This is a genomic window from Rhodococcus sp. PvR044 (assembly GCF_040548995.1).
In the GTDB taxonomy this organism is placed as follows: Bacteria; Actinomycetota; Actinomycetes; order Mycobacteriales; family Mycobacteriaceae; genus Rhodococcus_G; species Rhodococcus_G oryzae.
In genome coordinates this window covers 1-42,306 of sequence record NZ_JBEPSX010000021.1, presented here as the reverse complement: position 1 = coordinate 42,306, position 42,306 = coordinate 1, and the positions used below count along the sequence as shown (strand labels likewise).

Annotated in this window: 40 protein-coding genes and 2 pseudogenes; 20 read left to right on the top strand and 22 right to left on the bottom strand. The window is 70.0% G+C overall.

Features of this window, described 5'->3' with window-relative positions; translation table 11 throughout:
• Positions 1-96: 96 nt before the first annotated feature.
• Genes ABIC28_RS27095 through ABIC28_RS27065 form a run of 7 tightly spaced genes read right to left on the bottom strand, consistent with a single transcriptional unit; the run spans position 97 to position 6,897 of the window.
• Positions 97-804 carry a class II aldolase/adducin family protein gene (locus ABIC28_RS27095; RefSeq protein WP_097214034.1) on the bottom strand — a complete coding sequence of 236 codons (708 nt, stop codon included), beginning with the start codon at positions 802-804 and terminating at the stop codon, positions 97-99.
• Positions 805-833: 29 nt separating this feature from the next.
• The gene (locus ABIC28_RS27090; protein ID WP_245221010.1) at positions 834-2,021 is read right to left on the bottom strand and encodes an LLM class flavin-dependent oxidoreductase; all 1,188 of its coding nucleotides are present in this window, start codon (positions 2,019-2,021) and stop codon (positions 834-836) included.
• Complete coding sequence (locus ABIC28_RS27085; protein ID WP_209927138.1) at positions 2,018-3,118, bottom strand: LLM class flavin-dependent oxidoreductase; 1,101 nt, start codon at positions 3,116-3,118, stop codon at positions 2,018-2,020. The genes ABIC28_RS27090 and ABIC28_RS27085 overlap by 4 nt, the downstream gene beginning before the upstream one ends.
• Positions 3,115-4,161: an ABC transporter substrate-binding protein gene (locus ABIC28_RS27080; RefSeq protein ID WP_209927139.1), complete on the bottom strand. Its 1,047-nt coding sequence runs from the start codon at positions 4,159-4,161 to the stop codon at positions 3,115-3,117. Before ABIC28_RS27080 ends, ABIC28_RS27085 begins: the two co-directional genes overlap by 4 nt.
• Positions 4,162-4,170: 9 nt before the next feature.
• Positions 4,171-4,971: an ABC transporter ATP-binding protein gene (locus ABIC28_RS27075; RefSeq protein ID WP_209927141.1), complete on the bottom strand. Its 801-nt coding sequence runs from the start codon at positions 4,969-4,971 to the stop codon at positions 4,171-4,173.
• Positions 4,968-5,828: an ABC transporter permease gene (locus tag ABIC28_RS27070; protein ID WP_097214031.1), complete on the bottom strand. Its 861-nt coding sequence runs from the start codon at positions 5,826-5,828 to the stop codon at positions 4,968-4,970. Before ABIC28_RS27070 ends, ABIC28_RS27075 begins: the two co-directional genes overlap by 4 nt.
• A gap of 1 nt (position 5,829) precedes the next feature.
• Complete coding sequence (locus ABIC28_RS27065) at positions 5,830-6,897, bottom strand: NrtA/SsuA/CpmA family ABC transporter substrate-binding protein (protein ID WP_097214030.1); 1,068 nt, start codon at positions 6,895-6,897, stop codon at positions 5,830-5,832.
• 205 nt (positions 6,898-7,102) lie between these two features.
• Between ABIC28_RS27065 and ABIC28_RS27060 the strand changes: the two genes are divergently transcribed.
• Entirely contained in the window at positions 7,103-7,870 is a 768-nt protein-coding gene (locus ABIC28_RS27060; RefSeq protein WP_269589989.1) for an IclR family transcriptional regulator, read from the top strand.
• A gap of 16 nt (positions 7,871-7,886) precedes the next feature.
• Here the strand turns inward: ABIC28_RS27060 and ABIC28_RS27055 are convergent, their stop codons facing one another.
• From ABIC28_RS27055 to ABIC28_RS27045, 3 genes are all read right to left on the bottom strand, one after another.
• Complete coding sequence (locus tag ABIC28_RS27055; protein WP_354581791.1) at positions 7,887-8,990, bottom strand: serine hydrolase domain-containing protein; 1,104 nt, start codon at positions 8,988-8,990, stop codon at positions 7,887-7,889.
• Positions 8,991-9,129: 139 nt separating this feature from the next.
• On the bottom strand, positions 9,130-9,768 hold the full coding sequence (locus ABIC28_RS27050; RefSeq protein ID WP_027502323.1) for a response regulator: 639 nt from the start codon (positions 9,766-9,768) through the stop codon (positions 9,130-9,132).
• A 46-nt stretch (positions 9,769-9,814) separates the two neighbouring features.
• Positions 9,815-11,065: a sensor histidine kinase gene (locus ABIC28_RS27045; RefSeq protein ID WP_209927142.1), complete on the bottom strand. Its 1,251-nt coding sequence runs from the start codon at positions 11,063-11,065 to the stop codon at positions 9,815-9,817.
• 110 nt (positions 11,066-11,175) lie between these two features.
• On the opposite strand from ABIC28_RS27045, the gene ABIC28_RS27040 reads away from it, so the two are divergent.
• Both ABIC28_RS27040 and ABIC28_RS27035 read left to right on the top strand, forming a co-directional pair.
• Entirely contained in the window at positions 11,176-11,928 is a 753-nt protein-coding gene (locus tag ABIC28_RS27040; RefSeq protein ID WP_097214028.1) for an ABC transporter ATP-binding protein, read from the top strand.
• Between the two features lie 4 nt (positions 11,929-11,932).
• The gene (locus ABIC28_RS27035; protein WP_097214027.1) at positions 11,933-14,422 is read left to right on the top strand and encodes an FtsX-like permease family protein; all 2,490 of its coding nucleotides are present in this window, start codon (positions 11,933-11,935) and stop codon (positions 14,420-14,422) included.
• Between the two features lie 61 nt (positions 14,423-14,483).
• Here the strand turns inward: ABIC28_RS27035 and ABIC28_RS27030 are convergent, their stop codons facing one another.
• From ABIC28_RS27030 to ABIC28_RS27015, 4 genes are all read right to left on the bottom strand, one after another.
• Complete coding sequence (locus ABIC28_RS27030) at positions 14,484-15,305, bottom strand: class II glutamine amidotransferase (RefSeq protein ID WP_209927143.1); 822 nt, start codon at positions 15,303-15,305, stop codon at positions 14,484-14,486.
• A 69-nt stretch (positions 15,306-15,374) separates the two neighbouring features.
• Entirely contained in the window at positions 15,375-18,170 is a 2,796-nt protein-coding gene (locus ABIC28_RS27025; protein WP_354581787.1) for a cation-translocating P-type ATPase, read from the bottom strand.
• Between the two features lie 32 nt (positions 18,171-18,202).
• Entirely contained in the window at positions 18,203-19,006 is an 804-nt protein-coding gene (gene ppk2, locus ABIC28_RS27020) for a polyphosphate kinase 2 (protein WP_245221600.1), read from the bottom strand.
• A 253-nt stretch (positions 19,007-19,259) separates the two neighbouring features.
• Positions 19,260-19,658, bottom strand: coding sequence for a DUF7144 family membrane protein (locus ABIC28_RS27015; protein ID WP_097214024.1), 399 nt, complete (start codon positions 19,656-19,658; stop codon positions 19,260-19,262).
• 184 nt (positions 19,659-19,842) lie between these two features.
• Between ABIC28_RS27015 and ABIC28_RS27010 the strand changes: the two are divergent.
• From ABIC28_RS27010 to ABIC28_RS26990, 5 genes and pseudogenes are all read left to right on the top strand, one after another.
• Positions 19,843-20,028: pseudogene (locus ABIC28_RS27010) on the top strand (three-helix bundle dimerization domain-containing protein); the annotation flags it as partial.
• A gap of 321 nt (positions 20,029-20,349) precedes the next feature.
• A complete protein-coding gene (locus ABIC28_RS27005) occupies positions 20,350-20,796 on the top strand; it encodes a DUF6325 family protein (protein ID WP_257017801.1) in 447 nt (148 codons plus the stop codon).
• A gap of 16 nt (positions 20,797-20,812) precedes the next feature.
• Entirely contained in the window at positions 20,813-21,106 is a 294-nt protein-coding gene (locus ABIC28_RS27000; protein ID WP_097214023.1) for an SHOCT domain-containing protein, read from the top strand.
• Between the two features lie 92 nt (positions 21,107-21,198).
• Positions 21,199-22,464, top strand: a complete 1,266-nt coding sequence (locus tag ABIC28_RS26995) for an MFS transporter (RefSeq protein ID WP_097214022.1) — start codon at positions 21,199-21,201, stop codon at positions 22,462-22,464.
• A 12-nt stretch (positions 22,465-22,476) separates the two neighbouring features.
• On the top strand, positions 22,477-22,821 hold the full coding sequence (locus tag ABIC28_RS26990; RefSeq protein WP_097214021.1) for a YciI family protein: 345 nt from the start codon (positions 22,477-22,479) through the stop codon (positions 22,819-22,821).
• 10 nt (positions 22,822-22,831) lie between these two features.
• Here the strand turns inward: ABIC28_RS26990 and ABIC28_RS26985 are convergent, their stop codons facing one another.
• Positions 22,832-24,022, bottom strand: a complete 1,191-nt coding sequence (locus ABIC28_RS26985; protein WP_209927144.1) for an MFS transporter — start codon at positions 24,020-24,022, stop codon at positions 22,832-22,834.
• A gap of 137 nt (positions 24,023-24,159) precedes the next feature.
• On the opposite strand from ABIC28_RS26985, the gene ABIC28_RS26980 reads away from it, so the two are divergent.
• Complete coding sequence (locus ABIC28_RS26980) at positions 24,160-24,612, top strand: MarR family winged helix-turn-helix transcriptional regulator (RefSeq protein ID WP_209927145.1); 453 nt, start codon at positions 24,160-24,162, stop codon at positions 24,610-24,612.
• A 16-nt stretch (positions 24,613-24,628) separates the two neighbouring features.
• Here the strand turns inward: ABIC28_RS26980 and ABIC28_RS26975 are convergent, their stop codons facing one another.
• Positions 24,629-25,063 carry a hypothetical protein gene (locus ABIC28_RS26975; RefSeq protein WP_077042365.1) on the bottom strand — a complete coding sequence of 145 codons (435 nt, stop codon included), beginning with the start codon at positions 25,061-25,063 and terminating at the stop codon, positions 24,629-24,631.
• Between the two features lie 25 nt (positions 25,064-25,088).
• Positions 25,089-26,654, bottom strand: coding sequence for a carboxylesterase/lipase family protein (locus tag ABIC28_RS26970; RefSeq protein ID WP_374102890.1), 1,566 nt, complete (start codon positions 26,652-26,654; stop codon positions 25,089-25,091).
• Positions 26,655-26,819: 165 nt separating this feature from the next.
• Between ABIC28_RS26970 and ABIC28_RS26965 the strand changes: the two genes are divergently transcribed.
• The 5 genes from ABIC28_RS26965 to ABIC28_RS26945 all read left to right on the top strand — a co-directional run bounded on the left by ABIC28_RS26965 (position 26,820) and on the right by ABIC28_RS26945 (position 30,036).
• Positions 26,820-27,635 (top strand): SDR family NAD(P)-dependent oxidoreductase, encoded by an 816-nt coding sequence (locus ABIC28_RS26965; RefSeq protein WP_097214019.1) that lies wholly within the window; start codon positions 26,820-26,822, stop codon positions 27,633-27,635.
• A gap of 19 nt (positions 27,636-27,654) precedes the next feature.
• Positions 27,655-28,566: a TIGR03619 family F420-dependent LLM class oxidoreductase gene (locus tag ABIC28_RS26960; RefSeq protein ID WP_209927146.1), complete on the top strand. Its 912-nt coding sequence runs from the start codon at positions 27,655-27,657 to the stop codon at positions 28,564-28,566.
• A 176-nt stretch (positions 28,567-28,742) separates the two neighbouring features.
• Positions 28,743-29,195, top strand: coding sequence for an SRPBCC domain-containing protein (locus ABIC28_RS26955; RefSeq protein ID WP_097214017.1), 453 nt, complete (start codon positions 28,743-28,745; stop codon positions 29,193-29,195).
• Entirely contained in the window at positions 29,192-29,545 is a 354-nt protein-coding gene (locus ABIC28_RS26950) for an ArsR/SmtB family transcription factor (RefSeq protein WP_077042369.1), read from the top strand. The genes ABIC28_RS26955 and ABIC28_RS26950 overlap by 4 nt, the downstream gene beginning before the upstream one ends.
• 47 nt (positions 29,546-29,592) lie before the next feature.
• The gene (locus ABIC28_RS26945; RefSeq protein WP_097214016.1) at positions 29,593-30,036 is read left to right on the top strand and encodes an SRPBCC family protein; all 444 of its coding nucleotides are present in this window, start codon (positions 29,593-29,595) and stop codon (positions 30,034-30,036) included.
• Positions 30,037-30,156: 120 nt separating this feature from the next.
• Here ABIC28_RS26945 and ABIC28_RS26940 read toward each other — a convergent pair whose 3' ends face one another.
• The 4 genes from ABIC28_RS26940 to ABIC28_RS26925 form a co-directional block, all read right to left on the bottom strand.
• Positions 30,157-30,930 carry a hypothetical protein gene (locus ABIC28_RS26940; RefSeq protein WP_097214015.1) on the bottom strand — a complete coding sequence of 258 codons (774 nt, stop codon included), beginning with the start codon at positions 30,928-30,930 and terminating at the stop codon, positions 30,157-30,159.
• 130 nt (positions 30,931-31,060) lie between these two features.
• Complete coding sequence (locus ABIC28_RS26935; protein ID WP_209927147.1) at positions 31,061-31,813, bottom strand: VOC family protein; 753 nt, start codon at positions 31,811-31,813, stop codon at positions 31,061-31,063.
• A gap of 191 nt (positions 31,814-32,004) precedes the next feature.
• Positions 32,005-33,783, bottom strand: a complete 1,779-nt coding sequence (locus ABIC28_RS26930) for an AMP-dependent synthetase/ligase (RefSeq protein WP_354581780.1) — start codon at positions 33,781-33,783, stop codon at positions 32,005-32,007.
• A complete protein-coding gene (locus tag ABIC28_RS26925) occupies positions 33,776-34,243 on the bottom strand; it encodes a MarR family winged helix-turn-helix transcriptional regulator (protein ID WP_374102891.1) in 468 nt (155 codons plus the stop codon). Before ABIC28_RS26925 ends, ABIC28_RS26930 begins: the two co-directional genes overlap by 8 nt.
• 275 nt (positions 34,244-34,518) lie before the next feature.
• On the opposite strand from ABIC28_RS26925, the gene ABIC28_RS26920 reads away from it, so the two are divergent.
• The 6 genes and pseudogenes from ABIC28_RS26920 (at position 34,519) to ABIC28_RS26895 (ending at position 41,371) form a co-directional block, all read left to right on the top strand.
• A complete protein-coding gene (locus ABIC28_RS26920) occupies positions 34,519-35,280 on the top strand; it encodes a GntR family transcriptional regulator (protein WP_209927150.1) in 762 nt (253 codons plus the stop codon).
• Positions 35,280-35,507, top strand: coding sequence for a 4Fe-4S dicluster domain-containing protein (locus tag ABIC28_RS26915; protein WP_027502301.1), 228 nt, complete (start codon positions 35,280-35,282; stop codon positions 35,505-35,507). The genes ABIC28_RS26920 and ABIC28_RS26915 overlap by 1 nt, the downstream gene beginning before the upstream one ends.
• 40 nt (positions 35,508-35,547) lie before the next feature.
• Positions 35,548-36,994: pseudogene (locus ABIC28_RS26910) on the top strand (ABC transporter substrate-binding protein).
• An 86-nt stretch (positions 36,995-37,080) separates the two neighbouring features.
• Positions 37,081-37,878, top strand: a complete 798-nt coding sequence (locus ABIC28_RS26905; protein WP_354581796.1) for an ABC transporter permease — start codon at positions 37,081-37,083, stop codon at positions 37,876-37,878.
• A complete protein-coding gene (locus ABIC28_RS26900; protein ID WP_354581777.1) occupies positions 37,875-38,678 on the top strand; it encodes an ABC transporter ATP-binding protein in 804 nt (267 codons plus the stop codon). The genes ABIC28_RS26905 and ABIC28_RS26900 overlap by 4 nt, the downstream gene beginning before the upstream one ends.
• Positions 38,678-41,371 (top strand): fumarate reductase/succinate dehydrogenase flavoprotein subunit, encoded by a 2,694-nt coding sequence (locus ABIC28_RS26895; protein WP_354581775.1) that lies wholly within the window; start codon positions 38,678-38,680, stop codon positions 41,369-41,371. Before ABIC28_RS26900 ends, ABIC28_RS26895 begins: the two co-directional genes overlap by 1 nt.
• A 21-nt stretch (positions 41,372-41,392) precedes the next feature.
• On the opposite strand, the gene ABIC28_RS26890 is transcribed toward ABIC28_RS26895, so the two are convergent.
• Entirely contained in the window at positions 41,393-42,184 is a 792-nt protein-coding gene (locus tag ABIC28_RS26890; protein WP_354581773.1) for a GNAT family N-acetyltransferase, read from the bottom strand.
• Between the last annotated feature and the right edge of the window lie 122 nt (positions 42,185-42,306).

Below are 42,306 nucleotides of genomic sequence, written 5' to 3'. Positions count from 1 at the left end.
GGCGTGGCTGCACACCTACAATCACCACCGGCAACACTCCGCCATCGGCAGGAACGTTCCCTTCAGCCGCTTGACCAACGTCCCTGGGCAGTACACCTAGACGAGTCCGCGGCGGCGGGCCTCGTCGACCAGACCGCTGCGGGACCACTGGGCGACGAGGTTGGTCTTGTCGAACTCGACGGTGCCGCCGACGGACTCGCCGATGGCCTGGTACTGGGCGCCCTCCTCGAGCAGCACCACGAACTTGGCCAGCTCGAGCAGGCCCGCGCGGCCGATCACGTTGACGCCGCCGTTGGCCTCGAAGATCGCGACCAGGTCGGGGTCGCGGACCAGCTCGCCGAGGATGAACTCGCCCGCGCCGATGCTGCGGTCGATGTGCGGCGGGATCTCGCGGGACAGGGTGAGCCGCTGCGAGGCCGCGTACCGGATCGGCAGGCTCTTGTGGGTCTGCGCGAAGCCGCCGAGCCACGGGGTGTGCACGTGCACGATCGAGGTGATCTCCTGGTGCTCACGGAACACCTTGGCGTAGCCGGTGACGAAGCCGGCGGAGCCGCGGCCGGAGAGCACCTCGCCGTCGAAGGTCGCGACGACGGGCTCGATGGTGCGGTCGTCGGCCCAGGGCCCGGGCTCGTTGAGGGCGACGGCGATCTCCTCGCCGGGCACCCGCTCGACGAAGTTGACGGTGCCGTTGGCGGAGACGGTGCCGGTCTCGCGGAAGACGCGGAACGCCTTCTCGGCGTCGCGGGTGGCGCTCGCGACGAAGGCGGCGACGGTCTCGCTGATACGGGATTCGGTGGTGGTCATGGGTTTCTCCTGGTGAAGTTCGAAATTGGTCAGGGGGTGAGGAGCCGTGCGTGGTTGTCGAGTCCCTGGACTCGTGAAGCGCGCACGGGCGGCGGAGCCGCCTGGAGCAGCGGGAGGACCTCCTCGCCGACGCGATAGGCCTCCTCGAGGTGCGGGTTGCCCGCGAGGATGAACGCGTCGACGCCGAGCTCGCGCAGCTCGTCGAGCCGCTGCGCGACCTGCTCGTAGCTGCCGACCAGGCCGAAGGCTGGACCGCCGCGGATCAGGCTGAACCCGGCCCAGACGTTCGGCTGCACCTCGAGATCGCGGTAGCCGGTGATGGTCTCCGGCACCCAGCCCTTGATCCTGGCCGCGCCGACGGAGTCACCCTGGGCGGCCCGGTTGGCGGCCGCGCGGTCGACGAACGCCCAGCCCTTCTCCACCTCGGCCCAAGCGGCCTCCTCGGTGTGCCGGGCGACGACGTCGATCCGGACCGCGAACTTCGGTGTGCGGCCCAGCTTCTCCGCGTGGGTGCGGACGCCATCGAACTTGGCGCGTAGGTCGCCGAAGGGTTCGAGCCAGGACAGGTAGTAGTCGCTGTGCAGCCCGGCGGCCCCGACCGCGGCGGCCGACGAACCCGAGAAGTAGACCTCCGGGAACGGCTGGCCTGCCAGCCCGGGCGGCAGCGCGGCCCCCTCGGTCTGGAAGAACCGGCCGTCGTGGTCGTAGGGCTCGCCGTCCCACACGCCGCGCAGCACGTCGAGGAACTCGCTGGTGCGCGCGTACCGGTCGTCGTGGTTCACCTTGTCGCCCCACCACAGCTGCGCCGGTCCCCCGCCGCCGCTGATGATGTTGTAGACGAGCCGGCCGCCGGTGGCCCGCTGCAGGCTCGCCGACATCCGCGCCGCCTGCACGGGATGCAGGAACCCGGGCTGGAAGGCGACCATGAACCGATAGGTGGTGGTCTCGCGGGCCAGCGCCGCCGCCACCGCCCACGGGTCCTCGGTGACCGGGAACGAGGGCAGCAGGCCGCCGAGGAACCCGGCCGACTCCGACGCCTTGGCCACCGCCGCCATGTGGTCGATGTAGCCGTAGCCGTCGAGTTCTCCGCCACGGATCGCGGGCGCGATGTTGCCGGGGCCGTGGCCGTTCGCCTCGCCGCGGTTGTATCGGCGCGGGGTGCGCAGCGACGCGTGGTCGCCCTCCATCCCGATGCGCCAGTAGAAGTCGATGCTCATGCGGTGGCCTCCTGACTCGCCAAGGTGCGTCCGGCCGGATCGACCAGGTGCAGCAGGTGTTCGCCGGTGCGGTGCAGTTCCTCGATGTGCGGGCGGCCGTCGAGCACGAGGCTGTCGACGCCTGCGTCGACGTACTCCGAGAGTCGCTGCGCCACCTGCTCATAGCTGCCGACCAGGCCGATCGGCTGGTCGTAGCCGATCTCGGTGAAGCCGGCCCAGCGCCCGCCACCGAGGTCGAGCGAACGCGCGCCGACACCGTCGTCGTGGACCTCGTGCCACTGCCGCTCGGCGCGGGCCCAGGCCTCCTCCTCGGTTTCGCGGGCGATGATCGGCAGCTCCAGCCCGGCGCGCACCGTGCGGCCCAGTGCCTGCGACCGACTCCGCAGCTCGCGCACCGATGCCGCGATCCCGTCGACGGTCTCGGTGAACAGGTGCACGTCGCCGTGCCGCGCGGACAGCTCGAGCGCCTGCTCCGAGTCCCCGGACAGGTAGACGGTCGGGAAGGGCAGCCCGGCCAGGATGCCGCGGAACCCGCCGTCGATCACGTCGAAGTACTCGCCGTCGAAGTCGAATCCGGTGCCGTTGAATCCGGCTCCTGCGACCGGGGTCTCGTTCCACACCCCGCGCGCGACGGTGAGGAACTCGGCGGCCCGGGTGTACCGGTCCACGCCGGTGACCCGGTCCCCGCGGGCGCGGGCGTCGGCCTCGTCGGTCTCCACCCGCAGCCGCCAGGACAGCCGGGCCCTGGAGAGCCGCTGCAGCGTCGCGGACACCTTCGCCGCGTACACGGGGGTGCCGAAGGAAGGGTGGAACTCGACGATCACGCTCGAGTGCCGGGTGTCGCGCAGGGCGCCGCCTGCGACGATCCACGACTCCTCGCCGAGCGGGTCGTAGGGCGCGAGCACCCCGTCGAGCCCGGAGAGTTCGGCCGCGAGCACCACCTGCGCGAGGTCGTCGAAGGGCCCGAAGTTGCCGGGCCGCACATCGGTCGCGACGGTGGGCACCTGCGGTCCGCCGAAGCCGCCGCGGTTGCGCGAGCCGGGCGACGCGTGCCTGCCGTCCCCCTGCGAGGGCAGCCGCCACAGGAACTCGGTCATGACGGCACCTTTCCGGCGGCCAGCAGCTCCAGCGCCTGCTCCAGGGGCTCACGGGCCACCCAGGATTCGAGGTCGAAGTCGGCGGCCAGGAACCCGTGGGTGTAGAGGAACTGCTTCTGGATCCCGATCAGCTCGACCCGCTCGTCCGACAGCGACGGGTGCAGGTCCTTGTGGAAGCCCTCCTTGTACGCGGCGGCGACTCCCTCGGGACCGGACAGGGTTTCGCGCGCGAGCACCTCGCGGACGCGGTGCAGGTTATCGGCTGCCCAGTCCGCGGCACGCAGGCTCTGGGCGAGGAAGCCGACCACCAGCTCGGGCCGGGACTCGAGCAGGTCGGCGTGCACGGTGATGGGGCGCGGGGTGCCGTTGTTGACCCGCAGCCGCTTCGCGTCGGTGGCGTCGAGGTCCACCGCGGCCCGCAGGCCGTGCTCGCGGGCCACCTCCTGCGCGCGGGCGCCCTTGACGTAGATGGCGTCCACCTCGCCGCGCAGCAGCTCGTCGACACCCCAGGTGGTGCTGCGCCGCCCGTCGCGAACAGCGCTGCGCACCTGCGGGTTCCGCTCGACCTCCACCTCGACCGCGACGACATCGGCGAGGGTGAGCCCGGCCAGGCGGAGCGCGTTCGCGAAGCCGTGCAGCGCCATCGCGCGCGGGAAGCTGCGCGCCTGGTCCTGCGCCCAGGCAGGGATCCCGATCCGCAAGCCCGCCAGGTCGGCGGCGCCGGCGACCGTGGAGTCCGGCCCGACGAGGATGGCCTGAGATTCGTCGATCCAGGTCAGCCCGATCAGCCGGGTCGGCGAGCCCTGCGCGCGGGCCGCGATCGCGGGCACGTTGCCGCCCTCGCGGACCAGGCCGAGCAGCTGATGGTCGAAGTGGCGGACGGCCAGCTCCGGGCCGGCGTCCTGCAGGACGCCCAGGCCGACGCCCGCCTCCGCCGCGGTCTCCCCCAGCCAGCCGAGGCTGTGCGCGAGGCCGCTCGCGGTGGGCACGGGGCAGCGGGTGTACCAGAGGGTGTCGAGGGCGGTGTCGACTACTGCGGTCATCTCGGGCTCCTAAGTGGTTGTGGGGGAAGCGGTGCGGCCGACACCGAGCTCGGTGAGGAACGCGGCGCGGTAGCGGAGGGACTCGGGGTCGGTGCGGTCGCGGGGCCGGGCGAGGTCGATGTCGACGTCCACCGCGAACCTGCCCTCGTTGAGGATCAGCACCCGGTCGGCCAGGCGGACGGCCTCGTCGACGTCGTGCGTGACCAGCAGCACCGCGGGACGGTGCCGGGCCACCAGATCGCCGACCAGATCCTGCATCTGCAGCCGCGTCAGCGCGTCGAGCGCGGCGAACGGCTCGTCGAGCAGTAGCAGCTCGGGCTCGCGGACCAGTGCCCTGGCCAGCGCGACGCGCTGCGCCTCGCCGCCGGACAGGGTGGCCGGCCACTGCCGCGCCTTGGCCTCCAGGTTCACCTCGGCCAGCGAGCGGGCGGCGCGGTCCCGGTTCTGTGCGGTCCGGCGCTGCCCGACGGTGACATTGGCCAGCACCCGCTTGGACGGGATCAGCCGCGGCTCCTGGTAGACGGTGGTGCGCTGCCGGGGAACCAGAATCTCTCCGGCGTCCGGCCTTTCGAGGCCGGTGAGCAGCCGCAACAGCGTCGTCTTGCCGGTGCCGCTCGGACCGAGGAGCACCACGAACTCGCCGCGGTGGATCTCCAGGTCGACGCCGTCCAGCACGGTCTTGTCACCGAACGCCTTGCGGACCCCGCGCAGCGAGACGGCGACGGGCTCGCCCGCCCGCCGGTCGCGGGCCGCCGTCGCGGTGCGTTCCCGCACAGCCAGCGGCGGCAACGCGGTGTCGTTGGCGCTCATCGGACCGCCACCTGTCCCCGCCACGGCATCGCGAACTTCTCGATGACGCGGACGATGCCGTCGAAGATCAGGCCGAGCACCGCGTAGAGCACCACGCACAGCACCATGTAGTCGGTGCGGTTGTACTCCTGCGCCAGCGTCACCAGGTAGCCGATGCCCTCCCTGGTGCCGACCTGTTCGGCGGCGATGAGACCGGTGATGCTGATGGACAGGCAGATTCGCAGCGCCATCAGCACCCCGGGCAGCGCGGCGGGCAGGATCGCGCCGAACACGAGCCGCCATCCCCGCAGGCCGAAGCTCTGGGCGGCCTCGACCATCTTGCGGTCCACGTTGCGGACGCCGAGGTAGGTGTAGGCGTACATCGGGCCGACGGTGGCCACCGCGATCAGCAGCACCTTGAAGGTCTCGTCGATGCCGAACCAGGCGATGAACAGCGGCACCAGCGCCAGGAATGGGATGGCCCGGTTGATCTGCATCGTGGAGTCGATGAGTTCCTCACCGAGGCTGGACAGTCCGGAGAGCACCCCCAACGCCAGGCCGATCAGGACGCCGAAGAACACGCCGACCGCGGCCCGCTTGAAGGAGGCGATGGAGAAGTCGACCAGCTGCCCGGTCTGGTAGAGCTCGGTGAAGGCGCGCCACACCGCGGGCGGTCCGGCGAGGATCTCCTCGGGGATCGCACCGGTGGCCGACCCGATCCACCAGGCCGCGACGATCAGCGCGGGCACCAGGAACCGCAACGGGATCGACACCCAGGCGGGCCGGGCGCGACCCGCGCGGTACCGCGGCGCCTCGAGCTCCAGTGTGGTGGGCCCGCCGCGTTCCTCCCGCGCCCTCGGCGGGCTCAGCAACGCCATGTCAGTTCCCGGTCTTCGTCGGGGCCGACTGGACCTGAGCGGTCGCGTCCACCTTGGACTGCAAGGGGTAGAAGACATCCCCGGCGGTGAGCGCGCGGGTGGTCACCCCGTTCTGGAAGAACAGGTCGGCGACCTCCTGCAGGTCCGCCTCGTCGGCCGCGGTCGGGTAGTGCGGGACCGAGGCCCGGCGGCCGAGATCGACCGCCCGCTCGAGCCGGTCCCCGGACAGCGCCCGCGGGCCCGCCTTCTCGAAGACGTTCTGGTAGTCCTCCGGGTTGCTGCGCTGCCGCTCGGTCAGCGCCTGCAGGGTCTCGAGGTACTTGGCCGCGACGTCGGGGCGCTCCTCGAGGACCGCGGTGCGGAACGCGACGATCGTGTTGTCCTTGGAGTCGATGCTGGCCTCGGTGGCGATCTCGACCACGCCGTCGCGGGCCTTGGCCTCCTGGTACGGGTCGTTGAACGACGCCCACGCGTCCACCTGTCCGGTGGAGAAGGCCGACGCCGCGTCGGACGGCTGCAGTGGCACCCGCTCGACCTGGTCGAACGGGATGTTGGCCCGGCGCAACGCCTTCAGGGTGATGTACTCGCCCTTGCCCGCGGGGTTCACCGCGATGCGCTTGCCGACGAGGTCCTTGACCTCCTTCACCCCCGAGCCAGGGGACGCGATGATGCCGCTCTGGTCCTGGTCGACCGGGTCCGCGACGGCGATGATCCGCACCGCGACGTCCTTGGACAGCGCGCCGACCACCGGGCTGTAAGCACCGCCGGAGACGTCGAGCTGACCGGCGTTGAACAGCTTGAGGTTCGCGCTGAACGCGGGCGGTGCCTTGACCCACTCGACCTTCGCGCCGAGGGGGGCCAGCGCCTCGTCGAACGAGCCGTCCCGCTTGCCGACCGCGAGCGGTCCGGCGTTGCCCGGGTCGGTCACCTTGAGGACAAAGGTGGGCTCGGCGGAGCCGGCGGCGTCTGCGGTGCCTTCGGAATCCGACCCGCAGGCGGCAACCAGGGCGACGACGGGGAGAAGCGCGAGCGCGAGGCGCGCTCGGGGAAGTCGGCGGTTGCGGGACATCGGGGGGCTCCTGTTCGAGAGGCTGATCGATCTACGCCCCGAAAACTAGGCGAGCCAAACCCCATCGACTAGGTATAGTTTTCTGCTGATTGGAAGTATTGACAGACGCCCACTGCAGGATTCGGTCATTCCTCGCCGTTTCAGATCGCAGATTTTCCGAATAGTGGAAAGCGTCCACACCGGCCGCGCGTGTTAGCGTCGCGACGTGGAGACCTCCTCAGACCTCACGCCCCCGGCGACCGGATCCGTGCAGACCGTCGCCCGTGCCCTCTCGGTGCTCGGCTGCTTCCGCGGCGGCGACGAGCTCGGGGTGTCCGAGGTGGCCCGCCTCCAGGGGCTCGCGGTCAGCACAACGCACCGGCTGCTCGCCGCGCTCGTCGACGCCGGCTTCCTCGATAAGGACGCGGACTCGAGCCGGTATCGCCTCGGCGGCGCACTGGCGGAGTACGGCCAGATCGCCTACCGGCAGCACCGCATCTATCTCGCCGAGCCGCACCTCGAGCAGCTCGCCACCACCACCGGCGCGAGCGCGTCGATCGCGACGCGCTACGGCAACGACGCCGTGCTGCTCGGCACCAGCCGGTGGCGGGAGGCCGACGGCCACCAGCTACAGGGCGTCCGGCTGCCGCTGCACGCCAGCGCACTGGGCAAGGCGCTGCTGGCCTGGTCCCTGGTCACCGACGACGAGCTGGGTCGGCTGCCTTACGAAACGGGCACGGCGCGTTCGGTTCCCGGGCCGCAGGAGCTGGGCAAGGAGCTGGCCCTGACCCGCGAGCGGGGCTATGCCTTCAACGACGAGGAGCTGGCCGTCGGCTACCGGACGATCGGCGTCCCGGTTGTCGGCGTGGACGGCCTCGCCCGGTTCGCGCTGGGACTGCGCGGGCCGACCGAGCTGATGATCCCCGAACGGGTGCCCTTCTTCGTCGAGCTGGCCAGGGTCACCGCCCGCGAGATCGCCGCCGTCATGCACTGACGCGCAGTCGTGCGAATCAGCAGAGGGCATGGCTGAGCAGGGCGAGGGTGTCGACCTCCTGCGGCGGCGCCTGGGTGACGGTGATCGCCGCGGCCCGGCCGTCCTCGGTCGCGCCGGAGAGCGTGTGGAACCCCGGGATGTCGCCGGAGTGCCCCCAGAAGACCTTGCCGCACGACAGTGTCGCCGACATCAACCCGAGCCCGTAGGACATGCCGGGCTGATCCATCGGGACGGTGCTGGTCATCGCACCCCAGGACGCCTCCGAGGTGAGCCGGCCCTCCATGAGCGCCCGCAGGAAGGCGGTCAGGTCCGCCCCGCTCGAGACCATCGCGCCGGCTGCCCACGGGCCGGACGGCTCGGTCGCCGTCATCTCGACGATGGTGTCCCCGTCCGCCTCGTAGCCGGACGGGTGGCGTCCGCGGATCTGCTTCTCCCCCGTGCCGGGCAGGTAGGTGTCGGTCAGGCCCAGCGGCCCGGTGATCCGGCTCGCGAGCTCGTCCTCGACCGTGTTCCCGGTGACCTTCTCGACCAGCATTCCGTTCACGAGGTAGTTGGTGTTGGTGTATTTCATCCGCTCGCCCGCGCGGAACTGCGCGGGGTGCGCCATCGCCATGGCGAGCAGATCCTGGCGGGTGAACCGTTCGCCGCTGCCGAGATAGGTCTGTGTGATGCGCGGGTCATCGGAGTACTCGGGCAGCCCGCTGGTGTGCTGGAGCAGCTGCCGGACCGTGATCGCGCCCGGGTCGACGCCCTCCGCGACCAGCGCGCCGGGCAGGTAGCGATCGATGGGGGCATCGAGCTCGATCTTCCCCTCGTCGACCAACTGCATCACGATCGCAGCCACGAATGTCTTGGTGACGCTGCCGATCCGGACCTGTGCGCCGTCCGGGATCTGCTCGGCGGTGACCCGGTCGCCCACCCCGCTGCGCAGCTCCACCGTCTCGCCGGGAACGGACAGGGTGGCCACCGCGCCGCCGACGGTCGAGCGGACCAGTTCGTCCAGGTCGGCCTGTACCGCCGCACGGTTGGGAAAGCTGTTGACCACCACCGGATCCGAGGTGTCCGAGCATCCGGCGAGCAGGAGGACCGAGATACCGACCGCGATCGCAGCAGATTTCATACCCCGACCCTATGGTGCGAGAACCGTTCGGCGCATCCGGATTTACCCTGATATCGCCCCCGAACGGCAGACCCGCCCGTGAGTCCTTCTGGCCCGCAGGGGGACCAGAAGGACTCACGGGCGGCGAAGCCGCAACCGCTCAGCCGCGCAGGTAGGCCAGCACCGCCAGCACCCGTCGATGCCCGCTGTCGGACGCGGACAACCCGAGCTTGGCGAAGATGTTGCCGATGTGTTTGCTCACCGCGGTCTCGCTGACCACGAGCCGGCCTGCGATGGTGCCGTTGTCCAGGCCCTCGGCCATCAGGCCGAGCACCTCGGACTCGCGCGGGGTCAGTGAGCGGATCGGGTCGTCCGACCGCCTGCGGCTCATCAGCTGCGAGATCACCTCGGGATCCATCACCGTGCCGCCCGCCGCGACCCGGCGCAGCGCGTCGGTGAACTCGGCGACACGGCCGACGCGTTCCTTGAGCAGGTACCCCATCCCGTTCGCGCCCTCGGCGAGCAGCCGACCCGCGTACCGGTCCTCCACGTACGCGGAGAGCACCAGCACAGGGAACCCCGGCCTGCGCCGTCGCGCCTCCTCGGCCGCCTTGAGCCCCTCGTTGGTGAAGGTCGGTGGCATCCGGACGTCCAGCACCGCGGCGTCCGCGGAGTCCAGCACCTCCAGGAAGGACTCGGCGTTGTCCACCGCGGCGACGACCTCGAAGCCCTCCCCGCGCAGCAACAGCGCGAGGCCCTCCCGAAGGAGTGCGTCATCCTCAGCGATCACGATCCGCACGGCGCCTCCAGTCTCATGGTGAACCGACGGTAGCCCACGGCTGCCCTCACGCCCCGCACGGCAGTTCCACCGTCAACGACGTCGGGCCGCCCTCGGGGCTGGCCAGTTCCATCGTCCCCTCGAAGGCCTCGGCCCGGCGCCGGATCCCGCTCAGCCCGCCGCCCGCCCGCTCGACCGCTCCGCCGTACCCGTCGTCGGTGATCGTGATCCGCAGCACCTCACCGGAACCCCGGTCCGCCGTATGCAGGCGGACGGTCACCCCGCTCGCTCCGCCGTGCTTTACGACATTGGTCAGTCCCTCGGCCACCACGAAGTACGCAGCCGATTCCACCGCGGCAGGCGCGCGGCGCAGCCCGCCCACGTCCAGCACGCACGGCACCGCGCTCCGGCCCGCCAGCGCCGAGACCGCACCCTCGAGCCCGAGCTCGTCGAGGATCGGCGGGTAGATGTCGTGCACGATGGTGCGCAGGCCCGCGAGCGCGTCGGCGGCCGCGTCCTGGGCCCGAAGCAGCTGCGGCAGGGCCTGTTCCGGGTTCGTCCGCAGCGACCGTTCCGCGATGCCGAGCATCATCACCACCCCGACGAGCCGGTTCTGGGCACCGTCGTGCAGGTCCCGTTCGATCCGGCGGAGCTCGGCGGCGTGCGCGTCGAGGGCGGCCGCGCGGCTCGCGGTCAGCGCGCTCACCCGCTCCACCAGCCGCGATTCCCGGGTCGGCGCCAGCAGCCGCGCGGCCAACCAGCACATCCCGCGCGCCATCAGCGGGGTCAGCCACAGCGACAGCGCGCCGTAAGCGACACCGACCAGCGGCATCGCCGCGGCCCCCCACCACGAGGTCACCGGATAGAGGTTGGTCACCGGCTCGTCGGCAGGCATCATCTGCCAATACGCCGGGATCAGCAGCGAATTGACGGCCGCGGCGGGGAACGCGAGCGCGAACAGGCCCGCGGCGGGAGCGATCAGCGCGTGCACCCCGACCCAGGCGGCGTCGCGCCGGGTCGAGGCCGCGGTCACCAGCCGCCGCAGGTCCTCGAACGTCGGGTCGGCCGGGATCGGCAGGTATCGCTCGGACAGTTCCTCCCCCGAGTACCACCCGGCCCGACGCCGGGCCAGCCCCGTCCACCACCGCAACAGCCCCACCGCCCGGGGCGCCAGCAGCCAGCCAGGCCCGAACAGCAGGAACACCACCAGCACCAGCCCGACGACCAGCAGCGCCATCGACACCATGCCCGCGACGCCCTCCGCCACCAGGTAGCGCAGCGCGCGCCACCAGCTCCGCAGCCGCCCGGTCCTCGCCATGCCCCCAGCATGCCGCACCCCGGCGGAGGTGTCGGTATAGCCAGCCACACCATGGATTCGGTAGCGCGCGGGATCGTCCGCCGACGCTGCCGTCCATAGCGTCGTCATCCATGAGCACACAGGTTCTGAGCCCGCCCGTCGCCGCCCTCCGACTCCAGCAGGTCACCAAGAGGTACGGGTCCGGTCCCGCCGCGGTGACCGCGCTGCGGGGCATCGACCTCACCCTGCCCCGAGGGGCCTTCACCGCCGTGATGGGCCCATCGGGCTCCGGCAAGAGCACCTTCCTGCACTGCGCCGCCGGCCTCGATCAGCCGACCTCGGGGTCCGTGTGGCTCGGCGACACCGACATCTCCCGGCTCAAGTCCAAGGCGCTGACCGTGTTCCGGCGCGATCACGTCGGCTTCGTCTTCCAGGCGTACAACCTGCTGCCCGCGCTCTCGGTGGAGCAGAACATCACCCTGCCGCTGCTGCTCGCGGGCCGCGGCACCGACCCAGGCTGGCTCGACTTCGTCACCGGCGCGGTCGGCCTGGCAGATCTGCGCGGGCGAAGGCCCGCGGAGCTGTCCGGCGGCCAGCAACAGCGGGTCGCGATCGCGCGCGCCCTGGTGACCCGGCCCGATGCCGTGTTCGCCGACGAGCCGACCGGCGCGCTGGATTCGCGGACCGGCCGCCAGGTCCTCGAACTGCTCCACCGCACCGCCGAGGAACTCGGGCAGACCGTGGTCATGGTCACCCACGATCCGATCGCCGCCTCGTACGCGGACCGGGTGCTGTTCCTCGCCGACGGCGCCTTCGTCGGTCACCTGGACCGGCCGAGCGCCCAGCAGGTCGCCGACCACATGACCCACCTCGGGGAGTGGTGACCCGATGAGATCGCTTGCAGGCGCGAACATCCGCGCACACCGAGGCGGTTTCGTCGGCATGTTCGTCGCGGTGCTGTTCGCCTCGATGCTCGTCACCGGGCTCGGGGTCCTCATCGAGTCCGGGATCCGCGGCGGCATCGAGCCGCAGCGCTACGCCGGCGCGGACGTCATCGTCGGCGGCAGGCAGTCGCTCGTGGTCAAGGAGGACGTCGACCAGCCGTTCGCGGAGCGGGCCCCGCTGACCGCGGGCGTCGCGGACGAGCTGGCGTCGGTTCCCGGGGTGGCGCGCGCGGTCCCCGACATCAGCGTTCCGCTCGCGTGGTCGGGCAGGCCGGTGCAGGCGCACGGCTGGGGCTCGGCCGCGCTGACCCCGTACGAGATCCGGGAGGGACGGGCACCGAACGGTCCGGGTGAGGTCGTGGTGGACGACGCCGAGCCCGCCCGCATCGGCGACCGGATCTCGTTGGCGCACGGCGGCATCGCCGACGACTACACCGTGGTCGGGGTGGCGGGCGCGAACCCAACCCCGGACCGGGCCGCGCACGTGTTCCTGTCCGACGGCCAGGTCTCCTCGCTGTCACCGCGTCCGGGCAACGTCGACGTCATCGGGGTCACGGCGGCCGACGGCGTCTCGGCGAACGCGCTGGCCGAACGGATCCGCGAACGAGTGCCCGAGGTCGAGACCTACACCGGACGGGCCCGCGGCGACGCGGAGTTCCTCGACGCGGGCAGTGCGCGTACCGAGCTGGTGATGATCGGCATCTCGTTCGCCGGGACCGCAGTGATGATCGCGATGTTCGTGGTGGCCAGCACCCTGTCGCTGTCGATCGCCCAGCGCAGGCGCGAGTTCGCACTGCTCCGCGCGGTCGGTGCGACTCCGGGTCAGATCCACCGGCTCGTCGGGCGTGAGGTGATGCTGGTCGCGGGCGTCGCCGCGGTCGCGGGCACCGTCCCTGGTTTCGTCCTCGCCGACTACCTCCGGTCTCGCTTCGCGGCGGCCGGACTGCTGCCCGCCGACTTCGCGCTGGCCTTCAGCCCGCTGCCCGCCGTCGCGGCCGTGGCACTGAGCCTGATCACCGCCCGTGCGGCGGCGGCCGTCGCCGCGCGCAGGCCCGCCAGGATCAATCCGGTCGACGCGCTGGCGGAGGCGTCGGCGACCCCGGCCAGGCTCGGCCGCGGGCGGATGGTCACCGGGCAGGTCCTCGGCGCTTCGGGCCTGGTGATCTCGCTGCTGCCCGCCGTTGTCCCGGGTCAGGCGGCGCTGGCGGGCGCCGGGGGCGCCGCTGTCCTGCTGATGATCTCGGTGGGACTGCTGGGACCGCGTCTGGTCAGCGGCGCGGTGGCCGCGTTCGGTGGGCCGCTCCGCCGATCGGGATCGCCGGCCTTGTTCCTGGCGGCCGCGAACACCCGCGGCAACGCCCGCCGCCTCGCCGCCGCCATCACCCCACTCGCCCTGGCGATCGCGATCGGATCGGTACAGATCTTCGTCCAGACCACCGTCGCGGCGGAGGCCGCCACCCAGTCGAGGGAGGGCGTCGTAGCGGACTTCCTCGTCACCGGCACCGGGTCGGGGCTGTCCCCCGCCGTCGTCGACGCGATCGGCCGGACACCCGGCGTCGAGGCGGCGAATCCCGTTGCCCGCAGCCAGGTGTACGTCCCGCGCTTCGACGGCGAGTCCACCACCACCGAGCGGTACGCGGCGCAGGGCATCGACCCGGCCGCGACGGTCGCGACCATGGATCTCCAGGTCGAGTCCGGCAGCCTCGACGCGCTGGCCGGGCGGGACACGGTGGCGCTGAGCAGCGACACCGCCCAGACGCTGGGAGTCGGCGTCGGAGAGACTGCCACGCTGCACCTCGGCGACGGCACCGCGGTCAGCCCGACCGTCGTCGCCACCTACGGGCGCGGACTCGGATTCGGCGATGTCACCTTCGCGAACGAGGTGGTGCGCGCCCACACCACGAGCGGGCTGGACGACAGCATCCTGGTGCGGGCCGAGCCCGGCAGACAATCCGAGGTCGGCGCCGCTTTGGCCGCGGCGGGCTACACCGTCACCGACCGGGACGGGCTCGGCGCGGCGGGCGAATCCGAGCGCAGCGCGCAGTCCTGGACGAGCCTGATCGCGCTGTCGGTGCTGCTGGCCTACCTGGCGGTGGCGGTGGTGAACACCCTCGTGATGGCGACGGCCGAGCGGGGCCGGGAGTTCGCGCTGCTGCGCCTGGTCGGATCGAGCCGCAGGCAGGTGCGCGCGATGATGCGCGCCGAGGCGGTGATGGTGGTGACGATCGCGTCGGTGGTGGGCACGCTGATCGCACTGCCGCCGCTGGTGGGGGTCAGCCTCGGGGTCTCCGGGCAGCCGATCCCCGCCATCTCCCCCGTCACCTACGCCGCGATCATCGCCGCGACGGTGACGCTGGGACTGATCGCGATCGCGATACCGACCCGCGCGAGGCTCCGCGCGGATCCGGTCGCGGCCATCTCCTCCCGGGAGTAGGACCGTCGCGCCCGGCACCCGATGCCGGGCGCGCACGGCCCCGGTTCCACGGGCGTTTGTCTCAGGCGGGTGCGATCGGACGGAACGCGCGGAGCTCGTCCTGTCCCGGCCTGACCACCCCGGCCGAGGACTCCATCACCTCGTTCCACGCGCCCGGCAGGTCACGCAACGGTTCGGAGACCACGAACCGGGTCTCCCCGCCCAACTGATGGAGGACGGGCACCTCCGGGTGCAGATCCCGCAGCCTGGAGATCTCGGTCGAGAAGAACAGCGACCTCGACTGCCTCGCGGTCGAGTAGCGGAAAATCCAGGTGGATTCGCCGTCCGTCGTCGCGACCGTCATCTGGACCGGATCGTCGACCCCGTGGGCCCGGCCGACATCCTCGACGAGACCGACGGCCCGGGCGACGGCGTCGAAGGGGTCGTCGGTGAGGCCGAAGGTCAGCGCGAGGAAGAACAGCGTCTCGGAGTCGGTCGAACCCTCGAGATCGGGAAACAGTGCCGGGTCGATCGCGGTGATCAGGTCGCGCCGGGTCTCGCGGAATCCTCCGAGGGCGCCGTTGTGCATCCACAACCAGCGCCCGTGCCGGAACGGATGGCAGTTGCTGCGCTGCACCGCGGTCCCGGTCGAGGCCCTCACGTGCGCGAAGAGCAGCGGGGTGCGCACGTGGCCGGCGATCTCGCGCAGATTCGAGTCGTTCCAGGCCGGTTCGATGCTCTTGAACACCGCCGGTTCGGTGCCCTCGCCGTACCAGCCGATGCCGAAGCCGTCGCCGTTCGTGGTCGTGGCGCCGAGGCGGGAGTGCAGGCTCTGGTCGATCAGGGAGTGTTCAGGCCGGAACAGCAGGTCCTCCGCGAGGATCGGCTCTCCCGAGTAGGCCATCCACCTACACATGCATCAATTGAAGCACCAAACTCCGCCCGCCGTGCTCGGCCGATCGCGGTGACGTGGTCAGGCTGTGCGTGCCCGCGCCGGGTCGACCGCGACGGCGGCGGACAGGAGTTCCGGTGGCCCCGAGAGTCGACGCCTGCGACGCCGGATCACCTTCTCGGTCTCGATCACGACCGGGATGATCAGCGCCCAACCCATGCAGGCGAGCCACTGTCCACCCGTCAGGGACGTCGTCATGAGCAGATCCTGGAGGAAGCCGAGCTCGACCGCGAACACGGTGGCGATGATCGGGATGGAGAGGATCTTCAGCGCACCGAGCACGGGAGCGGCGAGACCGGATTCGGGATCGCGCCTCATGACCAGGCCACTGAGGACCGACCCGATCGACAGCACCACGAACGCCATCGTCATCGGCACGCTCGCCTCGGTCGGACTCATCGGGCCGGGGGCGACGAGCATCGCCGCCAGGGTGACGGCGAACTGTAGGACCCCGTATGCCAGCCACTGGATGAACGCCTTCCGGTGTGCGATAGGGAGTTTCGGATCCCGGGGCGGTTTGCTCATCAGGTCCGCAGGCAGCGGGTCGAGCATGATGACGGCGACCGGGAACAGGGTGATGAAGAAGTTCTGGAACAGCACCATCAGTGGGGTGAGGGCGATGCCGTCGTTGATGTCGAACACGCTCGCGACGAGGAACAACAGCACCATCGCGAACAGCTTGGCCATCTGATAGCGGACGTACGACACGATCTTCTCGTAGATGCCGCGACCCAACCGGATCGCGGTGACCAGCGTCCCGAAGTTGTCGTCGGTCAGCACCATCCGCCCGGCCTGCTTGGTGACCTCGCTCCCCGACCCCATCGCCACCCCGATGTCGGCCTTCTTCAGCGCGGCGGCGTCATTGACGGCGTCGCCGGTCATCGCCACGATCGCGCCGCCCCGCTGCATGATGTCGGCTAGGCGCAGCTTGTCCTGCGGCGTGACGCGGCCGAAGACGTGGAGTTCCGGCAGGGCCGCCGCGAGTTCCTCGTCCGTCATGGCCTGGAGTTCGGCGCCGCCGATCGCGCCCGGCCCGAGTCCCAGCTCGGCGCCGATCGCGGATGCGGTGATGGCATGGTCGCCGGTGATCATCCGGACGTCGATGCCCGCGGAGTGGGCGGTGCGCACGGCGTCGATCGCCTCCGGCCGGAGCGGGTCGATGATCCCCACCATGCCGACGAACGTGAGGTCCTCGACGAACGACATCGGGTCCGCGGTCACGGCCGCCTCCTGGCCGTCGAGCAGCCGGGTGGCGAAGGCCAGCACGCGAAGCCCTTTCTCCGACATGGCGCGGTTGGCGGCCACGAGTTCGTCCCGAACCTCGGCCAGCGGCACCGTCTCCCCGCCGGGGACGAACGCGGTCGCGCAGCGGGCCAGGACCACGTCGGGTCCGCCCTTGACCAGCTCCGCGAACCGGGTACTGCCGCGAACCGGAAGATGGTGGAAGGTCGCCATGAACTTGTAGGCGGAATCGAACGGCACCTCGGCGACGCGCGGGTACGTCCGCCGGGTGAGCGGGGCGTCGACCCCGATCTTGGCCGCGAGCACCACCAGCGCGGCCTCGGTCGGATCGCCGACCACCTCCCCGGAGTCGGAGACGGTCGCGTCGCTGTCCAGGCACAGCCCGTAGGCGAGCAGGGTGAAGTCCGGCACCGCCTCGCCCGCGACCTGGGCGATCGTCCCGGCCTTGCCGTAGCCCTCGCCGTCCACCGTGAACCACCGGCCGCGAAAGTACAACGAGCGCACCGTCATCTGGTTCATGGTCAGGGTGCCGGTCTTGTCGGAGTTGATCACGCTCGTCGCGCCGAGGGTCTCGACGTCGTTGAGGTTCTTCACGATCGCCTTCGCGTCGGCGAGCTGGCGCGCCCCGTAGGCCAGCATCGCCTGGACGAACGTCGGCATACCGGTCGGGATGGCCGAGACGGCCATCGAGATGCCCAGCAGCAGGAGCGTCGTCAGGCTCTGCCCGCGCAGCACACCGAGGATCACGATGATCGCCACGGCCGTCCATGCGATGACGGACAGCACCTTGGTCAGCGCGTTCAGCTCGCGCTGCAAGGGGGATTTGCTCGGTGCGACGGCCGAGAGCATCGACGCGATCAGGCCCATCTGGGTGCGCATGCCGGTCTCGGTGACCACCATGGTGGCGGTGCCGCGGGTGACCGAGGTGTTCTGGAACACCATGTTGTTGCGGTCGCCGAGGGCGACGTCTGCGGTGTCGAGCGTCCCGGGATCCTTCGCGATCGGTGCGCTCTCACCGGTCAGCGCCGCCTCCTGGGTCTCGAGGGTGGCCGACCGCAACAGCCGGCCGTCGGCGGGGACGATGTCGCCCGCCTCGAGCGCGACGATGTCGCCAGGGACGAGTTCGGTCGCGTCGAGCTCGGTCAGCGTCCCGCCGCGGATCACCCGGGCCTGCGGCGTCTGCATCTTCGCGAGCGCGTCCACGCTGGCGCGCGCCTTCAGTTCCTGCTGCGTGCCCAGCACGATGTTGAGCACCACGAGAGCCGCCACCACGAGCGCCGTCGGCACCTCGCCGATGATCACGCTGACGACGGCCACCGCGACCAGCATCAGATTCATCGGATCCTTCAGCTGCAGCAGGGCGATCGACCACGTCGAGGGTGCGGGTTCGGCCGCGATCTCGTTGCCGCCGTACCGCCGCCGCCGCGCGTCGACCTCGCCGTCCGTCAGGCCCGACGTCGGGTCGGTGTCGAGCGCCGCGACGACGGCGTCCGCGTCCTGGGCGAACCAGGTCGCTTCGGATTCGGCGGTGGTGCGTGTGTGCACCCGGTCCGGTGTTGGTTCCGTGGTGGCCATGACCGCTGCTCCTCGCCGGGTACTCGGAAACGTCAGTAAGGAGTGGGAATCCAGTGCAACGGCAGAGCCGGTGCGCGGTATCCGCCGGGGTCCTGCCGCTTCGGCAGGGTGACGTCGGGACGCTCGAGCGGGGTGTACGGGATCTGGCTGAGCAGGTGACTGATGATGTTGAGCCGCCCCCGCTTCTTGTCGTCGTTGAGCGCGACAAACCAGGGCGCCAAGCCGGAATCGGTGAACCGGAACATCTCGTCACGGGCCCGCGAGTAGTCATACCAGCGGCTGTAGGACTTCAGATCCAACGGGGAGAGCTTCCAGATCTTCCGCGGATCCTCGATGCGACTCTGCAGGCGCAGCGTCTGTTGTTCCTCGCTCACCTCGAGCCAGTACTTGAGCAGGATGACCCCCGACTCGACGATCACGCGCTCGACCACGGGGATGAGCTCGAGGAACTTCCTGGCCTCGTCCTCCGTGCAGAAACCCATGACCCGTTCGACGCCTGCCCGGTTGTACCAACTGCGGTCGAAGATGACGACCTCCCCGGCGGCGGGCAGATGCGGCACGTACCGCTGGAAGTACATCTGCGACTTCTCCCGCTCGGTCGGGGCGGGCAGGGCGACCACCCTGAACACCCGCGGGCTCACCCGCTCGGTGATCGCCCTGATCACCCCGCCCTTGCCTGCGGTATCGCGGCCCTCGAAGACGATGCAGACCTTCGCCCCGGTCGACTTGACCCACTCCTGCAGCGCGACCAGCTCGGCGTCGAGCACCTTCAGATGGCGGCGGTATTCCTTGTTCGTCATCGGCGGGGCGTGCTCCTCGGCCGACGAATCGATCAACTCGCCGGCCTCGGCAGGCTGCCGACCGGTCTGCTCGGAGCGCTTCTCGGACTTCTTGTCCTTGGATTTGCCCACCGGGTTCTCCCTCGGCCGTCCTTGTGTGCGGTGCTCGTCCAGGACTTCACCAGGTTCGCCGACAGCAGGGCCGCGGCACCGAGGTGCGCGGCCCTGCTGTCGGACTTGTCACCGAATTGTCCTGCTTTCCACTGTGTTTCCGGTCAGACCGTGTTTCCGGTCAGACCGTGTTTCCGGGTCAGACTGCTTGCGGCTTCCAGGTGGACACCGCCCAGATCACCACCACGTCGAGGGCGATGATCAGCACCGACCACCACGGGTAGTACGGCAACCACATGAAGTTGGCGATGATCGAGATCGCCGCGATCACGATCGCCGCGATCCGCGCCCAACCGGCCCCCGTGAACAGCGCGACACCGATCGCCGCCACCACCACGCCGAGCACGATGTGGATCCAGCCCCACGTGGTGAGGTCGAACTTGTAGGTGTAGTCGATGCCGACGACGAAGACCTCGTTCTCGGCCACCGCGGCGATCCCCTGGAAGAACTGGATGATGCCAACGGTCACCAGGATGACGGCCGCCCCCATCGACGTACCCGCAGCGATTCCCTGTTCGGCCGGCGACTTCTCAGACATGACGGTCCCCTTCCTCGCAACCGAATGGTGCTATGTCCCCAGTGTCCGCTTCCCGCACCGCTTACATCGCGGATTCGAAGATCGAATCCCGCGAGCCAGGGAAGCGTCCGCGGAGTGAACCGTGCCTGTCTCGAGTCCTTTTCGAGTCTTGACCGCGGTGGAGAATCGGGCAGACCATGAGTCCATGACCGGCGATGACGAACTGCTTCAAGTCGAACAGGTCATCGCGCGTCTGACCGCTCGCTACCCGTCCATATCGCCGATCGACATCGAGCACACCGTACGCACGATCCACCAGCGTTTCGCCGACGGCAAGGTGCGCGACTTCGTTCCCCTGCTCGTCGAGAAGGCGGCCCGTCGGGACATCGCGGGCTGGGTGACCACGCAGCCGCGAACTCCCACGGCACTGTCGCGGCCCGCGACCGAGGCCGGCGGAACGGACGCACCAGCGGCTCTGGGCCAGCGCCGACAACGCCGAGCCGCGCGATGGCCCGGTTTCCTGGCCGCGTGGCCCTCCAGGTGAGATGCTGGCATGCGTCGGGGAAGGGCCGTGATGCCGCGGTTGCCCCCTGGTCCGAATCCATTCGCCGAGAGCAGCATGCGGGGCCGACAGCAAGCCACCGCACCCCCGATCGTGCACCACTCGAACACCGTTCTGACCACGGCCATCTTCAACGAGAGAGGTCCTGTAGTGAACAACGAATTCGACGAAGTCGGGCCCATCGACTACCTCGTGGTGGAGTTCCCCGCCGACCGGCAGCCGGACGGCTCGGCATTGCCGATGCTCCGCGACCTGGTCGACAACGGCATCATTCGCGTGCTCGACCTCGTGTTCGTCCGCAAGGACACCGACGGATCGCTGGCCGGGATCGCGATCGACGACCTCGGCTTGGAGGGCGGCATCGACGTGACGCTGTTCGCCGAGGCGTCGTCGGGACTGGTGAATCCAAGCGACGTCGAGGAGGCAGGCGCGATCCTCGAACCCGGCTGTTCCGGAGCGATTCTCGTCTACGAGAACCTGTGGGCAGCCCCGTTCGCCGCGGCGCTGCGCCGTGGCGGCGCGCAACTGGTGGCCTCGGGCCGCATCCCCCTACAAGGCATCATGGCGGCACTCGACTCACTCGACGCCGACAGCTGAAGAGAAGGAGCACACCATGCCTGGACTACTCCGTGGCGTCGCGCGTACCGCCGTCGTGGCCGGGACCGCGACCGCGGTCTCGAATCGCGTTTCCCGTCGGCAGGGTCGGCGATGGAACGCCGAACAGGAGACCCAACAGGCGCCCCCGCAGGCCGCGCCGCCTCCGCCCCCGCCGCCGCCCGCTGCCGCACCACCCTCGGGCGGCGTCGATCGCATCACCGCCCTGAAACAACTCGCCGAACTCAAGGACCAAGGAGTTCTCACCGAGGACGAGTTCAACGCGGAGAAGGCCAGGATCCTGGCCTCCTGACCACACCGCCGCGCGAGCAATAATCGCTCGCGCGGCGGTGGCGGGTTCGCTAGCCTCGGGACATGTCTCCTCCAGCCTGAGAGAACCCCGACATGACTGCGACGACGGCCACGGCCGCACGCCGGTACACGCCGCTGGCCCTGATCAACCTCGCGACCCTGCTCTCGGCCACCGGCAATGGCATCACCATCGTCGCGCTGCCGTGGCTGGTGCTCGCCAAGACCGGCCGGGCCACCGACGCCGCCGTCGTCGCGGGCGCCGCCACCCTGCCGCTGCTGCTCTCGAGCCTGTTCTCCGGCACGGTGGTCGACCGGTTCGGCCGCCGCCGCACCTCGCTGGTCTCCGACTTCCTGTCCGCGGTGTCGGTGGCGCTGATCCCGGTGATGTCCGCGACGGTCGGGCTGTCGGTTGGTGGCATCGCGGCGCTCGCCGCACTCGGCGCCGCCTTCGACCCGGCAGGCATCTCGGCCCGCGAATCCATGCTGCCTGCCGCGACGAAGGAGGCCAGGTGGTCGTTGGACCGGGTGAACAGCCTGTACGAGGCCAACTACAACGTCGCGTACCTGATCGGCCCCGGCATCGGCGGCGTGCTGATCGCCACGGTGGGCGCGGTGAACACCCTGTGGGTGACCTCCGTCTGCTTCGCGCTCTCGATCCTCACCATCGCCTTCCTCCGGCTCGAGGGCGCGGGCGCCCCCGATCACGAGACCAGGCCGGAATCGATGTGGAGCGGCACGCTCGAGGGCCTGAAGTTCGTGTGGCACAACCGGTTGCTGCGCACCCTCGCGCTGGTCGACATGGCGATCGTCGCGCTGTACATGCCGGTGGAGAGCGTGCTGTTCCCGGTCTACTTCACCGAGCGCGGCGAGCCCGCGCAGCTCGGCTGGGTGTTGATGGCGATGAGCATCGGCGGCGTCATCGGGGCCCTGACGTACGGTGCACTCGCCGCCCACGTCAAGCGCCGGACCCTGATGCTGCTGGCGGTGACCGCGCTCGGCGGGTGCATGGTCGGCATGGCGTTCCTGCCTGCGCTGTGGGTCACGCTCACGCTGGCGCTGCTGGTCGGCCTGGTGTTCGGGCCGGTCGGGCCGATCGCGAACTACGCGATGCAGACCCGCAGCCCCGAGCACATGCGCGGCCGTGTCGTCGGCGTCATGACGTCCACCGCGTACGCCGCGGGCCCGCTCGGCTACCTGCTCGCAGGCCCGCTGATCGATGCGGTCGGCCTGCGAATCACCTTTTTCGCACTGTCCATCCCGGTCCTGGTGATCGCCGCCGTCTGCTTCACGCTGCCGGCATTACGCGATCTGGATGCACCGGTGGCCGATCCGGTCGACACTCGACGCACCAGGGAGTGAGAGAGGAATGCCATGACGCAGTACCTGCTCAGTGTCTACCAGCCCGACGGACCGGTCCCCGCGCCGGAGATCCTGGAGGGGATCATCGAGGACATCGACGCCTTCAACCAGGAACTCAAGGCCGCGGGCGCGTGGGTGTTCGCAGGGGGCCTGCACCCGCCGGAGCAGGCGACGGTCCTGCGACCGAAGAGCGGCGAGGTGCTCGTCACCGACGGCCCGTTCGCGCAGGCTGAGAATCATCTCGGCGGATTCACGATCATCGAGGCGCCGGACCTCGACACCGCGCTCGGCTGGGGCCGCAAGCTGGCGGCCGCGACCACCCTCCCGATCGAGGTGCGCCCGTTCCAGGTGGGCTGACGCCCCGACCTCACGCGGCGACCGGAACACGCTCCTCCCCCGCGACGCCTGCGCCCCGGTCGACGCGGGTCGCGATCAGCAGCACGCCCAGCCCCGCCGCGGTGACGGCCGCACCGATCCAGATCGGTGAGACGAACCCGAACCCGGCGGCGATCGCGAACCCACCGAGCCACGCGCCGAGTGCGTTACCGACGTTGAAGGCGGCGATGTTCGCGCCCGACGCCATGGTGGGCGCTTGCGCCGCGTAGTTCATGATCCGCATCTGGAATCCGGGGACCGTCGCAAAACCGAAGGCTCCCATGAGGATCAGGGACACCACCGTCATCGTCTTGCTCTGGGCGGTCAGCGCGTACACGATCAGCACCACGGTCAGCCCGGCGAGGAGCGTCACCAGCGACGCGGTCAGCGCCCGGTCCGCCGCCTTGCCGCCGACGTAGTTACCCACGAACAGGCCCGCGCCGAACAGGATCAGCAGCCACGGCACCGTGGTCGAGGCGAACCCGCTGACCTCGGTGAGGGTGAAGGCGATGTAGGTGAAGGCGCCGAACATGCCGCCGAAACCGAGGACGGTGATCGCGATCGAGAACCACACCTGTGGTGACCGGAACGCACGCAGCTCGCTGCCGAGCCCCGCCGAAACCGCTGCGTCCGAACGGGATACGGATGGGACCAGCGCGGCGATGCCGGCCAGCGCCACCACACCGATCACGGTGATGGCCCAGAACGTGGAGCGCCACCCGAACTGCTGTCCGAGCAGGGTGCCGAACGGCACGCCAAGGACGTTCGCGATGGTCAGACCCGTGAACATCGTGGCGATGGCGCCTGCACGCTTGCCGGGCGCCACCAGATCCGCCGCGACGACCGCTCCGATCCCGAAGAAGGCGCCGTGGCACAGTGCCGCGACGATGCGTCCGGCCATGAGCACCTCGTAGGTGGGCGCGACCGCGGAGAGCAGATTGCCGACGACGAACAGCACCATCAGCGACATCAGCACCCGTTTGCGGTCGAATCGCCCCACCGCAGCGGTCAGCGCGATGGCACCGATCGCGACCGACAGCGCGTAGCCCGAGATCAGATGACCCGCGACGGACTCGGAGACACCGAAATCGGCGGCGACCTCGGGCAGCAGCCCCATGATCACGAATTCGGTGAGGCCGATTCCGAAGCCCCCCATGGCCAGGGCGAATAGTCCCAACGGCATGCGAATGCCCTCCACAATTCGATTGCTCAAGCAGATAGCTGGCGCAAGCAGTAGTTGCACACGCCCCATAGATAGTTGCACGCGCCCGATAATGGCGCAAGCCATGTATGGTGGGGCAACCGATTGGGAGGTATCTCGTGGGGATCGCCGACGACGCCGTCGAAATCCGAGCGCAGGGGTGGCGCACCCTCGCGGCGCTGCACGGACTGCTCGACACCGAGCTCGAACGCGCGCTCCAGCGCGAACACGACCTCTCGGTGGTCGAATACACGGTGCTCGACGCACTGAGCCGTCAGGACGATTGGCACATGCGGATGTCGCAGCTCGCCAGGGCGGCCGCGCTGAGCAGCAGCGCGACCACCCGGCTGGTGAACCGGCTCGAGAGCCGGGGACTACTTGCCCGGTATCTGTGCCAGGACGACCGTCGGGGCATCTACACCGAGGTCACCGAGGCAGGCCGGGCCCTGTTGGAGCGGGCGCGACCCACCCACGACGCGAAGTTGCGCGAGGCGCTCGACGAGGCCTGCGCCATACCGGAACTCGCGCCGCTCGTGGCGGCACTCCACACGGTGGGCGCCGCACAGGGCTGACGAACGCCAGCGCGCCTCAGCGCGAGACGACCAGCAGGAATCCGCCGCCGCCCGGCTCGATCTTGGTGTCGAGCGTCAGCTCGGGCGCCAGCCGGGACAACCGGTCCAGCAGCCAGGCGGACGCGTCCTCGGCGTCGGACTTCGAGGGGCACCGCGCGACGGCGACCCGTCCTGGCTTGCGGGTGAGCTGCTCGACCACGCCGATGATCGGCGCCGGATCGATGACGAACAGCGCGTCCGACCACGGGACAACCGGCTTGATCGCGCCCTTCTTGGTGTTGCAGGCGCGGTGCGCGAGCCGCTCCGGCCCGCCCTTGCCCTTCTTGGCGGTGTTGATGCTGTCGATGCTCGGACCGCGCGGGTCGTTCACCGACATGTTCGGGTCGACGGGTTCGTCGCACAACCAGCAGCGCCACGATTCCCGTTCGCCGACCTCATCCAGCTTGCTCATGCGCATGACGCTACAGCGGTGCCGGTCACCGGAACCCCATCACCTTGTCGCCCCACGCGGCCCGCAGCTCCTTGTCGGGGTCGCTCGCCAGGGTGTCGGTCTTGTCGATGAGCAGCGTCGCCCTGGTGTCCTCGCGGTACGGCGCCCAGTGCTTGGACGCGTCGAGCGCCGCGGGCACGCCGTGCTGCGCGAACGCCAGCCACCGCCGCTGCACCCGGCCGGAGACCTCGAGCGCGGCCTTGCGCCCGCCGAGCCAGAAGGTCGGGTCATGATTGAGCGTGCCGAAATTGCCGAACACATAGGGCAGTTCGGTGGCGTGCCCGGCGCCGACCCGGGCCGCCCACAGCATCGGGGTGGCGTGGTCGAACCGGTACACCCAGGTGGGCGAGTGCTTGCTGTGCGCGTCGGCGATCCACAGGCACGGCATCCGGAAGGCCGCGTCCCGCGACACCGCGAGGGCACCGCTGGTCTTCGACCAGTCCGGGTAGGCCGAGATGATCTCCGCGACGCGGATCGCGGGCAGCTTCGGGTGGTCGGCGGCGATCGCGGTGAACATCTGGTTCACGGTGTCCGCGGTGACGGGCATGATCGGCGACCTGGTCAGCCGGAAGATCGACGCCTCGTCCTTGTTGGTGCCGATGATCAGGGGGATGCGGTGCGCGAAACCCTTCTGGAACGCGGCGACCGGGTACCGGGGCACCAGGTCGCCGTCGACCACGGGAGCCATCGACAGCGTGCCGGGCACCGAGGTCGTCACCTCGTCGAGCAGCACGTCACCCGCCGCGGTCAGCTTTTCGATCGGCAGCTCGAACAGCCTGCCTGCCTCGTCCTCGCTGACGCCGACGATCTCGAGGAAGCGCCTGGCCACCGACGCCGCCCGCTCGGCGCCGTAAACCGATGTGGCGGGAGCACTTTGCACGATGGCCTTCTGGAAGAGACCCTCCGCGCGCGGTGAGGTCATCAGCGTCGTGATCGATCCGGCGCCCGAGGACTCCCCGAACGCGGTGACGTTGTCCGGGTCCCCGCCGAACGCTTCGATGCACTCACGTACCCATTCGAACGCGGCGATCATGTCGCGGAGCCCGATGTTGGTCTCGAAGGGATGCTCGTCGGTAGAGAAGGTCGAGAGGTCGAGGAACCCGAGCACGCCGGTCCGGTAGTTGACCGTGACCACCACGACATCGCCCAGCTCGGCCAGCCGCCTACCGTCGTAGACGCTCTGCGACGACGAGCCGACGCAGTACGCACCGCCGTGGATCCAGACCATCACCGGGCGCGGCGTCCCGTCCGGCCGGGGCGCCCACACGTTGAGCGAGAGGCAGTCCTCGTCCACGACCGAGCCCGGTTCCATCGGCACCTGAACCGTCTTGGCTTGCGGGGCGATGGGGCCGAAGTCCCGGCAGTCGCGCTCGCCCAGCCACGGGGACGGCGCCACCGCGGACCGGAACCGCCGCGCGGCGCCTGCGGCGGCATACGGGATCCCCTTCCAGGCGAACACCGTGCCCGTCGCGTAGCCGCGCGCGTCGCCGTCCCGGGCGGACACGGTCAGCGTCTCGGCCGGGGTCGCGGTCACATCCAGTCCGGTGGGCACGGCAGCCTCCTCGCAGCGGGATCCCAGCCAACGTACCAAGGATGTGCGACCACCTGCTGGAACCGCCGGGGGCACTGGGAGGCACGCCACACCCGGCGCGAACCCCGCTCCCGTTGATCGGGAAGAACGACTGCGACGTCGACGGCGGTGGTCTGTGATGGAGCCATGCCATCACGAGCCGCATTCACCCCCGGCGCCCTGCTGTCGGGCCGGCGCGCGGTCGTCACCGGCGGTGCGGCGGGCATCGGCGCGGCGGTCGCGCGGTCGTTCGCCGCCCACGGCGCCCACGTCCTGGTCGCCGACCTCGATCCGGTCACCGATCTCGGGTTCGACCCGGCCGCGGGCGGAACGATCGAGGCCGTCGAGGCCGACGTCCGCACGGCCCCGGTACCCGCGGCGCTGCTCGAGCACCGGCCGGACATCCTGGTGAACAACGTCGGCCACTACCTGCGCCCGCCGCGCCCGTTCGCCGAGAACGAGCCCGAGCTGTGGGAGCAGCTGCACGAGGTCAACCTCGGTCACGTGCTGCGGCTCACGCACTCCCTGCTGCCCGGCATGGCCGAGCGCGGCGACGGATCGGTCATCAACCTCACCACCGTCGAGGCGCATCGCTCGATGCCCGGGCACACCGTCTACTCGGCATACAAGGCCGCGCTGATGCAGTTCACCCGTTCGCTCGCCGCCGAGGTCGGCCCGGCGGGGATTCGGGTCAACGCCATCGCCCCCGATCTCATCGAGTCGGTGCAGGTCCCCTACGCCGAGCTGGTGCCCGAGGAGCAGGCGCCGCTGTGGCCGACGTGGTCCCCGCTCGGCGGCCCCGGGCAGCCGGAGGACGTGGCGGGCGCCGCCCTGTTCCTGGCGTCGGACCTGTCCCGCTTCGTGACCGGCGGCACCATCCACGTCGACGGCGGCACGCACGGCGCGGGCGGCTGGGTGCCGCGCGCATCCGGCGGCTGGACCAACCGCCCCCTCAATCCCTGACCAGTTCCGAAGGATCACCATGCCAACGCTCAGTCTCAACGTCCCCAACTTCGGGAACCTGCTCGCCGCAGACGATTTCGGGCACCTGCTCAAGGTCTGCCGCGCCGCGGACACCGCCGGGGTCGATCGGCTGATCCTCACCGACCACGTCGTGATGGGCCCGGACACGTCCGCCTACTCCTGGGGCGCCTTCCCCACCAACCCCGACGCGCCATGGCTGGAGCCGATGACGGTGCTCGCGCTGGTGGCCGGGCAGACCGAGCGGATCCGGCTCGGCACCGGGATCGTGATCGCCGCGCTACGCGGCGGGGCGGTCCTGGCGAAGACGGCCGCGACACTTGATCTACTGTCGGGCGGCCGGGTCGACCTGGGCGTCGGGACCGGCTGGCAGGCAAAGGAATACGAGGCGGTCGGGCTGGACTTCGCCAAGCGCGGCCCGCTGCTCGACGACACCCTGGCGGTGTGCCGGGCATTGTGGGAGGGCGCACCCGCCGCGGTCGCCCGCCCCGGCATCACCTTCGACGACGCCCACTGCTCGCCCCGGCCTGCGGCGGGTCGACGCATCCCGATCTGGGTGTCCGGCACCCTGTCGAAGGCGGTGGTCCGCCGCCTGACCACCTGGGGCGACGGCTGGATTCCCATCATGGGCGCCACCGACGACGACCTCGGCGCGGGAATCGAGCGGCTGCGCGACGCTTTCGCCGACGCGGGCCGCGACCCGGCCGAGCTCCAGGTTCGTGGGCGGCTGACCGTCGAGCGGACCGGCAGCGGCGCGGTCGACCTGCCCGCCACCGTCGCGAACGCCGCGGCGCAGGCACGGCTGGGTGTCACCGATGTGAGCGTCGCCCTGCAGGCCCTCGACGCCGATCCCGACGCGGCCACTGCCCTCCTCCCCGAACTGGTCGCGGCGTTCCGCGCGGAGTTCAGCTAGCCCCGCGCCCCGCCGAGTGTGCAGCTGCCGGGGCATCGCCCGAGTGCGGGCGACGGCAGCTGCACACTCGGCGCAGCACCGCTTCCGCCAATATGCAACCAATGGTTGCGCGATGCCGAACCCTCGGCTAGCGTGATGTGCAACCAAACGTTGCATATCGAGGAAGGGTGCAGAACATGGAGTTCGGCAGCATCGAACGAGAGATCTACGTCGACGCCTCGCCCGAGGTGGCCTTCGAGGTGGTCAGCAGCCCCGAGCACATCTCGGAGTGGTGGACCGACCACACCGAGATCGAAGCGACTCCCGGAGCGGTCGGTGAGCTCGTCTGGGGCGACCGCGCCAAGGTCGTCCCGATCAAGGTGGTGAACGCCGAGCCGCCCCGTTTGTTCTCGTTCCGCTGGTGCTTCCCCGAGGACAAGGTCGTCGACTCCGCCGACTCGCTGCTGATCACCTTCGAGCTCACCCCGTCCGGCACGGGCACCAAGATCCGGTTCACCGAGACCGGGTTCCGGGAGATGGGCTGGGAGGCCGCGAAGTTGGAGGAGCAGTACCTCGACCACAGCACCGGCTGGGACCGATTCCTGCCCAAGCTCGGGGAGTACCTCGCGCGGCTGGTGTCCACCCCGTGAGCACCGCCGTCGACGACGACCTGTGGTCCGCGGTCGGGGATCCGACCCGTCGGCGGATGCTCGACCTGCTCCTGGCGGCCGGCGACGGCACGGCCACCAGCCTCAGCGAGCAGCTGCCCGTGACACGGCAGGCCATCGCGAAACATCTCGGTGTGCTCGACCGGGTGGGCCTGGTGCACGCCACGCCCGCCGGGCGAGAGAGGAGGTATCGGGTGGACGAGGCGCAACTCGCTCGCGCGGTCGCGCAGTTGTCCTCGGTCGGGGCGGCGTGGGACGCCAGGCTCCAGCGGATCAAGCGCATCGCCGAGGCGATTCAGCGCACGAAAGACCAGCGCGACACACAGCACTGAATTCCGACAGGTCATTCGAAAACCAACACCGGAAAGAGGGACCGAAAATGGTAGACATCCTGCACAGGGTCGGTATCAAGGCATCGACGGCCGAGGTCTACGCGGCCTTGACCACAGCCGAGCGGCTCGCCGCCTGGTGGACGACCGACACCAAGGGCGAAGGCAACGACGTCGGCGGTGTGCTCCAATTTCGTTTCGGAGCAGGCGGATTCGACATGAAGGTCGACGAACTCGTTCCCGGCAAGCGCGTCCAGTGGGAAGTGATCGACGGACCGGAGGAATGGGTCGGCACCCATGTGATCTGGGACCTCGATCAGGTCGACGACTACACTGTCATCCTCTTCAACCACCAGGGTTGGAAGGAGCCGGTGGAGTTCATGCACCACTGCAGCACCAAGTGGGCGCTCTTCCTGATGAGCCTGAAGTCGCTGATCGAAACCGGGACGGGCGCGCCGGATCCGCACGATGTCAAGATCGACAACTGGAACTGATCAACCCACCCGGGGCACCAGCGCTGCATCGCCGAGTGTGCACCTACGGGGCATCGCCCGAGAGCGACCGCCGGCAGGTGCACATTCGGCGTCCGCGGCGGCTGGGACGGTCCGCGACGGCTATCCGGCGCGGCGGGACCCCAGCGGCGCGCGGTCGGCGCCCTCGATCTGCCAGAACGTCCACCCGTCCCTGGTCTCGACGTCGCCGCTGATGTGACTGGCGACGGCATTGGCCGCGACCGTCGGATTGTCGAAGCGGCGGCCCTCCATCGGCCCGCGGGTGATCTCGAGCCGACCCGTCTGCTCGTCGTACATGCCGACGAGCCGGTAGCCCTCGAAGTCCGCGACCACCTGCAGCCTCAGGTCGACGACCTCCTCGACGACCGCGGACTTCTTCGTGCGGGTGATCGGCACCAGCTTCGGCCGGCTCGGCTCGGCCACCGCACCGACGGGCTTGCGACTGGGGTCCTTGACGTCGGACAGCCCGAGGAGGTCCCAACGCGCGCGGCCGTGCTCCACCCGTTCGACGGCGATGGCGTGGCTACCGGTCCGGGTGCGCCCCGGAACCTCCTTCACCCACAGATCGACCTCGCTGTGGATGTCGGCGGCGACCTCCTCGGACGGGACGACGAAGTACTCCTCCGGGGAGGTGGCCAGGTCGACGAACACCCAGAACTGGGATCCGGTGTCATCGGTGTCCAGCGCACCGTCCTGCTTGCGTGCCTGCCAGTCGCCGTCGAGCTTGGTTCGCACCCGGACCACGCAACTGTCGTCGCCGACGCCCCACACCTGAACCGGGTTGCGCCGCGAGTGGGTGAGCCGGACCGCGCGGCCACCGCGCTGGGCGACCTCCGAGATGAATGCCTGAATGCCCAGGCTGGCAGTGTTCTCCATGGTATCCGTCCGTGCCGCTCAGCCCGTGCAAATGTGAGAGCAGTGGGGCGACGGGCGACGCGGACACGACTCGGTCTCTGACCTCCACCTTACGTGCATGTGGACGCGCCGTGACCCACAGCACGGGAGATCACCGTTCTTGCAGCACCGAGAGGATGTTGCCGGCCGGATCGGTGAACCATGCGATGTAGGGTCCGCCGCCCCGGAAGATGCCCCGCTCGTCGGCCTCCATCCCCGGGTACCGCTCGAAGGTCACGCCCCGCTCGCGCAGTGCGTCGACCGCCGCATCGATGTCCTCGACCGGGAAGTTCAGGATGGTGTACGTCGCCGGGATGTGGGTCTGCTTCGGGTACACCAGCACCGTCTCACCCCCGCCGACCTGCAGCGCGAGCAGGCCGAACTGCTCGGTGACGGTCAGGCCGAGGGTGTCGCGGTAGAAGGCCGCGGCCGCCTCGAGGTCGTCGACCGCGAAGCCGCTGTACGGCGCCGAGTTCAGCGTGGCCGACGGGGCGGGTACCCGGGCGGCCAGGTATCGCGCACCGAGCTCGATGATCTGGAAGTAGTTCCCGTCCGGGTCGATCAGCGTCCCGAAGAGCATCCCCTCGGAGCGTTCCTCGAGCGGCACCAGCCAGTCTGCATCCATCTCGTCCAGGCGGGCCGCGACCGCTGCCGCATCGTCGACATGGAAGTTGAGGATCGTGCGGCCGGGCTCGGGGTTCTTCTCCGCGACATCGTCGCGCTGGTCGAACAGGACGCTGACGCCGCCGAATCGGACGTCGCCGTCCGGGGTAGGTGTGGCGTCGAACGCCCGGCAATACCAGTCCCGAAGGCGATCGGGGTCCGGGCTCGCAAGCAGAATGGAACCGAGGTCGGGGCTGGTCATGTGTCCTCCCGGATGCGAGTGCCGGTCTCGACACTGCACCCGACCGGGCCCTGGCGCAAGGGCGACCCGCCGGGAGGACCTGCTCGATTTCCGAAAACGTAGCTTCCCCACGGGCGGTGCCCGGCAACTACGGTTCGCCAGGACACCAGCACCGACCGATAGAGGGATGTTCTCAGTGAAGCGCGACCGGGTCAGCGGTACAGCGCGTCGATCTCGTCGGCGAAGCGCTCGGTGACCACCTTGCGCTTGATCTTCAGGGTCGCGGTCATCTCGCCGTCCGCCTCGGTGAGGTCGCGGTGCAGGATCGCGAACTTCTTGATCGCCTCGGAATGCGAGACGGTGCTGTTCGCGTCGTCGACCACCAGCTGCAACGCGGCCTGCAGGTCCCGGTCCTCGCTCAGGTCCGCGACGGACGCCGAGGCGGGCTTGCCGTTCTCGGTCTTCCACAGCGCGAACACGTCCGGGTCCACGGTGAGCAGCGCGGCGATGAAGGGGCGTGCGTCCCCGACGACCACGGCCTGCGAGATCAGGGCGTGCGAGCGCATCCGGTCCTCGAGCGGTCCCGGCGAGACGTTCTTGCCGCCCGCAGTGATCAGGAGGTCCTTCTTCCGTCCGGTGATGGTGAGGAAGCCGTCCCCGTCCAGCTCGCCGAGGTCGCCGGTCCGCAGCCAGCCCTCGTCGAAGGTGTCGGCGGTGGCCTGCTCGTTGTGCCAGTACCCGCCGAACACCACCCCGCCGCACAGTTCGATCTCCCCGTCGGCCGCGATGCGAACGCCGTTGCCACCCATCGGCTGTCCGACGGTGCCCATCTTGTGTGCACCCGGGACGTTGACGCAGTGCGCCGCGGTGGTCTCGGTGAGTCCGTAGCCCTCGTAGATCGGCACGCCGACACCACGGAAGAAGTGCCCGAGGCTTGGCATCAGCGCGCCGCCACCGGAGATGGCCCACCAGCACTCCCCGCCGAGCGCGGCCCGGAGCTTCGAGTAGACGAGCCGATCCGCGACCCAGTGCTGCGCGCGGAGCACCGGGGACGGACCACCCGCATCGAGCGCCTCGCTGTAGCGGACGGCGGTCTTCTCGGCGAAGCCGAAGATCGCCTTCTTGACGGCGCCGCCCTGCGCGGCGCTGTGCGCGGCCGAGTCGCGGACCTTCTCGAACACCCGCGGCACGCCGAGGATGGTGTGCGGCTGGTACCGGGCGAACTGCCCGACGACGGTGCTGAAGTTCGACCAATGCGCTTGCGCTCCACCGGCTTCGAACATCGCCAGTGACACGGCGCGGGCCAGGACATGGGCAAGCGGCAGGAAGGTGAGCATCCGGTTGCCGGGCTTGGCCACCTCGCCGACGCTGGCGCTGAGGATGCCGCGAACCTCGGACAGGAAGTTGCGGTGGGTCAGGATGCAGCCCTTGGGCCTGCCCGTGGTGCCGGAGGTGTACACGAGCGACGCCAGGTCGTCGGCCCGGATCGCCGCGACCCGGTCGTGCACCTCGGCATCGTCGAGGTGCACGCCCGCCGCGATCAGCGCGCCCACCGCGTTGTCGTCGATCTGGCGGACACCCAGTCCGGAGCCGTCGAAGGCCGACGCGTGCCGATCGGTTTCGACGATCGCCGTCACCGCTCCCGAATCCTCTGCTATCCAACGGATCTGGTCGGGCGAGGACGAGTCGTAGATCGGCACGGACGCGGCGCCCGCCGCCCAGATCGCGAAGTCGAACAGCGTCCATTCGAACCGGGTGGCGGACAGCAGGATCACCCGATCACCGCGGGCCACCCCGCCGGCGATCAGGCCCTTCGCGACACCGACCACCAGATCGGCGAACTCCGCCGCGGTGACGTCGACCCAGTCGCCGCCGATCGGTCGACTGAACAGCACCCGCTCGGGCGCTTCCTGCGCGTGCCGGTAGACGGAACGGACGAGGGCGTCATCGTCCGCGATGGTGAACTGGGCGGTGGTGGTGAATTCACGCACGGGGGTCTGCTCCGATGCTCTGGTCGGTGTCATGGTCTGCGGTACTGGTGCGGAACCGGTGCAGCATGCGGGCGAGGTCGGCGATGTCCGCGGCCGACCAGTCCCGGACCCGCTCCCCCACCTCGTCACGGCGGCGCCGGTCGGCGCCGGTGAGGACGTCGCGGCCGGCATCCGTGAGGCTGAGCGGATGCCCGCTGCGAATCGGTCCGGGCTCGGCCTGGACCCACCCGGCGTCGACGCATCCGCGCAGCTGCCGCGACACGGTCGACCGGTGCACCCCGAACGCCTCGGAGATCTCCGTCGCACGGCATCCCGGATTGCGCTCGATATAGGAGAGCACCGAGTGCTGGGCGAAGGTGGGCACCCCCTCGGCGGGACGCTCCCCCGTCATCAGCTGGCGGACCAGGTGCACGAGCTCCTCGTGTACCTGGGCGACGGCCGCGGTCGATCGTTGTTGCACAACGCAACTATAAACCCGCCAAGACGCCGTCCGACTCGGGCCTGGGCCCGGCCGGCGAATCCGAACCTTCGGATCAGCGTGATCCGAACTCCGCCGTGCCCCCTCGCGGCGGCGCAATCGTCCGCCGGCCCGTCGTTTGCCCAGGTACGCCCGCACCGCGGGTGGCGCAATCGCCTCACCACTCCGGCGGCCGCGAAGTGAGCGGCCAGCAGCCCGCGAAACCACCGCTACTGTCGGCATTCGTCCAGGTCACCGGCCCCGAAGAAGGGAAGCAGATGAGCGCAGCCACCGAGCCGCCTCCGAGCCGCCGCTCCCGCGCCGATCGGGCCCGCCAGGTAGCGGACGTGCTGCGCCAGCAGACCCTGGCCGGCGCGTTCGCGCGCACCCTGCCGCCGGAGCACGACCTCGCCGTCGAATTCGCGGTCTCCAGGAACACCGTGCGGGCGGCCCTATCGCTGCTCAAGGACGAGGGCCTGATCGACCGCGCGCCGCGCGTCGGCACCCAGGTGTCGGGACGCAAGTTCGACCACGGCATCGACACCCTGCTCGGTCTGAAGGAGACGCTCCGCGAGCACGGCGAGGTGCGCAACGAGGTACGCGCGGCCCTGCGCCTCGTGCCTCCGCCCGCCGTCGCGCGCCGCCTCGAGTTGGACCGGGCCGAGCCCGCGGTCTACATCGAGCGGCTCCGCTACCTCGGCGACCTGCCGCTCAGCCTGGACCTGACCTACCTCGTCCCGGACCTCGGCGAGGAACTGCTGCGCCGCGACCTCGCGGGCAACGACATCTTCGCCCTGATCGAGGAGGTCTCCGGCAGGCCACTCGGATCGGCCGAGCTGGCCATCGAATCCGTCAACGCCGACGCCCACACCGCGGCCGCACTGCAGGCCCCCGAGGGCGCCGCGCTGCTGCTCCTCGAACGACTCACCACCCTCGACGACGGCAGGCCCGTCGACCTCGAGTACATCCGCATGCGAGGTGACCGCATCACCATGCGGGGCAACCTCTTCCGCACGAACCAACCATGGGAGCTGACCTGATGGCACTGGTCAACCAACGCGCCGACGTCCCCGTCACCATCGATGAGTCGCTCTGCATCGAGGGGTGCACCCTCTGCGTCGAGATCTGCCCGCTGGACTCGCTGGCGATCAACCCGGACAACGGCAAGGCCTTCATGCACGTCGACGAGTGCTGGTACTGCGGCCCCTGCGCGGCCCGCTGTCCCACCGGCGCAGTCACCGTCAACATGCCCTTCCTGCTCCGCTAGCCGCCAGGCACCGGACAACCCGACCACCAAGGACCCGAACATGAAACGCCGCATCCCCGCGGCGGCGATGGCCGCTGCCCTCACCACGGCCCTGCTCGCCGGCTGCTCCCTCGACAGCGATTCCGGCGGCGACGCAGGCAGCGCGGACGCCGTGCCGGTCGTCATCGGCTACCAGTCCAAGACGATCAACACGGTCACCGCAGGCACCCTCCTCAAGGCACAGGGCTACCTCGAGAAGCGCCTGGCCGCAGTGACCGAGCGGACCGGCACCGCGTACTCCGTGCAATGGCAGGACTATGACACCGGCGCACCCATCACCGCCCAGATGGTCGCCGAGAAGATCGACATCGGTTCGATGGGCGACTATCCGATGCTCATCAATGGGTCCCGAACCCAGGCCAACCCGCGCGCGAAGACCGAGATCGTCTCGGTCACCGGCTACAACCCCAAGGGCGCGCTGAACATGGTTGTGGTGCCTCCGGATTCGCCTGCGACCGGTCTCGCCGACCTGGCCGGACAGAAGGTGTCCGCGAGCGTCGGCTCCGCAGGCCACGGCACCCTCGTGCAGGCCCTCGACCGCGCCGGACTCGACCCCGCCACCGGAGTCGAGGTGCTCAACCAGCAGCCACAGGTCGGCTCGTCCGCGCTCGAGTCCGGGCAGGTGGCCGCGCTGTCGCAGTTCGTGGCGTGGCCTGGCCTGCTGGTGTTCCAGGACAAGGCGAAACTCCTCTACGACGGCGCGGAGCTGAACCAGCCGACCCTGCACGGGGTGGTGGTGCGCGAGTCGTACGCCGAGCAGCACCCCGAGGTGCTCGACGCCTTCCTGCTCGCGCAGCTCGACGCCACCCGATTCATCCGCGGCGAGCCCCTCGAGGCGTCACGGATCGTCGCCGAGCAGAGCGGACTGCCGCAGGAGGTGGTCTACCTCTACAACGGCCCCGGCGGCACCTCGTTCGACCCGACGCTCAAGCCCCGCCTGGTCGACGCCCTGAAAACCGATGTGCCCTACCTGAAGTCGATCGGCGACTTCGCCGACCTGAACATCGACGGATTCGTCGACGACGCGCCGCTGCGTGCCGCCTACGCGACTGAGGGCATCGAGTCCTACGACGCCGCGCTCGCCGTCACCGCCAACCCCACGGCCCTGACCGGCACCGACCCCCGCGTGCGGAGTCCCCGTCGCCGATCCCGCGCAGGCGAGCGAGCTGTGGTTCGACGGCGCGACGCAGACGCAGCCCGCGGCCGACCCCACCTGCCTCCTGCGCTCGGTCAAGAAGGCGCGCGCCGAGGGCAGGGGCATCCGGGCCGCCTACGTGCCCGACGCGGAACTGGGCACACGCTGGTTCGCGGACAAGGCGGTGTGGGTGCGCGACGGGGCTCGCTTCCTGCCCTTCACCACGGCCGCCGCGGCGGAGCGCTACCTGCACAAGAACCCCGCGATCGCCCCGATCACCTACGACCGCGCCGTCGAGGAGGTCCGGCAGTGACCGCGTCCGTGACCGCCCCCGGCACGCGGGCGTCCGCGCGGGAGTCGGTCGTGCCTGCGGAGGACGCGACGCCTGACCCCGGCGCAGTGAACCGGACCGACTGGCCCGCCCGGTGGCGGTCCAGGGCCATCCGGATCACGTCGGTGATCGCCGCGGTGCTCGCCTGGCAATTGCTGACGGCCAACGGCGTTCGGCTGTGGCTGCGGTTCGACACGCTGCCGACCGTGACCGAGATCGTGGCGGCATACAGCGAACAGCTGCGGACCGACCTCTTCTACCTGGACCTCGGTCAGTCGCTGATCCGGATCGTGTCCGGGTTCGGCCTCGCCACGGTGGCGGGTGTGGCCGTCGGTATCGCGCTCGGACGCTCCCGCCTGTTCGCCGACACCGTCGGCCCACTGGCCGAACTGGCGCGGCCCATCCCGGCGATCGCCATCGTGCCGGTGGCGATCCTGCTGTTCCCCAGCGACGAGGCAGGCATCGTCTTCATCACCTTCATCGCCGCCTTCTTCCCGATCATGGTCAGCACCCGGCACGCGGTGCGGGCGCTCCCGACCATCTGGGAGGACTCCGTGCGCACCCTTGGCGGCAGCCGCTGGGACGTCCTCGGCCGCGTGGTGATCCCCGGGATCCTGCCCGGGGTGTTCGGCGGGCTGTCGGTCGGCATCGGGGTCGCGTGGATCTGCGTTATCTCCGCCGAGATGATCTCGGGCCGGCTCGGGGTCGGCTACCGCACCTGGCAGGCATACACGATCGTCGACTACCCGGGCGTGTTCGTCGGCATGATCACCATCGGCATCCTCGGGTTCGCCACGTCCGCGGCTGTCGAGCTGCTCGGCCGCCGCGTCACCCGGTGGCTGCCCCGAGGGGAGAACACCAGATGACCACGGCAACAAGCGAAGAGAAGGTCACGGCGGGCATGTCGCTGGCCCTGGACGACGTCACGCTGTCCTACACCGGCACCCCCGTCGTCCGTTCCCTGTCCCTGACCGCCCTGCCCGGCGAGATCCTGGTCCTGACCGGGCCCTCGGGCTGCGGGAAGTCGACGGTGCTCCGCGCCCTGGCGGGCCTGCTGGCGCCGGACTCCGGCCACATCCTCGCCGATGGAGCCGCCGTCACCACCACCTCGCGGGATCGCGCCGTGGTGTTCCAGGACAACGCGCTCCTGCCGTGGCGCACGGTCCGGTCCAATATCGAACTCGCGCTTGCGCTTCGCGGACAGCCGAGATCGGGGCGCAGGCGCGACGCGGAGCGGTGGATCGAGGAGGTCGGGCTCGCCGGCTTCGCGGACTTCCTGCCCAAGAACCTCTCCGGCGGTATGCGTCAGCGGGTGCAGTTGGCGCGCGGCCTTGCCGGTGCGCCCCGGGCCGTGATGATGGACGAACCGTTCGGGGCACTCGACACCCAGACCCGCGCGACCATGCAACGCCTGCTCGTCGAGACCTGGCGCACGCACCCGACGACGGTGGTCTTCGTGACCCACGACGTCGACGAGGCGGTCCTGCTCGGCGACCGGGTCGCGGTGCTCGGGCGCGCGGGCGCCCCGCTGCGCACCATCGTCGACGTGCCGCGGCCGCGGGACCGCGACGCCCTCGACCACCCCGACACCCGAGCCGCCCGCGCGAAAGTCCTGGCCGCGCTGGGCCACCCGAGCGTCGGCCCGACGAACACCCCGGAGAACTGATGGACATCCCAGACCTGGCCGACACCATCCGCCTCGATTGCGACGTACTGGTCATCGGCGGCGGCACCGCGGGCACGATGGCCGCGCTGACCGCCGCCGAGAACGGCGCCGACGTGCTGCTGCTCGAGAAGGCACACGTCCGGCATTCCGGCGCGCTGGCCATGGGAATGGACGGCGTCAACAACGCCGTCATCCCCGGCAAGGCCGAGCCGGAGGACTACGTCGCGGAGATCACCCGCGCCAACGACGGAATCGTGAACCAGCGCACGGTCTACCAGACCGCGACCCGTGGCTTCGCGATGGTGCAAAGGCTCGAGAAGTACGGCGTCAAGTTCGAGAAGGACGAGTACGGCGAGTACGCGGTCCGCCGGGTGCACCGCTCCGGTTCCTACGTGCTGCCGATGCCCGAGGGCAAGGACGTGAAAAAGGCGCTGTACCGGGTGCTGCGGCAGCGGAAGATGCGCGAGAAGATCCGGATCGAGAACCGCCTGATGCCGGTGCGGGTCCTGACGGATCGGGGGCGGGCGGTCGGTGCGGCGGCACTGAACACCAGGACCGGGGAGTTCGTCGCGGTCGGGGCGAAGGCGGTCATCCTGGCGACCGGCCCGTGCGGACGGCTCGGGCTGCCCGCGTCGGGATACCTGTACGGCACCTACGAGAACCCGACCAACGCCGGCGACGGCTATTCGATGGCGTACCACGCGGGGGCCGAGCTCAGCGGCATCGAATGCTTCCAGATCAACCCGCTGATCAAGGACTACAACGGGCCGGCCTGCGCGTACGTCGCGAACCCGTTCGGCGGCTACCAGGTCAACGCGCAGGGCGAACGCTTCGTCGATTCCGACTACTGGTCCGGACAGATGATGAGCGAGGTCAAACAGGAGATCGAATCCGCACGCGGCCCCATCTATCTCAAGGTCAGTCACCTGCCGACCGAGACCCTGGACACGCTCGAGTCCATCCTGCACACCACCGAACGGCCCACGCGCGGAACGTTTCACGTGAATCGTGGCCACGACTACCGCACCCACGACATCGAGATGCACATCTCCGAGATCGGTCTGTGCAGTGGGCATTCGGCGTCGGGCGTGTGGGTGGACGAGCACGGCGCGACGACCGTGCCCGGGCTGTATGCGGCGGGCGACCTGGCGTGCGTGCCGCACAACTACATGATCGGCGCCTTCGTGTACGGGGACCTGGCGGGGACCCACGCCACCGGCACCCTGCCTGCCGTGGACGCGCCGACCGAACTGCCCGCCGATCAGCTGCGCGAGGCGCACGAGCTGATCTACCGGCCGCTCCTGCACCCGGACGGACCGCCGCAACCGCAGGTCGAGTACAAGCTGCGGCGGTTCGTCAATGACTATGTGGCGCCCCCGAAGACCGCCACCAAGCTGTCCATCGCGGTCGAGACCTTCGAGCGGATGACCGCGGAGATCCAGGGAATGGGGGCGACCAGCCCGCACGAGCTGATGCGGTGCGCGGAGGTGTCGTTCATCCGGGACTGCGCGGAAATGGCGTCGCGCAGCTCGCTCACCCGCACCGAGAGCCGGTGGGGCCTGTACCACGAGCGGGCGGACCTGCCCGGCCAGAACGACTCCGAGTGGGGGTACCACCTGAACCTGCGCAAGGGTGCCGGGGGCGGGATGGAGTTCCTCAAGCGACCGGTGGCACCGTACTTCGTATCGGTGCCGGGACTGGACGATCTTCCCCCGCGTGATCAGCGGGTCGTGCCGGTGACGCAGCCGCCGCTGGTGGGCGGGCGCGCGCCGGTCGAGTCCCCCTCTCGGGTGAGCGCCACCCCCTCAGAGGTCCAGCCCCGCTCCCCCCGGATCGTGGAGATCCTCGGACTCGACAGTCCGACCGCGGCGCAGTTGCGCCCTTATCTGATCGATGCGGACCCGCAGGTGCGCTCCACTGCCATCGCCACGCTGACCGAGGCCACCCCCGACGGCTTCGACGCCCTGCTTGTCGCAGCGCTCGGCGACGAGGACGCGTCCGTGCGCCGGGTGGCCGCGGAGGGACTCCGCGAACTGGTCGAGGTGCTGCCCTCGGCGGAGGGGCTGGCGCTCCACCTGGGCTCCGGCGACCCTGTCGTCCGGTCCACCGTGGTCGACCTCCTGCGGGCGTTGCGCACCGGGACGGCCGCGCAATACCGGGCGGCACTCGCCGACGTCGACCATCGGGTCCGCATCGAGGCGGTGCGCGCTCTGGTATCCCTGAACGATTGGGAGACGGTGGCGACCGCATCCGCGGACGAGAATCGTGAGGTGCGGATCGCCTGCGCCCAGGGCCTCGCGACCATCAGCCTCGGGGGTCTCGAGGCGGTCCGCACCCTCGCGGTCGACCGGGACCCCGTCGTCCGGGCGGCCGCGCTTGCGGCCTTCGCCTCGCTTCGCCCCACCGAGAACGATGTGGCGCTGGCCGTCGCCGGGCTGACGGAGTCGGCCTGGCAGATCCGGCAGGGCGCGGCCCGTGCCCTCGCCGGCGCACTCCCTGAGAACGCGGTGCCCGCACTCGAGACGGCCCTCGGCGACGTACACCTCGACGTCCGAAAGGCCGCCGTGCTCACCCTCACCACCTGGACGGAAGACCCTGCGGCACAACAGGTGCTGCGCATCGCGATCGACGACTCGGACGCCGACGTGCGCGCCTACGCCCGGCGCGCGCTCACCGAACGGATCCGGGCCTGAGACACCGGCCCGACACTCGGTTCACCCCCGTCGCAGCGCGTATTCGGTATACGTGCCGACGGGGATGAATCCGATCCGCTCATAAACGGGGGCACCGTCTACGGATGCCTGCAACACGACGCGATCCACGCCTTCCGTCCTCGCGTGGTCGATCGCCGCCAGGGTCACCGCCGTGCCATATCCCCGCCTGCGATGGTCCTCGAGGGTCACCACGCCGTAGAGGCCGGCAACACCGGCTGCCAGATGAATCTCCGCCCCCGCCACCGGTTCTCCAGCGCTATAACCGACGACGAAGGTGCTGGCGCATTCGCCACTCAGGATCGCCGACCCCGCGGCGTCGAAGTAGTCGAACACCGCCGATGAGGGCGGCGTCCAGTTCCTGGCCATCAGGTCCGCGTAGTCACGCAACTGCTCGCGATTGGTCACAGTCACGACTGTCAGGACCGCACTTGGCGCGGGCGACGGGATCTCCGTCATCAGCGCGGTCATCGCCAGCTCGGTCTCCGACGGCCGAACGCCCCGCGCTCGCAGCAGCTCTCCCAGGTTCGAGGGCGTCGAGGTCGGTGCCACCCACCACGAGAACGGACGACCGGCCGCGCGCACCGTGGCCAGAATCTCCTCGAGCCGTGCCTGCGCCGTGTGCGGTGCCAAGCGCGCCCGGCACACGATGTTGAAGGTGTCATCGTCCAGTCCGCTGTCCGCGATCAGGATGTCACCGGATTCGTATACCGTCGCGCCGGCGACAGTGGGATGCAGGTGCGCCGCATGAGACGCGAGATTGAGATCCATTGCTTCCACCAGGTCGTCACCCACAACACGATCCTAGTTGCGCTCCACAGACCCCGGATATGCGAAATGCCTCGCATCGCAGTCTCTTTCGAGTCTGTGATGCGAGGCATTCGCAATTTATGTTCGGCGGTGTCCTACTCTCCCAC

Excerpts from the sequence above, each read along its gene's own strand:
- ABIC28_RS27040 (WP_097214028.1), top strand. The coding sequence starts at position 11,176 with ATGAGCACACAGGTTCTGAGCCCGCCCGTCGCCGCCCTCCGACTCCAG.
- ABIC28_RS26985 (WP_209927144.1), bottom strand. The coding sequence starts at position 24,022 with ATGCCGTTGGGACTATTCGCCCTGGCCATGGGGGGCTTCGGAATCGGC.
- ABIC28_RS27000 (WP_097214023.1), top strand. The coding sequence starts at position 20,813 with ATGCCTGGACTACTCCGTGGCGTCGCGCGTACCGCCGTCGTGGCCGGG.
- ABIC28_RS26900 (WP_354581777.1), top strand. The coding sequence starts at position 37,875 with ATGACCACGGCAACAAGCGAAGAGAAGGTCACGGCGGGCATGTCGCTG.
- ABIC28_RS26995 (WP_097214022.1), top strand. The coding sequence starts at position 21,199 with ATGACTGCGACGACGGCCACGGCCGCACGCCGGTACACGCCGCTGGCC.
- ABIC28_RS27025 (WP_354581787.1), bottom strand. The coding sequence starts at position 18,170 with ATGGCCACCACGGAACCAACACCGGACCGGGTGCACACACGCACCACC.
- ABIC28_RS26960 (WP_209927146.1), top strand. The coding sequence starts at position 27,655 with ATGCCAACGCTCAGTCTCAACGTCCCCAACTTCGGGAACCTGCTCGCC.
- ABIC28_RS27065 (WP_097214030.1), bottom strand. The coding sequence starts at position 6,897 with ATGTCCCGCAACCGCCGACTTCCCCGAGCGCGCCTCGCGCTCGCGCTT.
- ABIC28_RS26975 (WP_077042365.1), bottom strand. The coding sequence starts at position 25,063 with ATGAGCAAGCTGGATGAGGTCGGCGAACGGGAATCGTGGCGCTGCTGG.
- ABIC28_RS27030 (WP_209927143.1), bottom strand. The coding sequence starts at position 15,305 with ATGGCCTACTCGGGAGAGCCGATCCTCGCGGAGGACCTGCTGTTCCGG.
- ABIC28_RS27055 (WP_354581791.1), bottom strand. The coding sequence starts at position 8,990 with ATGAAATCTGCTGCGATCGCGGTCGGTATCTCGGTCCTCCTGCTCGCC.
- ABIC28_RS27075 (WP_209927141.1), bottom strand. The coding sequence starts at position 4,971 with ATGAGCGCCAACGACACCGCGTTGCCGCCGCTGGCTGTGCGGGAACGC.
- ABIC28_RS27090 (WP_245221010.1), bottom strand. The coding sequence starts at position 2,021 with ATGAGCATCGACTTCTACTGGCGCATCGGGATGGAGGGCGACCACGCG.
- ABIC28_RS26895 (WP_354581775.1), top strand. The coding sequence starts at position 38,678 with ATGGACATCCCAGACCTGGCCGACACCATCCGCCTCGATTGCGACGTA.
- ABIC28_RS27085 (WP_209927138.1), bottom strand. The coding sequence starts at position 3,118 with ATGACCGAGTTCCTGTGGCGGCTGCCCTCGCAGGGGGACGGCAGGCAC.
- ABIC28_RS26955 (WP_097214017.1), top strand. The coding sequence starts at position 28,743 with ATGGAGTTCGGCAGCATCGAACGAGAGATCTACGTCGACGCCTCGCCC.
- ABIC28_RS27045 (WP_209927142.1), bottom strand. The coding sequence starts at position 11,065 with ATGGCGAGGACCGGGCGGCTGCGGAGCTGGTGGCGCGCGCTGCGCTAC.
- ABIC28_RS26920 (WP_209927150.1), top strand. The coding sequence starts at position 34,519 with ATGAGCGCAGCCACCGAGCCGCCTCCGAGCCGCCGCTCCCGCGCCGAT.
- ABIC28_RS26965 (WP_097214019.1), top strand. The coding sequence starts at position 26,820 with ATGCCATCACGAGCCGCATTCACCCCCGGCGCCCTGCTGTCGGGCCGG.
- ABIC28_RS27080 (WP_209927139.1), bottom strand. The coding sequence starts at position 4,161 with ATGACCGCAGTAGTCGACACCGCCCTCGACACCCTCTGGTACACCCGC.
- ABIC28_RS26945 (WP_097214016.1), top strand. The coding sequence starts at position 29,593 with ATGGTAGACATCCTGCACAGGGTCGGTATCAAGGCATCGACGGCCGAG.
- ABIC28_RS26915 (WP_027502301.1), top strand. The coding sequence starts at position 35,280 with ATGGCACTGGTCAACCAACGCGCCGACGTCCCCGTCACCATCGATGAG.
- ABIC28_RS26940 (WP_097214015.1), bottom strand. The coding sequence starts at position 30,930 with ATGGAGAACACTGCCAGCCTGGGCATTCAGGCATTCATCTCGGAGGTC.
- ABIC28_RS27070 (WP_097214031.1), bottom strand. The coding sequence starts at position 5,828 with ATGGCGTTGCTGAGCCCGCCGAGGGCGCGGGAGGAACGCGGCGGGCCC.
- ABIC28_RS27015 (WP_097214024.1), bottom strand. The coding sequence starts at position 19,658 with ATGTCTGAGAAGTCGCCGGCCGAACAGGGAATCGCTGCGGGTACGTCG.
- ABIC28_RS27095 (WP_097214034.1), bottom strand. The coding sequence starts at position 804 with ATGACCACCACCGAATCCCGTATCAGCGAGACCGTCGCCGCCTTCGTC.
- ABIC28_RS26990 (WP_097214021.1), top strand. The coding sequence starts at position 22,477 with ATGACGCAGTACCTGCTCAGTGTCTACCAGCCCGACGGACCGGTCCCC.
- ABIC28_RS26935 (WP_209927147.1), bottom strand. The coding sequence starts at position 31,813 with ATGACCAGCCCCGACCTCGGTTCCATTCTGCTTGCGAGCCCGGACCCC.
- ABIC28_RS27035 (WP_097214027.1), top strand. The coding sequence starts at position 11,933 with ATGAGATCGCTTGCAGGCGCGAACATCCGCGCACACCGAGGCGGTTTC.